This window comes from Clostridium porci, assembly GCF_009696375.1.
GTDB classification, from domain to species: domain Bacteria; phylum Bacillota; class Clostridia; order Lachnospirales; family Lachnospiraceae; genus Enterocloster; species Enterocloster porci.
Genome location: NZ_VUMD01000001.1, coordinates 230,686 through 288,356, shown reverse-complemented (window position 1 = coordinate 288,356; position 57,671 = coordinate 230,686). Strand labels below are relative to the sequence as shown.

The 57,671-nt window shown below is 48.6% G+C and carries 48 protein-coding genes (2 of these 48 only partly in view); 6 read left to right on the top strand and 42 right to left on the bottom strand.

The window, feature by feature from the left end; genetic code table 11:
• From FYJ39_RS01260 to FYJ39_RS01235, 7 genes are all read right to left on the bottom strand, one after another.
• Positions 1 to 823 carry the 5' portion of a bifunctional folylpolyglutamate synthase/dihydrofolate synthase gene (locus FYJ39_RS01260; RefSeq protein ID WP_353847282.1) on the bottom strand. It extends 500 nt beyond the left edge of the window, so only the first 823 of its 1,323 coding nucleotides appear in the window; its start codon is at positions 821 to 823; its stop codon lies beyond the left edge, outside the window.
• Between the two features lie 157 nt (positions 824 to 980).
• On the bottom strand, positions 981 to 1,883 hold the full coding sequence (locus tag FYJ39_RS01255; RefSeq protein ID WP_154470651.1) for a DMT family transporter: 903 nt from the start codon (positions 1,881 to 1,883) through the stop codon (positions 981 to 983).
• Positions 1,884 to 1,920: 37 nt separating this feature from the next.
• Positions 1,921 to 4,563 (bottom strand): valine--tRNA ligase, encoded by a 2,643-nt coding sequence (locus FYJ39_RS01250; RefSeq protein WP_154470650.1) that lies wholly within the window; start codon positions 4,561 to 4,563, stop codon positions 1,921 to 1,923.
• A 224-nt stretch (positions 4,564 to 4,787) separates the two neighbouring features.
• Positions 4,788 to 4,922 carry a hypothetical protein gene (locus FYJ39_RS21155; RefSeq protein ID WP_268890638.1) on the bottom strand — a complete coding sequence of 45 codons (135 nt, stop codon included), beginning with the start codon at positions 4,920 to 4,922 and terminating at the stop codon, positions 4,788 to 4,790.
• 123 nt (positions 4,923 to 5,045) lie between these two features.
• A complete protein-coding gene (locus FYJ39_RS01245) occupies positions 5,046 to 5,858 on the bottom strand; it encodes a tetratricopeptide repeat protein (protein WP_154470649.1) in 813 nt (270 codons plus the stop codon).
• Positions 5,855 to 7,078, bottom strand: coding sequence for a DUF5716 family protein (locus FYJ39_RS01240; RefSeq protein ID WP_154470648.1), 1,224 nt, complete (start codon positions 7,076 to 7,078; stop codon positions 5,855 to 5,857). The genes FYJ39_RS01245 and FYJ39_RS01240 overlap by 4 nt, the downstream gene beginning before the upstream one ends.
• Before the next feature lie 19 nt (positions 7,079 to 7,097).
• Positions 7,098 to 10,694 (bottom strand): DUF5717 family protein, encoded by a 3,597-nt coding sequence (locus FYJ39_RS01235; RefSeq protein ID WP_154470647.1) that lies wholly within the window; start codon positions 10,692 to 10,694, stop codon positions 7,098 to 7,100.
• A 170-nt stretch (positions 10,695 to 10,864) separates the two neighbouring features.
• On the opposite strand from FYJ39_RS01235, the gene FYJ39_RS01230 reads away from it, so the two are divergent.
• Entirely contained in the window at positions 10,865 to 12,016 is a 1,152-nt protein-coding gene (locus FYJ39_RS01230) for an NAD(P)-dependent malic enzyme (RefSeq protein ID WP_154470646.1), read from the top strand.
• Positions 12,017 to 12,074: 58 nt separating this feature from the next.
• Positions 12,075 to 12,593 (top strand): DUF4364 family protein, encoded by a 519-nt coding sequence (locus FYJ39_RS01225; RefSeq protein ID WP_154470645.1) that lies wholly within the window; start codon positions 12,075 to 12,077, stop codon positions 12,591 to 12,593.
• A gap of 390 nt (positions 12,594 to 12,983) precedes the next feature.
• On the opposite strand, the gene yihA is transcribed toward FYJ39_RS01225, so the two are convergent.
• The 6 genes from yihA to FYJ39_RS01195 all read right to left on the bottom strand — a co-directional run bounded on the left by yihA (position 12,984) and on the right by FYJ39_RS01195 (position 20,214).
• On the bottom strand, positions 12,984 to 13,595 hold the full coding sequence (gene yihA / locus FYJ39_RS01220) for a ribosome biogenesis GTP-binding protein YihA/YsxC (RefSeq protein ID WP_154470644.1): 612 nt from the start codon (positions 13,593 to 13,595) through the stop codon (positions 12,984 to 12,986).
• 11 nt (positions 13,596 to 13,606) lie between these two features.
• Complete coding sequence (lon, locus tag FYJ39_RS01215; protein ID WP_154470643.1) at positions 13,607 to 15,934, bottom strand: endopeptidase La; 2,328 nt, start codon at positions 15,932 to 15,934, stop codon at positions 13,607 to 13,609.
• Positions 15,935 to 16,078: 144 nt separating this feature from the next.
• Positions 16,079 to 17,398, bottom strand: coding sequence for an ATP-dependent Clp protease ATP-binding subunit ClpX (clpX, locus tag FYJ39_RS01210; RefSeq protein WP_154470642.1), 1,320 nt, complete (start codon positions 17,396 to 17,398; stop codon positions 16,079 to 16,081).
• A 51-nt stretch (positions 17,399 to 17,449) separates the two neighbouring features.
• Positions 17,450 to 18,037, bottom strand: a complete 588-nt coding sequence (gene clpP / locus FYJ39_RS01205; protein WP_154470641.1) for an ATP-dependent Clp endopeptidase proteolytic subunit ClpP — start codon at positions 18,035 to 18,037, stop codon at positions 17,450 to 17,452.
• A 92-nt stretch (positions 18,038 to 18,129) separates the two neighbouring features.
• Complete coding sequence (gene tig, locus FYJ39_RS01200; RefSeq protein WP_154470640.1) at positions 18,130 to 19,416, bottom strand: trigger factor; 1,287 nt, start codon at positions 19,414 to 19,416, stop codon at positions 18,130 to 18,132.
• Between the two features lie 243 nt (positions 19,417 to 19,659).
• On the bottom strand, positions 19,660 to 20,214 hold the full coding sequence (locus FYJ39_RS01195; RefSeq protein ID WP_154470639.1) for a DJ-1 family glyoxalase III: 555 nt from the start codon (positions 20,212 to 20,214) through the stop codon (positions 19,660 to 19,662).
• A 243-nt stretch (positions 20,215 to 20,457) separates the two neighbouring features.
• On the opposite strand from FYJ39_RS01195, the gene FYJ39_RS01190 reads away from it, so the two are divergent.
• Complete coding sequence (locus FYJ39_RS01190; protein WP_154470638.1) at positions 20,458 to 20,946, top strand: CYTH domain-containing protein; 489 nt, start codon at positions 20,458 to 20,460, stop codon at positions 20,944 to 20,946.
• Between the two features lie 95 nt (positions 20,947 to 21,041).
• On the opposite strand, the gene FYJ39_RS01185 is transcribed toward FYJ39_RS01190, so the two are convergent.
• From FYJ39_RS01185 to FYJ39_RS01150, 8 genes are all read right to left on the bottom strand, one after another.
• A complete protein-coding gene (locus FYJ39_RS01185) occupies positions 21,042 to 21,281 on the bottom strand; it encodes a hypothetical protein (RefSeq protein ID WP_154470637.1) in 240 nt (79 codons plus the stop codon).
• A gap of 5 nt (positions 21,282 to 21,286) precedes the next feature.
• Positions 21,287 to 22,285 carry a galactose/methyl galactoside ABC transporter permease MglC gene (locus FYJ39_RS01180; protein WP_154470636.1) on the bottom strand — a complete coding sequence of 333 codons (999 nt, stop codon included), beginning with the start codon at positions 22,283 to 22,285 and terminating at the stop codon, positions 21,287 to 21,289.
• Between the two features lie 39 nt (positions 22,286 to 22,324).
• The gene (locus FYJ39_RS01175; RefSeq protein WP_154470635.1) at positions 22,325 to 23,836 is read right to left on the bottom strand and encodes a sugar ABC transporter ATP-binding protein; all 1,512 of its coding nucleotides are present in this window, start codon (positions 23,834 to 23,836) and stop codon (positions 22,325 to 22,327) included.
• Positions 23,837 to 23,956: 120 nt separating this feature from the next.
• Positions 23,957 to 25,084 (bottom strand): galactose ABC transporter substrate-binding protein, encoded by a 1,128-nt coding sequence (locus FYJ39_RS01170; RefSeq protein ID WP_154470634.1) that lies wholly within the window; start codon positions 25,082 to 25,084, stop codon positions 23,957 to 23,959.
• 136 nt (positions 25,085 to 25,220) lie between these two features.
• Positions 25,221 to 26,255 (bottom strand): galactose ABC transporter substrate-binding protein, encoded by a 1,035-nt coding sequence (locus FYJ39_RS01165; RefSeq protein WP_154470633.1) that lies wholly within the window; start codon positions 26,253 to 26,255, stop codon positions 25,221 to 25,223.
• Between the two features lie 26 nt (positions 26,256 to 26,281).
• Positions 26,282 to 27,253 (bottom strand): sugar ABC transporter substrate-binding protein, encoded by a 972-nt coding sequence (locus FYJ39_RS01160; RefSeq protein WP_154470632.1) that lies wholly within the window; start codon positions 27,251 to 27,253, stop codon positions 26,282 to 26,284.
• Positions 27,243 to 29,039 carry a sensor histidine kinase gene (locus FYJ39_RS01155; protein ID WP_154470631.1) on the bottom strand — a complete coding sequence of 599 codons (1,797 nt, stop codon included), beginning with the start codon at positions 29,037 to 29,039 and terminating at the stop codon, positions 27,243 to 27,245. Before FYJ39_RS01155 ends, FYJ39_RS01160 begins: the two co-directional genes overlap by 11 nt.
• Before the next feature lie 11 nt (positions 29,040 to 29,050).
• Positions 29,051 to 30,682: a response regulator transcription factor gene (locus FYJ39_RS01150; protein ID WP_154470630.1), complete on the bottom strand. Its 1,632-nt coding sequence runs from the start codon at positions 30,680 to 30,682 to the stop codon at positions 29,051 to 29,053.
• Between the two features lie 250 nt (positions 30,683 to 30,932).
• Between FYJ39_RS01150 and FYJ39_RS01145 the strand changes: the two genes are divergently transcribed.
• Positions 30,933 to 32,339, top strand: a complete 1,407-nt coding sequence (locus tag FYJ39_RS01145) for an amidophosphoribosyltransferase (protein ID WP_154470629.1) — start codon at positions 30,933 to 30,935, stop codon at positions 32,337 to 32,339.
• A gap of 1 nt (position 32,340) precedes the next feature.
• On the opposite strand, the gene FYJ39_RS01140 is transcribed toward FYJ39_RS01145, so the two are convergent.
• From FYJ39_RS01140 to FYJ39_RS01070, 15 genes are all read right to left on the bottom strand, one after another.
• Positions 32,341 to 33,012 carry a precorrin-8X methylmutase gene (locus FYJ39_RS01140; RefSeq protein WP_154470628.1) on the bottom strand — a complete coding sequence of 224 codons (672 nt, stop codon included), beginning with the start codon at positions 33,010 to 33,012 and terminating at the stop codon, positions 32,341 to 32,343.
• Between the two features lie 48 nt (positions 33,013 to 33,060).
• Positions 33,061 to 34,668, bottom strand: coding sequence for a cobyric acid synthase (locus FYJ39_RS01135; RefSeq protein ID WP_235919694.1), 1,608 nt, complete (start codon positions 34,666 to 34,668; stop codon positions 33,061 to 33,063).
• A gap of 73 nt (positions 34,669 to 34,741) precedes the next feature.
• Entirely contained in the window at positions 34,742 to 35,860 is a 1,119-nt protein-coding gene (locus FYJ39_RS01130; protein WP_154470627.1) for a pyridoxal phosphate-dependent aminotransferase, read from the bottom strand.
• A 74-nt stretch (positions 35,861 to 35,934) separates the two neighbouring features.
• A complete protein-coding gene (cbiB, locus tag FYJ39_RS01125) occupies positions 35,935 to 36,924 on the bottom strand; it encodes an adenosylcobinamide-phosphate synthase CbiB (protein WP_154470626.1) in 990 nt (329 codons plus the stop codon).
• A gap of 18 nt (positions 36,925 to 36,942) precedes the next feature.
• The gene (locus FYJ39_RS01120) at positions 36,943 to 37,422 is read right to left on the bottom strand and encodes a bifunctional adenosylcobinamide kinase/adenosylcobinamide-phosphate guanylyltransferase (protein ID WP_154470625.1); all 480 of its coding nucleotides are present in this window, start codon (positions 37,420 to 37,422) and stop codon (positions 36,943 to 36,945) included.
• Entirely contained in the window at positions 37,419 to 38,252 is an 834-nt protein-coding gene (locus tag FYJ39_RS01115) for an adenosylcobinamide-GDP ribazoletransferase (protein ID WP_154470624.1), read from the bottom strand. Before FYJ39_RS01115 ends, FYJ39_RS01120 begins: the two co-directional genes overlap by 4 nt.
• Positions 38,249 to 38,929: a bifunctional adenosylcobinamide kinase/adenosylcobinamide-phosphate guanylyltransferase gene (locus FYJ39_RS01110; protein ID WP_178258109.1), complete on the bottom strand. Its 681-nt coding sequence runs from the start codon at positions 38,927 to 38,929 to the stop codon at positions 38,249 to 38,251. The genes FYJ39_RS01115 and FYJ39_RS01110 overlap by 4 nt, the downstream gene beginning before the upstream one ends.
• 20 nt (positions 38,930 to 38,949) lie before the next feature.
• A complete protein-coding gene (gene cobT / locus FYJ39_RS01105) occupies positions 38,950 to 40,008 on the bottom strand; it encodes a nicotinate-nucleotide--dimethylbenzimidazole phosphoribosyltransferase (RefSeq protein ID WP_154470623.1) in 1,059 nt (352 codons plus the stop codon).
• A complete protein-coding gene (locus tag FYJ39_RS01100) occupies positions 40,005 to 41,522 on the bottom strand; it encodes a cobyrinate/hydrogenobyrinate a,c-diamide synthase (protein ID WP_154470622.1) in 1,518 nt (505 codons plus the stop codon). The genes cobT and FYJ39_RS01100 overlap by 4 nt, the downstream gene beginning before the upstream one ends.
• On the bottom strand, positions 41,507 to 42,805 hold the full coding sequence (gene cbiE / locus FYJ39_RS01095) for a precorrin-6y C5,15-methyltransferase (decarboxylating) subunit CbiE (RefSeq protein ID WP_154470621.1): 1,299 nt from the start codon (positions 42,803 to 42,805) through the stop codon (positions 41,507 to 41,509). The genes FYJ39_RS01100 and cbiE overlap by 16 nt, the downstream gene beginning before the upstream one ends.
• A 10-nt stretch (positions 42,806 to 42,815) precedes the next feature.
• Positions 42,816 to 43,730, bottom strand: coding sequence for a precorrin-6A/cobalt-precorrin-6A reductase (locus FYJ39_RS01090; RefSeq protein ID WP_235919693.1), 915 nt, complete (start codon positions 43,728 to 43,730; stop codon positions 42,816 to 42,818).
• Positions 43,720 to 45,336 (bottom strand): precorrin-4 C(11)-methyltransferase, encoded by a 1,617-nt coding sequence (gene cobM, locus FYJ39_RS01085; protein ID WP_154470620.1) that lies wholly within the window; start codon positions 45,334 to 45,336, stop codon positions 43,720 to 43,722. The genes FYJ39_RS01090 and cobM overlap by 11 nt, the downstream gene beginning before the upstream one ends.
• Positions 45,337 to 45,400: 64 nt before the next feature.
• Complete coding sequence (gene cbiD, locus FYJ39_RS01080) at positions 45,401 to 46,642, bottom strand: cobalt-precorrin-5B (C(1))-methyltransferase CbiD (protein WP_154470619.1); 1,242 nt, start codon at positions 46,640 to 46,642, stop codon at positions 45,401 to 45,403.
• A gap of 169 nt (positions 46,643 to 46,811) precedes the next feature.
• Complete coding sequence (locus FYJ39_RS01075) at positions 46,812 to 47,870, bottom strand: cobalt-precorrin 5A hydrolase (protein WP_154470618.1); 1,059 nt, start codon at positions 47,868 to 47,870, stop codon at positions 46,812 to 46,814.
• Between the two features lie 54 nt (positions 47,871 to 47,924).
• Positions 47,925 to 48,143, bottom strand: a complete 219-nt coding sequence (locus FYJ39_RS01070; protein WP_154470617.1) for a small, acid-soluble spore protein, alpha/beta type — start codon at positions 48,141 to 48,143, stop codon at positions 47,925 to 47,927.
• A gap of 259 nt (positions 48,144 to 48,402) precedes the next feature.
• Here FYJ39_RS01070 and FYJ39_RS21300 point away from each other — a divergent pair, with 259 nt between their 5' ends.
• Complete coding sequence (locus tag FYJ39_RS21300; RefSeq protein ID WP_328597507.1) at positions 48,403 to 49,134, top strand: LytR/AlgR family response regulator transcription factor; 732 nt, start codon at positions 48,403 to 48,405, stop codon at positions 49,132 to 49,134.
• A gap of 72 nt (positions 49,135 to 49,206) precedes the next feature.
• On the opposite strand, the gene FYJ39_RS01060 is transcribed toward FYJ39_RS21300, so the two are convergent.
• From FYJ39_RS01060 to FYJ39_RS01040, 5 genes are all read right to left on the bottom strand, one after another.
• Complete coding sequence (locus FYJ39_RS01060) at positions 49,207 to 51,210, bottom strand: bifunctional 4-hydroxy-3-methylbut-2-enyl diphosphate reductase/30S ribosomal protein S1 (RefSeq protein ID WP_154470616.1); 2,004 nt, start codon at positions 51,208 to 51,210, stop codon at positions 49,207 to 49,209.
• A 1-nt stretch (position 51,211) separates the two neighbouring features.
• A complete protein-coding gene (cmk, locus tag FYJ39_RS01055; RefSeq protein ID WP_154470615.1) occupies positions 51,212 to 51,889 on the bottom strand; it encodes a (d)CMP kinase in 678 nt (225 codons plus the stop codon).
• A 41-nt stretch (positions 51,890 to 51,930) separates the two neighbouring features.
• Positions 51,931 to 53,172, bottom strand: coding sequence for a BaiN/RdsA family NAD(P)/FAD-dependent oxidoreductase (locus FYJ39_RS01050; RefSeq protein WP_154470614.1), 1,242 nt, complete (start codon positions 53,170 to 53,172; stop codon positions 51,931 to 51,933).
• Positions 53,169 to 54,674 (bottom strand): polyphosphate:AMP phosphotransferase, encoded by a 1,506-nt coding sequence (pap, locus tag FYJ39_RS01045; protein ID WP_154470613.1) that lies wholly within the window; start codon positions 54,672 to 54,674, stop codon positions 53,169 to 53,171. The genes FYJ39_RS01050 and pap overlap by 4 nt, the downstream gene beginning before the upstream one ends.
• Before the next feature lie 245 nt (positions 54,675 to 54,919).
• Positions 54,920 to 56,239, bottom strand: a complete 1,320-nt coding sequence (locus tag FYJ39_RS01040; protein WP_154470612.1) for an aspartate kinase — start codon at positions 56,237 to 56,239, stop codon at positions 54,920 to 54,922.
• Between the two features lie 920 nt (positions 56,240 to 57,159).
• On the opposite strand from FYJ39_RS01040, the gene FYJ39_RS01035 reads away from it, so the two are divergent.
• On the top strand, positions 57,160 to 57,495 hold the full coding sequence (locus tag FYJ39_RS01035) for a hypothetical protein (protein WP_154470611.1): 336 nt from the start codon (positions 57,160 to 57,162) through the stop codon (positions 57,493 to 57,495).
• 166 nt (positions 57,496 to 57,661) lie between these two features.
• Here FYJ39_RS01035 and FYJ39_RS01030 read toward each other — a convergent pair whose 3' ends face one another.
• Positions 57,662 to 57,671: the end of a LytR/AlgR family response regulator transcription factor gene (locus tag FYJ39_RS01030; protein ID WP_154470610.1), read on the bottom strand. 701 nt of this gene lie beyond the right edge of the window; the window shows 10 of its 711 coding nt (coding positions 702–711); its start codon lies beyond the right edge, outside the window; the stop codon is at positions 57,662 to 57,664.

The window sequence follows — 57,671 nt, the reverse complement described above, 5'->3', positions numbered from 1 at the left end:
GACTTTCCTGTTCCTCTGTCAGCATCCTTCCTTCCCATCTCAGCACATCTAAGGTACGGACTGCCAGCATGGTATTCTCTGCCTGATAAAAGGCTTCAAAAGGGATCTTCAGCTTCAGCCGATCCCCCTGGAGCATTCGGGCGCTGATCTCCAGCCATCCGTCTCCCACGTCCTCCACACGGAAATCCTCACGCCCCACAGGATAGCGGGCTGAGCCTGCGCGAAAGGCCTGTCCCTCAATAACGGCTGAAATCTCCCTCTGCCTGCCGGCAAAGATAACAGGCGTCCATTTTTTAATGATGCCAGCCTTCTCTCTGGCTATCTTAATCAGCGTGTCACCCAGATACTGCGTGTGATCCATACTAATAGAGGTAATAACACAGGCACTGGGCTTTTCCAACACATTTGTGGTATCCAGCCTCCCCCCCATTCCTGTCTCCAGAACCATTACATCCACTTTCTGGCGCTTAAATATCACCATGGCCATATAAAAAAGGAATTCAAAAAAGGTAGGGTGGCAATACCCTGTTTTTTCCATCCTTCGGCTGACCTTTAACACCTCATCAAAGGACTCCTCAAAAGCGGCCTCCTCCACCCTCTTTCCATTAATCAGAAACCGCTCCCTCACCTCTACCAGATGAGGTGAAATAAAGGTGCCTGTCTTATATCCTGCTTCCTTTAGCATGGAGGTAAGAAAGGCGCACACGGAGCCCTTGCCATTGGTGCCTGCCACATGAATCGCTGGTATTTCTCTGTCAGGATGTCCCAGCGCTCCCAAAAAATCCCTAACATCCTCCAGAGAATTCTTTTTTCTAGTCCACATTGGAATCTGTTTTAAATATGCTCCGGCATTTCCCATATTCTAACCTTTCTAAAAGCCTGTCTGCCGGATTGGCCAGACAGGCTTTTATAATCTTAACCTAATTTTCAGGAATAATCAACCGTATATTCTCGCCGTCCTTCGTTTTTTACCGACAAATTCAGCCATCCGCAGCCTTCTCTCTGCTTTTTTGTCCCACCGGAATCTGAGCCAATATAATAGCTGCGAACATGAGGATACAGCCAAATATCTCCTTTAAAGACAACCTCTGCCCCAGGATTGCCCACCCTGCCAGTACCGAGATACAAGACTCCAAACTGAGAATAAGGGACGCTATGGCAGGATTCATCCCTCTCTGTCCCACAATCTGCAGCGTATAGGCTACACCGCAGGACAGAATACCCGCATATAGCAGGGGCATCCAGGCTATCAGTATCTGGCTTATATTTGGCGTTTCCCAGATGAGCATGGCGATACCGGACAAAATACCGCTGACAAACAACTGGATACAGGACATTTTCATCCCACCCACTACCGGAGCAAAAAAATCAATTACCAGAATATGTATCGCAAACAAAAGAGCGCATATCAGCATCAGCAAATCCCCTCTGTTGACCTCCATCACATCTTTCGACATGCACAGCAGGTAAAGTCCTATCACAGAAAGAAAAACCGACGCGATAATGACAGGACTGCATTTCTTCTTTAAAAACAGCCCCAATATAGGAACGATTATAATGTAGCAGGCCGTAATGAATCCAGCCTTTCCCACAGTTGTATACTGAATTCCAAACTGCTGGACATTGCTGGCCAGACAAAGAGCCACGCCGCAGCAAATTCCACCGGTTATCAGAACCTTTCTGTTCCCCGCAATCACCCTACTAGAATCTTGGTTTTTATTCAAAAACCAGATAAGAGGAAGCAAAGCCGCTCCTCCCATCAGGCTTCTGACACAGTTAAATGTCAGAGGCCCTATATAGTCCATTCCCACACTCTGGGCCACGAAGGCCACACCCCATATTGCAGCTGTAAGCAGCAGCAAAATTGCATTTTTAAGCTTCATTATCTGACCTCATTAGTAATATTTATCCAGGGCTGCTTTACTGCCGAAGCTGGGCCAGACGGGTTTTGACCTGCTCCATCATCCTGGTATATGCTTCAAGTTTGGCCTTTTCCTCCTGAATCTTTGCCTCTGGAGCTTTGCTGATAAATGCTTCATTTCCAAGCATAGCCTGAGAGCGCGCCAGCTCTCCCGTCAGACGCTTCTCTTCGGACTTAAGACGAAGAATTTCTTTTTCAATATCCACCAAATCAGCAAACGGCATATAGATAACGGCCTTAGGAAGCACAGCCGGAACAAAGTCCTCCCCAATCCCTTCCTTATCCTTTTGCAGAAAAACCTCGCTGGCATAGCCAAGAGATGCAAAGAAGCTTCTGCTTCGCTCAAATACGGAAAGGAGTTCTTCATCCTCCGACACCACATAAACCGCTGCCTTTCTGGAAGGCTGAACATTCATAGAGGTTCTCACATTGCGGATAGCCCTCACTGCTTCCTTTATGGTTTCCGTTGCCTGCTCCTCAGCCTCAAAGCTCCACTCCTCTCTGTACTGAGGCCACTGGGAAACCATAATGGTTTCTTCCTCCTCTTGAAGGTTGCAGAAAATTTCCTCTGTAAGAAACGGCATAAATGGATGAAGCAGCTTGAGGGCCTGAAGCAAAACGGTTTTTAAGGTCCAGATAGCGGCCTCCTTCGTAGCGTCTGCTTCATTGTACAGCCTTGGCTTTACCATTTCGATATACCAATCGCAAAATTCTTCCCAAATAAAGTCATACACCTTCTGAAGGGCGATTCCCAGCTCATACTTATCCAGATTCTCCGTCACCTCCCGGCTTAGAGAGTTAGCTCTGGACAAAATCCATTTGTCAGCCATAGTAAGGCTGTCCAACGTTGCGGCTGAGCCGCCGGAGGCCTTCTCTATGTTCATCAAAATAAAGCGGGAAGCGTTCCATACCTTATTGGCAAAGTTCCGGCTGTTTTCCACACGCTCCCAGTAAAAGCGCATATCATTGCCAGGCGCATTTCCAGTCATCAGCGTCATGCGAAGAGCATCTGCGCCGTACTTCTCGATTACCTCCAACGGATCGATTCCGTTGCCCAGAGACTTGCTCATCTTGCGTCCCTGGGAATCTCTTACCAGCCCATGAATCAGCACCGTATGAAAGGGAAGCCTCCCGGTCTGCTCCAGCCCTGAAAATACCATTCGGATTACCCAAAAGAAAATAATATCGTATCCGGTTACAAGGACGTCCGTAGGATAAAAGTATTCCAGTTCCTCTGTCTTAGACGGCCAGCCCAGGGTGGAAAAAGGCCAGAGCGCAGAGGAAAACCAGGTATCCAGGGTATCCTCATCCTGCTTTAAATGGCTTTGACCGCACTCAGGGCAGAGCCTAGGCGCTTCTTTGGCAATGGTTACGTGGCCGCAGTCCTGACAGTAGTAGGCAGGAATCCGATGCCCCCACCAAAGCTGACGGGAGATACACCAATCCCGGATGCCCTCCAGCCAGTGAAGATACGTCTTTCCAAAGCTTTCAGGAACAAATTGCAGCTTCCCGGTCTTGAAAGCCTCCACTGCCGGTTTTGCCATTTCCTCCATCTTCACAAACCACTGCTGCTTTACCATTGGCTCCACCGTAGTTTTGCAGCGATCATGGGTTCCTACATTGTGGGAATGCGGAACCACCTTAACAAGCAGCCCCTGCGCCTCTAAGTCAGCCACAATGGCCTTTCTGGCTTGGTAGCGATCCATGCCGTAATAGGGACCGGGTACGTTTATCGTAGCGTCATCATTTAAAATAACCGGCTCATCCAGTCCATGGCGCTTTCCTACCTCAAAATCGTTAGGGTCATGAGCAGGCGTGATTTTTACGCAGCCTGTTCCAAATTCTTTATCTACATAGGAGTCTGAAATAACCGGAATTTCCCGGTCTGTCAAAGGAAGCTTAAGCATTTTTCCGCTTAGATCCTGATACCGGTCATCCTCCGGATTTACTGCCACTGCCGTATCGCCCAGCATGGTCTCAGGCCGTGTTGTGGCAATCTCCACAAACCGTCCTTGCTCCCCTGCCACCGGATAATTAATATGCCAAAAGAAGCCTTCCTGCTCCACATGCTCTACCTCGGCATCGGAGATAGAGGTCTGACATACCGGACACCAGTTGATGATTCGGGAACCCTTGTAAATATAGCCCTTCTCATAAAGCTTTACAAACACCTCCAGCACCGCGTCTGAGCATCCCTCATCCATGGTAAAGCGTTCCCTGTCCCAGTCGGCGGAGGAACCCAGCTTATGAAGCTGCTTTACAATACGTGCGCCATATTCGTCTCTCCACTTCCAGCACTGATCCAAAAATCCTTCCCTGCCCAGATCCGCCTTATCAATCCCCTCCTTTTTCAGCTTATCAATTACCTTTACCTCAGTGGCAATGGCCGCATGATCGGTTCCTGGCTGCCACAGAGCCTCAAATCCCTGCATCCTTTTATATCGGATCAGAATATCCTGCATGGTATTATCCAGGGCATGTCCCATGTGAAGCTGGCCGGTAATATTAGGCGGGGGCATCACAATGGTAAAGGGCTTCTTACTCTTATTTACCTGTGCATGAAAATACTTCCCCTTTAGCCATTTCTCATATAGGCGGTTCTCAATTTCCGCCGGGTTGTAGGTCTTTTCAAGTTCCTTCATGTAGGCTCTCCTTTTCTCGTCTTTGCAATTATGTTTCCAATGAACGAAAAACACCCTCTGCCTGTCCGGTTAAGGACCTGCAAAGGGCGAATCATCCGCGGTACCACCTTTGTTCTGCCGAAGGCTCAGCCTGCCCCACCGCAAATACACAATCTGCAGTCACAGCGTTCCGGCAATCTCTCCGGCCTTTAACGGAGCCACCCGTGAAACAGCTACACAGAAAGTTAGAATGGCAGATCCATACTCTCCTTCCCTGCTCCGGTTCCGAAGCTACCTTCCACCAGCCTCATCCCAGGCAGCCTTTCAGCCTGCGGGCCGCCCTCTCTTTTGGTTCCCCTGATGTACTCCTCTTCTTCCATACCTTTTTCTATTGCTTATATATTTTATTATCATAAAGAGAATTTGCCATTTTGTCAAGGCAGCTCTCAAAAAATTTTCCTGCTATTTCTTTCACGCCTCCATGCTAAGGGTAAGCAAGCATCTCACACCATCATCCGGTATTCCTGCTTCCACCGCCTCACCAGCTCCGCTGCTCCGCTTAACCTCTTGATAGGATCCTTCTTAAAGAGCGCCCTCAAAGCCCGGACTTCCTCTGCCTGACCCGCCTCTAACGCAGCCGTATCCGCCTCATGTCTCCACTGTGCCTCCAGTTCCTGAGTAAAGAGGGAGCCATAGCGCTCCCTTACCTCCAGCTCTGGAGCAAACATAGTAAGAAAATAAATCCGTTTCAGCACATCTGGGCTTTTTTTCAGTTCATAGGCCTTGTCATAAGCCTGGAGCGCTTTATGAAACCGAAACATCATGGCATAGGAGGCTCCCAGATTATTATACACCGCCTCAAAAAAGGCATCGTCCACATAACGGTCACGTGGATATTCCAGGGCCTTCTCATACCGTCCGGCTGCCTTTCCAAACTGGCGCTGATTAAACAAATAATCAGCCAGCTCCTTGTCGTATTGAGCCGGATGAAGGGAGCGGATGGCAGACACGGCTGCCTTGAACTTCTGTATTTCCTTTTCACTGTAATAATCACACTCTGATAAAAGCAAAAGCAGCACATCCTCCGGCCTGCTGCCTGTCTCTATCAGCTTTTCCATACGTCCGGCCAGGCAATCCATCCCTAAATCCCTTCGAATAAATCCCAAGAGAAGCTCATCTACAAAATGATCCAGAACCAGTAAAGGATGATTGTAAATCACATAACAAAGCTCCTGAGAAGAATGGATGTAAATTCCCAGCACATCAATATAATATGGGTGTTTCACACACTCCTGCCTGCAAAGTATCAGACTCATAGATTTACCTCTTGACGGATCACCGCATCCGACGCTGGAAACAGTTCTCCAAATCCTTTATCCTTTATTACCATCACCATGGTTTCCTCATCTGTAAAGCCCATATTCATCTCAATTCTTGTGGTTCTGGAAGGACGCGCTGGAAAGCCCTTTAAAGGAATCCTTACCAACCTCTTTTTCTTGGAGTCAAGAGGTGTAATTGTAAATTCCACCTCGTTTTCGCCCTCCACAATAAAATCCATGGAGCTCCTGGACTCATACCAGCTGTCACCGTAGGACGCCACCACCAGCTGACCCTCTCTCCCCCGTTTCATTACCTTAAGAGATACCTCGGCCTTAAGCCGTCCCTCACAAATAAGAATGTAAGGATAAGAGGTTTTATCCTGAAGATAATCTGCTCCCTTGTAAGCGGCGCCCCTGGAGAAAAGGCAGGACTCTACAAATACCTTCCTTCGGTTGCACACCAGCTTCATAAAACCGGCCGCCCAGTCCTGACGCTCAAAGCCCTTTCCTGTCAGGAACACAGTGGAAAACAGCTTCCTGCTTAAAAGCTTCTCCGCGCAGGCGCTAAGTATCTTGTCAGCCAGCTTGCTGCCGGAGGGCGAATCTAGAATATCCAGATTAAATGCCTCCTCCTGATTCTGAGCCTCTGCTTGAACCATATTGCGCCGCATACCTCTTTGAACCTTCATCTCATAGTAGCAAAGCCGTTCTGAAGACAGTTCAAACAGCCCTACCTGATTGGTCCAGAGATCCTTTTTCTGACTGAGCACATAATAGACAAAGCTTTCCGTATGACTGATGACATGGACTCTCTCTCTGGGAATCTTAAGATAATCAGCGCAGTACATAAGAGTATCCAAAAGCTTTGCATCCACCTCCTGAATGGTAACTACCAGCTGCGACACAGCTTCAGAGTAAAACTCCTTCTTGGGATACTGAAGCAGTTTCTCTATAAACAGCTGAAGCAATGTCCTTCCTGTATAGCAGGTGCCTCCGATGGTGGAAGTGCCGTCCTTTAATACCATCTTTAAAAGCTTATCTACAATTACGCCTTCCCCAAGAAGGGTAGCGGCATATGCCTCCTCTCCTGTCAGCCAGGTCTCCTCATCTTTCCTGCGGCAGATAACCGTAGGAATCGTCCAGCATCGTTCCTCATCATAACAGCTGATCTGGGTATAATCATCATTCAGATCCAGACCAATGATCAGTCCGTCCATAGACAGCTCCTCCATTTAATCACTCAATAGGAAACAAGGCTCCAAGGACAGCCGACTTTTTCAGATATTCTTCCATCGCTGCAGCCAGCCTTTTGTCATCCTTGTTTTTTATCGCTGCTCCCATCTCATTCAGAAAAGCAAAACGGCTGTTTTCCTTGCCTTCCAGCTTATGGTCGCACTCCACAATACCCTCCGCCGCCAGTGTGCGGCTTTTTTCCTCCGGTCCGTCATATATCCGGTACTCCATGGTTTCCCCTTGAAAAAGCACCGTTTGTTTTACATAAATTCCCTGGTAGATCCGACGCAGATCCTCGCTGTGCCAGGTATCCTCCCCCGGCTCAATCTTTATCTGGAGTTCAGGCTGACGATCCTTTTTGCCCCGGTACTCTACCATAGCCTTATCCATAATATCTTCAGGTATGGGTATATGCTTTGACAGATCCCTGGTATAAGGAAACACCAGCCCTTCAGCCAAAAGGATACCCGTCATATTTTTACACAACTGTCTGTCTTCTTCACTCAGCTTATCCCTTGTAGAAAAATACAGGGTCAGCGCCAGAGTATAGATCGTAGGCATATCGTCCCTCCAGGAGCTTCCTCCCAGAGCCTGCTTCAGATATTCAAACACCCGGTCATCTACATCCTGACGCTCCAGAAAATACTGAATGCTCTTTTGGGTAAAGTAGGCCTTAACCACGCTCTCCCTGGCAGGCTTCCGCTTTATATACAAGTCAAAGACTGAATCCATCTGCTGGCAGCAGCCTGTAAACAGCATCTGGCCCAAAAGCCGTTCCTCCAGATCGTAGGTCTCTACATGATCCTTCACTCCCTGAATCAGCACCTCATACATCTGTGACACCGTTCCGTTGAAATGCTCACAGAGATAATCCAGGATAACACTATCATATATTCCTGCTCGAAAGACCCGGTAAGCAATATAAAGAAGCAGATCATCCTGATCAAAAAGCCGCTGGAGTATCATCCTGGCACATAGCTTCATAAGCCTGGCCGGCTGAATGTACTGGCTTCCATAATCCAGAATCATATGGTAAGCCTCCTGCATATGATTCTGGCTGATAAGGGTTTCACATATCTGCTGCCTCTGTCTTGCGCTCAGGGCCTTTTTATCGAGCTGTACCAGATAGGTGCAGCTAAACGCTCCCATGCCGTCCCTGTCTTCCGCCGCTTCCCTGCAATAATAATCCGTCACAGCCTGGAGGAGCTGGCGTTCAAATACAGAATTCAGTCTCATATGAAGCATGGTTTCCTCCAAAAGCTCCGCCTGGAGGTCATTTTCCACCCCCCGGCCCACTATGCGCCTGCATTCCTCAAGCTTAAGCATAGGATGATCCGGGTATACCTGATAGCACTGTTTTAAAAGATCTGGTTTATCCATAACCGGCATCTTTATGTGCTTTACATTCAGATAACGGTTTCCATAGGAATCTTGAAACAGAATTACAATCTGATCCGAAAACAGGGGAACATAGGCGGCCTGATCTTCTAAAAGGTAAGCCTCCTCCGCTTCCAGCTCCACATACCGTATGATTACGTATTTCATTCTAGGCTCCCCGCAGCGGATGCGGAAGGCTTTCAATATTCCGGGAAGGACTCTGGCCACAGGCTCGTCAATCATATCCTTGTAAATCATATGCTCATAGATCACTGCCATGCGGCTGTTAATCCTGTTCTTGAAAAGCTGCTCCATGGCAAATAGTTCCATGCTTCTAGTATAAGACTGATACAGCTTTGAGGAAGGATTCATATACAGGAGAATATTTCGGTAGAGAACGCTGCGGCTGCGGCTGTCCAAATCCTTATCATATGAAAAATACAAAAGCACCTCTTGGGGAAGCGAATGGGCGTAGTCCTCCGGAAGCGCATACAGAAAATACTCATAAAGCCTGGTAAGATTCACCCCTGCTTTCAGAGCCTTCTCGTACCATAAAAAGGCGCCCTTATTCTTCCTGTCTCCCTTTATAAGAATACTGCAAACTGCCTCCAGAAGCTCTTTCTCAGGATAAGACTCATAAAATCTCATCATCAAGCGCTCCAAAAGCCGTCTGTAATACTTCACCTCCAAAGCTAGCTTCGCAGCCTTAAGAGCTACTCTGAGGCTGGTAATGCCTTTTCGGATGCCCAGGTAAAGAAGCTGTATCTCAAAGTCTCCAAGATGGCTTAACAGTTCTGGATGCTCCTCTGTCAGCCGGGCTGCCGCCGCATACACGAAGGGACTGCTGCTTCCGTTTTGAAATAGCTTTTTTAAGGAATTATATGAATCCAAAGGATTTAAAGCCATGGTACCATCCAGCTTCATAAGCAGCAGAAGCAGATACGGCTGATTTCTCTGACCATCCTTCCATAGAAGGGTTCTAATATAACGGCACAGAGACTCCTTCTGCTCTCCTTCCCCATCTGTCAGCTTAAGCCTCAGATACTGATAAAAGCAGTATCGCTCCGGCTGCTCCTCCCTGTGGCTTAAAACAGAATCTCTGGCTTCGTCCAGGCACATAGCCGCATTTTCTTTTCTCCCGCCAAGCAATAAAAGATCTGCCTGTATGACGCGAATCCACGGTTCCTCAGGATAACCGGCCCGCAGCCGCTCCACCTCTTTCATCATCTGATGCACAAGCAGAGCCGGCTCACAGGCCCCGGCCTCATAATCCAGCCTCAAAGACAAGCAGCTTACAAGGCTTCTCCTGTCTATCTGCTTATCCGCGTCAGTTTCCACGTCCTTTGCAGACGTGCCTTCTCCCTCCGCTTCTATCTCAATGGTAAACTCCTGACGCAGGGAGCGAAGTTTAATCCTCCCAAAATTTCTGCCCCTGTGAAGCTGCTTAGGCAGTATACGGTAAATCACACAGCTTTTACTGTTTACAAAATCCCGATCTGTCATCTCCTTCGACTTAAGCTCAATGAAAGAAGCGTCTGTCTGAATCTCCACAGCCACATATCCCCAGCCACTGGCTGTAATGTCAATGGAATCCTCCACAGTCGTCACAAGCTTTTCATATACCCGTCCCCTGGTATCTACAGTCAGCTCCACCGGCTCCTTCACCTGTAAAGCCACCAGAAACTCCTCCAAAAGATTCCTTCTTCCTATCCTGCCCTTAAGCCCCTCATAGATGGTACGTATCCGGGCATCCTGCATAAAAGGCGCCTCGGTAAAATCCTGATACTCAAACATTCTAAGGGCTGTATTAAACTCCCTCCTGGCCAGATTTCCAAAGTCCCTGGGTGTCTTAAGCTGTCCCAGAACTTCCCCGGAATTACCCGTCTGAACCTGCAAAGAATAAGGAATCTCCCTCTCACCCCCATTGGTGATCAGATAAAAAGATCCCTCAATTATGTCGCCATGCTCAGAAAACTTGCTGTTGACTTCATATACAATTCGGTTTCTCAGACCGCCAAAGGCGCTGTTCACAACCTGCACACGCTCATGGCTGGAGTAGGCCAGCCCTTTTATATGCAGATTATTCACGCTGCTTACCACTATCTCACCACGGATGACCTCTCCCGCCTGAACCACTGCCTCCAACCGTTCCGGTTTCAGCACAAGCTTCGGCGTCTCACTGTCGATAATCCCTCTGGCCAGACGGTTAATCCGTTCCCTCATAGTACCACCTGTATCTTTATCCTTTTGTGTATCAGTGCCTGACACTTACGTTACATAATAACACATTTTAGCTTGATTTAAAAGTGCAAAATTGTTATGATAGAGGAAAATATACATAGGATGATTTTACTATTCACAAATATATCTGCAAATAAAGGATGGAATGAAAAATGACAACCAGCGAAAAAGCGTTAATGCTGCACGAAGCATGGAAAGGAAAGGTTGAAACAGTCTCCAAGGCCAGGGTAGCCTCCAGAGAGGATCTGGCTCTGGCTTACACTCCGGGAGTAGCAGAACCCTGCAGGGCGATCGCTCAGGATCCGGAAGCTGTCTATAAGTATACGATTAAATCCAACACTATCGCAATAGTATCCGATGGCAGCGCTGTGCTGGGGCTTGGAAACATAGGGCCGCTGGCAGCTATGCCTGTTATGGAAGGAAAGGCTGTTCTGTTTAAGGAATTTGGCGGCGTTAATGCATTTCCCATCTGCCTGGACACCCAGGATACCGGAGAAATCATCGAAACAATCGTGCGAATCGCTCCTGCTTTCGGCGGCGTTAATCTGGAGGATATCTCGGCTCCCCGTTGCTTTGAGATCGAGGAGGCTCTGAAAAAGCGCCTGAATATTCCTGTTTTCCACGATGACCAGCACGGAACGGCCATCGTAGTACTGGCAGGGATTATCAACAGCCTGAAAGTAACAAGCAGGAAAAGGGAGGACTGCCGGGTAGTTGTAAACGGCGCAGGCTCTGCAGGCGTCGCTATCACAAAGCTCCTTCTCACCTACGGCTTTTCTAACATTACCATGTGCGACAAGGCTGGTATCCTTTATAAGGGGGCTGAGGGCCTTAACTGGATGCAGGAAGCAATGATGGATGTGACAAACCTGGAGCGTAAATCCGGTGCTTTGGCAGACGCTATGAAAGGGGCTGACATTTTCATCGGCGTCTCAGCTCCCGGTATTGTATCCCAGGAGATGGTGGCATCTATGAAAAAGGACTCTATCCTGTTCGCAATGGCGAACCCGGTTCCTGAAATTATGCCGGAGCTTGCTAAGGCAGCTGGAGCCCGTGTAGTGGGAACCGGCCGCTCTGACTTTCCCAATCAGGTAAACAACGTATTGGTATTTCCCGGAATCTTTAAGGGAGCTTTGGAAGGGCGTGCCGCTGCCATAACCGAGAAGATGAAGCTGGCCGCTGCCCAGGCCATTGCCGGACTTGTGGCAGATAACGAGTTAAATGAGGATAACATCCTTCCTGAAGCCTTTGATCCCCGTGTAGCGGATGTGGTAAGCAGAGCCGTAAAGGATCATATAGTTTAAAGTACAATGTGACCGGGGTGCTTCCCGGCTTTAAATAACCGGATGGAGAGTGTTTTATATGCTGACTGAACCAATGACCCTTTATAAGTTGATGAATCTTTATATGCTAAAGCAGGTGAATTTTCCCCTTACCAACGCGCAGCTTACGAATTTCTTTACGGAGCATGAATACACGACTTATTTTACCCTCCAGCAGGCCTTAAACGAGCTGGAGGACGCAGGGCTGGTACACAAGGAAGCCAGCCATAACTCCACCCGCTATGACATTACAAGGGAAGGAGAAGAAACCCTTAATTTTTTTGGAAAAAACATATCCCAGGCCATTGTAGAGGATATGGACAAGTATTTGAAGGAAAACAAATTTCGTCTCAGGGAAGAAGTAGGCACCACCGCCGATTTCTATAAAGGAACCAATCAGGACTACATTGTCCACTGTGAGGTTCGGGAGAACAAGACCACGCTTATCCGTCTGGATCTGTCTGTTCCTGACAGGGAACAGGCGGAATCCATGTGCAGCTCTTGGAAGGATAAAAGCCAGGAGATTTATTCTTATGTGATGCGCAGCCTTTTATCCTGACAGACAGTCTTCTTCCATTCAGCCTCAGTCCGATGCCAGACAGCGCAAAACCGCCTGTCCCTTGCGATATCACATGCCACGGCCCAGCGGATTGCTAATTAGATGTAATTAAGCGAACTGCTCATCCTTCTAAAGCAATTAGAAATGACGTAGTAAGTGCAATTAACCGCAAACCTGTACTACGTCATTTCGGAGTGTTACCATTTAAAAACTGCATTTAAATTATCTGAAACTGTCAATATATACTTTGTCTCTGCAATGCAACCGCCTTTCCAGCTGCACCCACTGCGGCAACAACGGGATCGATTCATTTTGTCAATTTTTGTCTTGAGTTCCCACAAACAGTGATTGAAACATGAATCGCTTATCCTAAAGTACCAAGCTGCCGTTTTAGGGGGAAAATGTTTCCCCTGCCGTCTCTCCCAGATTCTTCTCAATCAAATCCCATATTTCATCTCTGCCCTGCTTGGTCTCAGCAGAAAAAGGAATGATCATGCCCTCCTTCTCCATTCCCAGCCCATGACGAATCACCTTCACAGCTTTTTGCACCTGGCTGCGGTTAATCTTGTCCAGCTTGGTTGCGATGATAACCGGATGATATCCATTATAGATAATCCACTCGTACATCAGCTTATCATTGCCGGATGGCTCATGCCGGATATCAACAAGAAGAAATACCATTTTCAGCATAGTGGATCTTCTCAGATACCGCTCAATCATCTTCCCCCATTTCTCCTTGACCTCCAGGGAGACCTTGGCATAGCCGTAGCCCGGCAGATCCACATAATAGAGACTTCCGTTTATATTGTAAAAATTAATGGTCTGGGTCTTACCCGGAGCAGAGGAGGTCCTGGCATAGGACTTCCGGTTCATCAGTGCGTTGATCAATGAGGATTTTCCTACATTGGACTTGCCTGAAAACGCAAACTCCGGCAATACATTCTCCGGCAGCCTGCTGGTGACTCCGCACACAGTTTCCAACTTTACATCTTTGATAATCATCCTGCACTCCTTTATGTCCCGTCTTCCGGAACCAATGCTTCTCTTAACACATCCGCCATCGTATTCACTTGAACAATCGACAGTCCCTTTGTAATTTCAGCTGAAAGCTCCTCTATATCCGGCCGGTTCTTATCCGGTACCAGCACCTTTTCAATATGTGCCATCTTGGCAGCCAAAATCTTCTCCTTCAGGCCTCCGATGGGAAGCACCCGGCCTCTTAAGGTAATCTCTCCTGTCATTGCTACCTTAGCAAGAACAGGCTTCTCAGTGACTGCGGATAGCATAGCCGTAGCCATGGTAATACCAGCAGAAGGGCCATCCTTTGGTACTGCCCCCTCCGGAATATGAATATGAAGATCGTGCTTTTCAAAATAATCATCATCTATGCCATAGAGGGGGCACACCGAGCGGACATAGCTGAGGGCTGTCTGGGCCGACTCCTTCATCACATCTCCAAGCTGCCCGGTCAGCAGGAGCTTTCCCTTCCCAGGCATTACATTTACCTCGATCTGCAGGGTATCTCCTCCTACGCTGGTCCAGGCCAGGCCACGTACGATTCCTATCTGATCCTCTTCGTTGGCATTCGCAAAGGTTATCTTCTCTTTTCCCAGGTATTTTTCCAGATTGTTCTCCGTTATCTTAATGGAGCGTTTCTCATCCTCAAGAAACTTTCTTGCTGCCTTTCTGCATATATCCCCAATCCGACGCTCCAGATTGCGGACTCCCGCCTCCCTGGTATAATTATGGATGATTTTCTCCAGGCTTTTGTCAGAAAAGGAAAGCTGTCCGGTCTTTAAACCGTTTTTCTCCAGCTGCTTACCTACCAGATAGTCTTTTGCGATATGGAGCTTTTCATTCTCCGTATAGCTGTTCACTTCAATCAGCTCCATTCGATCCAACAAAGGCCCTGGTATGGTCTGTGTGGTATTGGCAGTAGCGATAAACAGCACCTGAGACAAATCAATGGGAACCTCTACATAGTGATCCCTGAACTTTACATTCTGCTCCCCATCCAGTACCTCCAGAAGGGCCGAGAAAGCATCTCCCTTGTAATCACTGCTGACCTTGTCTATCTCATCCAGCAGCATCAGAGGATTGCTGACTCCGGCCTGTCTCATGCCCTCTGCAATACGGCCGGGCATGGCTCCCACATAGGTCTTTCTGTGTCCCCGAATCTCAGCCTCGTCCCGAACGCCGCCAAGGCTGATCCGCACATACTTTTTATTCAGCGCTCGGGCTACAGAACGGGCGATGGAGGTCTTTCCTGTTCCCGGCGGGCCTACCAGACAGATAATCGGGCTGACTCCCTTCTTCGTCAGCGCCCGCACAGCAAGATATTCCAAAATTCTTTCCTTCACCTGCTCAAGGCCATAGTGGTCCTCATTCAAAATTGTTTCAGCATGCTTGATATCATCATTATCCTTGGAGCACTTTCTCCAGGGAAGTTCCAGAAGAATCTCAATATAGGTACGCAGCACATTGGCCTCCTGACTCCCGGATGGCATGGTAGAAAACCGCTTAATTTCCTTCTTAAGCTTCTCCTTTACCTCCTTGTCTGCCTTTGCAGCCTCCAAGCGCTTTAAATATTCGTCCGAATCCGACAGAGGATTGTCCTCCCCCAGCTCCTGACGTATTACCTTCATCTGCTCCCGAAGAACGTATTCCTTCTGATTCTGATCAATATCCGCCTTTACCTTCTCCTGAAATTCTTTCTTGATCCTGTATATCTCCATCTCAGCCAGAAGGGTATGCATCACCACCTCATACTTGACAGATAAGGAGCTGCTCTCCAGAACAGTCTGGCGGATGGTATAATCCCATGGAAGCTGTATGGATACCTGATCCAAGATCTCACTTAGACTGCCTACTGTCATCAGATTGGGAAGAATTTCCTTCGTAATCTTAGGATTTACGCCTCCATACTCTTCCAGCTTATCCTTTACAATTCGCAGCATTGCTTCCTGGGTCAGATGATCCAAATTCTCCTCATCCAATTCCAGAGAGCCGATTTCTCCGACAAGGGCCGGTTCCTCTTCAGATAGTCTGAGCAGCTCCCCCCGTTCCAACCCCTCCACCAGTACACGGACTACCTTTCCTGGGAGCTTGACCAGCTGTTTTACAACTGCGATTGTCCCCACCTGATACAGATCAGAAAGCTCAGGCTCCACAATTTCCGGCTGGCGCTGGGACACCAAGAACAGCTTTTGTTCTCCCATCATTGCCTGCTCTACCGCAGCCACTGATTTCTGCCGGTTTACATCAAAGTGCAGAATCATTCCCGGAAGCACCGTAAGTCCTCTTAGGGCCACCACCGGTATCGTTATCACTTGTTCACCCATACTTAAACTTCACCTCTTGTATTTCAAAACATTCAAAGGGCCGCTGCAAAACAGGTGCCGGACGTGTTAAGGCCGAAACGTCCGGGGCATATCTGGTTGGCAGCAGCCCTGTGTTTTCTCTAAATTGTCACTGAAAGATGCCGCTTATGCAATCTCTCCTGTTTTTCCCTCCCCGCGCAGGCGGTCAGCAAGGGGCTTCCGGGCAGACGCAGGAGGCATATCGCGGTATACCAGCTCCGGCGTTCCGGTTCCTCTCACCACATCCCCGGTAATGGTGCAGATTCCGATGGTATCATCCGAGGGAATCTCATACATCAAATCCATCATCACAGACTCCAAAATAGAGCGGAGTCCTCTGGCACCAATCTTACGGTCAACTGCCCGCTTTGCGATTTCCTCCAAGGCGTCCTTAGTAAACTCCAGCTTTACATTGTCCAGTTCAAACAGCTTCTGGTACTGCTTGCTGAGGGCATTCTTGGGCTCGGAGAGAATCCGCACCATAGCTTCTCCCGTCAGCGACTGCAAAGAAACCATAACAGGCACACGTCCGATAAATTCAGGAATCAGTCCGAATTTGGTTAAATCCTTTGGCTCAACCTTCCTTAAAAGCTCATCAATATCCAGATCGTTTTTGTTGGATACCTCTGCGTTAAAGCCAATGGAGCCTGCGCCAATTCTCTGCTCCACAATTTTTTCCAGCCCGTCAAAGGCGCCGCCGCAGATAAACAGGATATTGGTAGTGTCTATCTGAAGCAGCTCCTGATGGGGATGCTTCCTCCCTCCCTGAGGAGGAACGCTTGCAACCGTTCCCTCCAGTATCTTAAGGAGAGCCTGCTGCACTCCCTCCCCCGATACATCCCTGGTAATAGAAACATTTTCAGACTTCTTTGTAATTTTGTCAATCTCATCAATATATATAATGCCATACTCCGCACGGGCAATGTCATAATCAGCCGCCTGGATTAGCTTCAGCAAAATGTTCTCCACATCCTCGCCTACATAGCCTGCCTCCGTCAATGCCGTAGCGTCCGCAATCGCGAAAGGCACGTTAAGAATCTTAGCCAGCGTCTGGGCCAGATATGTCTTGCCTGAGCCTGTGGGACCTAACATAAGGATATTGCTCTTTTGCACATCCACATCCATGGTCTGCAGGGAGGTTACTCTCTTATAGTGATTATAGACTGCCACTGACAGCACTTTCTTTGCCTCATCCTGGCCTATGATGTATTCGTCAAGAAATGCCTTAATCTCCTTCGGCTTCAGCAGACGGATGTCCTGAACAGAAGGTGACGGCTCATCCTCCTGCCCCTCCAGCTCCTCCTCCAAAATCTCTGAACAAAGCTCTATACACTCATCACAGATATATACATTGTTGTTGCCTGCACCGGCAATCATCTTCCGTACCTGTTCCTGGGTCCTTCCGCAAAAGGAGCAGCGAATCGTGTCATCTGGTCTCATTGGCATAATATACCTAACCTTTCATATCCTTACTTATCTATCTTATGAAGCAGTTCCCTAGTGATGTGTTAGAATATCATCAATCAGTCCGTATTCCTTTGCCTCAGCTGCAGACATGTAATTGTCCCTCTCCGTATCCCTCTCAATCTGCTCCAAAGGCCGTCCTGTATTGGCTGCCAGAATCTCATTCAGCTTCTGCCTGGTCTTTAAAATATTCTCAGCTACAATCTTAATCTCCGTAGCCTGCCCCTTGGCTCCTCCAGAGGGCTGGTGAATCATGATTTCCGCATTGGGCAGCGCAAAGCGCTTGCCCTTAGTTCCTCCTGAAAGGAGAAACGCTCCCATGCTGGCTGCCATGCCAATGCAGATAGTTGACACATCACACTTGATATATTTCATCGTGTCATAAATCGCAAAGCCTGCCGAAACAGAACCCCCTGGGCTGTTAATATACAAATTGATATCCTTTCCCGGGTCCTCAGATTCCAGAAACAAAAGCTGTGCCACAATAAGGCTTGCAGACACGTCATTTACATCTTCTCCCAGAAAAATGATTCTTTCTTTTAAAAGTCTGGAGTAGATATCGTAAGACCGCTCTCCGCGGCTGGTCTGCTCAATGACGTAAGGTACTAAGCTCATATCCATATCCTCCTGTTCAATGTTGGATTCTTTTATAGCAGCCAGGGAGATCCACAGCAGGTTTCACCGGCCTAAGAATCCCCCCTGTCATTTGTGCTTTACACCAGCTTGGACTCTGCTACCAGGAAATCAACCGCCTCCTGAACAGCTAGATCCTCCTTTATCTGGTTTCTTTCCTTTTCTGTCATATACTCTTTTAACTTATCAGCCTCCATCTGGTATGCGGCCGCCATCTTAGCCAATTCTTCCTCCACTTTCTCGTCAGAGGCCTGAATATTCTCTGCCTTAACCACTTCTTCCAATACCAATCTAGTCTGAATCCGTTTAAGAGCCTGGGGCTTCATCTGCTCTCTCATGGTTTCCATTGTCATGCCCGTGTACTTCATGTACATATCCATGGAAAGGCCCTGGCTCTGCATACGGCGGGCTGTCTCCTGAATCATATTGTCGATCTGGCCGTCAATCATCCTCTCAGGAATTTCCATCGCAGCATTAGCCACCACCTTATCAAGCACTCGGTTCTCATTCTCTGTGGCAGCTTCCTTTTGCTTTCTCTCAGCGATCTTTGCCTCAATGTCCTTCTTGTACTCCTCCAGTGTATCAAAGTCAGACACTTCCTCCGCAAACTCGTCATTGAGCTCCGGCAGCTCCTTAACCTTGATCTCCTTAACAGTTACCTTAAACATAGCCGGCTTTCCGGCCAGACCAGGAGCATGGTACTCCTTAGGGAAGGTCACGTTTACCTCGCACTCCTCACCGATCTGTTTGCCAATAAGCTGCTCCTCAAAGGTATCAATAAAGGAATGAGATCCGATGGTCAGCCCGTAATCCTCCGCTTTTCCACCGTCAAATCCCTTGCCGTCAACAAATCCCTCGAAGTCAATTACCGTCTGGTCGCCGTTAGCAACTGGTCTGTCCTCTACGGTGATCAATCTGGCATTCTGCTCCTGTACTCTCTTAAGCTCAGCCTCCACATCCTCAGCACTTACAGAAGCGTCGGCTCTCTCAACCTCAATGCCCTTGTACTCACCCAGAACAACCTCCGGCCTTACGGCTACAAGAGCAGTATAAACAAATGGCTTGTCTTTTCCGATCTGCTCGATGGAAACCTCCGGTCTGGAAACGATCTCCAGTCCGCTCTCATTCATAGCTGCCATGCAGGTTTCATTAATGGCCTCGTCCGCAGCATCCTCAAAGAAAATGCCCTCGCCATACATCTTCTCAATCATAGCCTGAGGCGCTTTGCCCTTACGGAAGCCTGGAATACTGAACTTATTTTTGTTCTTATTGAAGGCCTTTTTCACAGCATCCTGAAACTGCTCCGCGCTTACTTCTATCGTCAGTTTGGCCATGTTCTTTTCTAATTTTTCTACTTGTACACTCATTTTTACGGGTTCCTCCTTAAAATATATGTGATTCGCCCATAACCATGAGGGCGGTACACTTCAATGTACCATTATAGCATGCACATTTTAAAAACACCAGCATTTTTTCAGATTTTCATCTGACAGGCCTTATAACCCGGATTTTCAAGCTGCAAAAAGGCCAGGACTCCCTGTAGTAAAGAAGTTTGGCCTTTTTTGCGCAAATCACAGCTGGGATGGAGGCAGGCTCTTAGAGTGACAGCATCACCCCTGATTATATTGAATTGACGAAGCTATGTTCTGAGCCTGCTGAGGCCCCTGAAGAAGGCGGATTAATTCAATGCCAAGGGCTAGAGCATATCCCAGGCCCCTGGCCGTGGTAATGTTGCCGTCTGTGATAACACCCTGGCTGGTACAGGAAGCGCCTTTCAGCTGATCCTCAAAGCCAGGATAGCAGGTAGCAGTTCTGCCCTTTAATAGTCCCAGGAAGCCAAGAATACTAGGAGCCGCACAGATAGCCGCCACTCTTCTTCCCTGTCTGTTGGCCTTCTCAACGGCAGCTGTTAATTCCCCGCATGCCTTTAAATTTTCTGTTCCCGGCATGCCGCCAGGCAAAAACAGCAGGTCAGCCTTATCCATATTTATCTCACCGAGCAGGGCGTCAGCCTTTAGCCTGATTCCATGGGAGCCCGTAATTTCCTTTGTCCCTGTAACGGAGACCATTGTGACATCAATCCCGGAGCGGCGGAGCACATCCACTACAGCAAGACACTCCACTTCCTCCAGTCCTTCCGCTAAAAACGCATAAACCTTTGCCATGATTTTCTCCCTTTCTTACCTTTTGAATATGTCCGAACATTGGATGGACCTGTCCTATTTTGGTTCCGGCGCCCCGGCAGAACCAGTCAATATTCAGCTTTCTCTAAGCGTACTGCGCTTATTTTAACATTTAAGTCTTTTCCTGAAAAGTGATAAATGGTATGATAATAAAATGGAAAACATAAAGATCCTTAGTAAAATCTGCTAATTGCATTATGTATACATGAATCGGAGGACACTCATATGGAAATTGAACGGAAATTCCTGATAAAACAAATGCCCGAAGGCTATGAGGCCTTTCCCTGCCGTCATATTGAGCAGGCGTACCTGTGCACCCGCCCTGTAGTGCGCGTCCGCAGGCAGGATGAGGAATATTACCTGACCTATAAGGGCGAAGGCCTTTTGTCCAGGGAAGAATACAACCTGCCCTTGGATCAACAGGCTTATTACCATCTTCTGGATAAAGCAGACGGCAGAATATTGACAAAAACCAGATATCTTCTGCCTGCAGAGGGATACGGATCGCTTGTGATTGAACTGGACGTTTTTGAAGGAGCTTATCAGGGCCTTATGTTGGCTGAAGTAGAATTTTCTTCGGAGGAAGAGGCTATGGCTTTTATACCACCTGAATGGTTTGGAGATGATGTTACTTTTTCGGGAGAATATCAAAACAGCCGGCTGGCTTGCGGCAATGGAGGGATTGGAGCAGCTTCACAGCAGTTTCCTTTGTAACATAGGAATCAGCAAAAAAGCACCCTGCTGTCAGGCCCAAATGGTTCTATGCCTGACAGCAGGGTATACAGCTTATGTTCAATTTGTCTGCAAAATTACTTTCCTTTTATCATTCCCAGAATAATAACCAGTACAAGCAGGGTGCATAGGCAGCCTATGATCCTATCCATGGTTCTGACCGATACATGAATATGCTCATACAGGCGCTCTTTCAGGGGAAGCTTGTTAAGCAGCTGTCTTTCCTCTTCCAGACTGCGCATTTCTTCCTCCGGCTGCTCCACAGCTCTTTTATAAGGCTTATTCTCCGGTACGGCAGCTTCCTTCTCCTTATCCATAAGCATCACTTCTTTGCTATATATTTCCGAATATCCAGAGCGATCGCTACCACAATAACAATGCCTTGGGCTATGTACTGATAGTTGGTGTCAACTCCTAAGTATTGGAGGCAGGTTTTCAGTATTTCGAACACCAATACACCAATTAATACGCCGGATATGCGGCCAATACCACCGTTTACAGATACGCCGCCGATGGTGCAGGCTGCAATGGCCTCCAGCTCCCAGCCCTGGCCCATATTAACAGAAGATCCTCCTGACTTTGCTCCCACTAAAAATCCGCCCAGGGCATAAAGAGCTGCCGCTGTGATATAGATAGCAATTTTAGTTCTCTTGGTGTTAACGCCGGACACCTCTGCAGCCTGCTCATTGCCGCCGATAGCGTACATATATTTTCCATGAGGGGTTTTATTATATACAAACCACATCACAATTCCTACAATCAAAGCAATGATAAACAGATATGGAATCACTCCAAACAGCTTTCCCTTTGCCACTTCTGTATAAGCGGCACGATAGCCGCCGATTGGAGTAGCGTCTGTGTAAACAAGGCATACCCCGTATACGATCAGCTGCATACCCAGCGTACCAATGAAGGCAGGAACCTGAAGGAAGGAAACCACAAGGCCATTAATGAGTCCGAACAGGCCGCAGATTACAACACAGATTACAAGCACAGCAAATACCCACCAGATACCAAAGTCAGGCAGGTTAGGCCAAAACTTGCCGCTGAAGTCAGGCTTCTGCAAAAGAGTACCTGCAATACATGCGGCAAGGCCAACCATACGGCCTGCGGAAAGATCCGTACCCTTTGTAATCAAGCAGCCTGAAACGCCGCAGGCAATGATGAATCGGGGAGCCACGTTCAAAGCAATATTGATCGCGTTGCCCGGTGAAAAGAATGTGGACTGAAGAATACCGGTTATAATAGCCAATATCACCAGCACCAGGATAATACCATTATTAATAAGAAAATCTGTTATATTAAATTTTTTAGCTGTCATGACTTAAACCTCCTGTTTGAAATCCTTTGTTGCCTTACCCTAGATGAACTGAGTTGCGTAGGCCATAATCTTCTCCTGGGTTGCTTCCTCATCTTCTACCTCTCCTGTAATATGTCCGTTGCACATAACGATAATCCGATTCGACATACCAATCAGCTCAGGCATTTCAGATGAAATCATAATAATGGATTTTCCTTGCTTTACAAGATCAATCATGATCTGGTAAATTTCATATTTGGCTCCTACATCAATACCTCTAGTAGGCTCATCCATAATCAGTATATCAGGATTGTTGGCAAGCCATCTGGCTATAATAACCTTCTGCTGGTTACCGCCCGACAAGGATCGTATCAGAGTCTTGCCGCTTGGCGTCTTGATGCTTAATTTTGAAATGCTGTCCTTTACAACCGCATCCACTTCTTTTTTATTAATCTTGCCAAAATGGGTATAGTTCTTATAAGATGCAATCGCTGTATTATCATCAATACTCAGGCAGCCTAAAATACCGGTTCCCCGCCTGTCCTCTGTGATCATCCCCACAGAGTCATTAATGGCATCACGGGGCTGCTTAATGACGCGCTTTTTGCCAAGGATTTCTATCTCCCCGCTGGCTATATGGCGCATGCCGAAGATTGCCTCCATAAGCTCTGTCCTCTGGGCGCCTACCAGTCCGCCAAAGCCCAGAATCTCTCCCCGCTTCAGTTCAAAGGAGCAGTCCTGGAAGGAACGTTCATGAATACTGCAAAGCTTCGTTACCTTAAGCACAGTTTCATCCGTTCTGTAGTCACCCTTGGGGGGATATACGTTGGTCAGCTCACGGCCAACCATCTGCTTTACAATCTCATCATCCGAAATATCCTTTATTTTCCAGGAGCCTACATAGGTGCCGTCACGCATGATTGTAATGTCATCTGCAATCTGGCGGATCTCCGCCATCTTATGGCTGATGTATATCATGGAAACGCCTCTGGACTTTAAGTCCCTTATAATTCTGAAAAGGGCTTCCACCTCATTATCAGTCAGTGAGGAGGTCGGCTCGTCCAGAATCACCAGCCTGGCATTCTGGCTGACTGCCTTTGCAATCTCCACTGACTGCATCTGTCCGATTGATAATGTTCCCAGCTTTGCCTTGGGATTGAAATTCATTTTTACATCCTTCAGCCATTTTTCGGCCTCACTGTTCATGGCCTTGTGGTTTACCATTTTAAAGGGGCCAAAACCCTTCACCGGGTATCTGCCCAGATACATATTTTCCGCTATGGAACGTTCGGGTATGGGCTGTAGCTCCTGATGAACCATCGCCAGCCCCTTATGAAGGGCTTCATCTGGATTGGTGATGTCCACCTTTGTTCCATCGATAAAGATCTGTCCTTCATCCATTTTATAGATACCGAAAAGGCATTTCATAAGCGTTGATTTGCCTGCTCCGTTCTCGCCCATCAGAGCATGAACGGTTCCGGGACGTACTTTCAAGTTGATTCCATCCAGTGCCTTTACGCCGGGGAAGGTTTTGCTGACCCCTACCATTTCCAGTCTGTACTGCTCTGCCATCCCGTTACTCCTTTCAAATGCTTTCTTCTAAAATACGCTTCCGCTCCCTGTCAATTTCCTTCTTTAAAAAACCGGGCGTGCCCACCGACACCCCCGGTTTCAATCACTAGCTGCTTAAAGTTACTTTAACTGATCCAGAATCTGCTGAGCGTTGTCTTTGGTAACTTTGATATAATCTACCATATTAACCGGCTCTACAGCCTCGCCGCTTAAGTATTTAACAGCCAGATCCGCAGCCATCTTAGCCTGTGTAAAGTGGTCGTTAAATACAGTGCCGGTCTGCTTGCCATCCAGTACGTTCTGTACCGCCTCTGTCAGGGCGTCAACGCCTACCAGGTAAACATCTTCATTCACCTTGCGTCCAGCTGCCTCGATTGCCTGTAATGCACCAAGAGCCATAGCGTCATTATTGCAGAAGATAACCTCAATCTTGTCTCCATACTGGTTCAAAGCATCCTGGGCAATCTGCTGAGCCTTGGCCTGATCCCAGTCGCCGCGCTGCTTTAACAGCTCCTCAACCTCTACACCAGCATCGGTTAAAGCCTTAACAGAGAACTCGGTTCTGTACTGTGCGTCAACATTCTCAGGATCACCCTGAATCATGATGTAGGAAACCTTCCCATCGCCGTTAATGTCTCCCTTATTAGAGGTTTCAAGAATTTCTTCACCCTGATATGTACCGGACTGTCTTGCGTCGCAGCCTACATAGGTAGCCTGAATCTTCTCGCTTGCCCATCTTTCTTCCTCCGCAACATCCGGCTCACGGTTAATGTATACAACCGGAATTCCGGCTTCCTTGCACATATCCGTAATCTCTGGAGCAGAGGAGGCCTGTACCAGATTCAGAATCAGAACATCATACTTCTGGGTAATAAAGTTCTGGATCTGATTGGTCTGTTCAGCCTGATCGCCCTTACCGTCCTGAATAACAACATTCTCCTTCTTAAATCCAAGCTCCTCAGTCAGATATCTCTCTAATTCTGTTCTGTAAAGGGTCATAAAGTTGTCATCGAACTTGTAAATGCTGATGCCCACCTTCTTGTCAGAAACATCCACTGTAGCTCCTGAAACCGCAGCCACCTCTGAAGCTGCCGCTTCCGCTGCCTCTGTTGCAGCCTCGCTAGCTGCCTCTGTTGCGGCCTCAGTGGCTGCCGCAGTTGTCTCTGCCGGTTTGCTGCCGCAGCCTGCCATAGACATAACCATCATAGATGCCACTGCAATAGCTGCTGCCTTCTTAACTAATCTCATGCTGTAAAATCCTCCCTTGCTTATAATATGGTTTGTCGTATTTAGTGATTTTTTCTTGACGACAAGGGTATTATACGTCTAGTTTATGCATTTTTCTATGTGATTTTCTAAGAATCATTATAAAATTTCTTTGATATTAGTATTTTTGCTGTGTAAGAACCCTCTGGGGGCACCAGTAATATTTCTCCTTTTCCAAATCAGCCTTCTCCTTTGCATCCTTTCCTTTCGCAAGGCTGGAAGCAATATCAAAAATGAGCTTTGCATATTGCTCCTTATCCGACTCAACCGTTCCAAACAGCTTTCCTGCTTTCAGAGCCTCCTGTCCAGCCGGAATACCGTCAATCCCTACCAGCTTAATCGAACCTCCTACAATCCCCTCTCTTTCTATGGCGTCAATGGCTCCCAGCGCCATATCATCATTGTTGCAGATAACCAGTTCTATCTGATCCGGATATTCCTCCAGCCACTGCTCCATCAGAGCTGAGGCCTGACTGCGCTCCCAGTTGGCAATGCCTCCTGTGAGCTTTTCCAAGGGTACGTTTCCATCCTTTAGCGTTTGAATAGACCATTCGGTGCGGATCAGTGAATCCTGATGACTTGTCTCCCCCTCCAGCAATACATATTTTACAATTCCGTCTCCATTCCTGTCCAGAATACGTGGATTCTTCCTATAGGCATCCACCAGAATTTCCCCCTGAAGCACAGCGGATTCCTTGGCGTCTGTTCCCACATAGTAAAGCTTTTCCCAACGATTCATGTCCTCCTCTACCGGCTCCCGGTTAAAAAACACCACCGGCATCCCTGCGGCCATAGCCTTATCAATGATAATGGAGGCAGCCGACCTGTCCACAATATTGACGCAAAGCGCGTCGCAGCCCAGAGAAATAAGGCGCTCTACCTGGCTGTTTTGGGTATTTTGACTGCTTTTGGCATCCATTATGTCCAGAGTTACCTTAATTCCAGACTCCTGCTCATACTCCTTGGCCTGTTTCTCCAAAGCCATCCGTAGGGTACTGATAAAGGTGTCGTCCCCTCTGTACAGCAAAACTCCAATACGCATAGAAGTCCGTTTCTGTGGTCCATCCTTCTTCTCCCACCGGCAGAGCCAAAGTGCCGTCAGTAAAACGGCCAGAGCCACACCTGCCAGTCCGTAAACCCAACGCTTCTTCATATTCCTCCTCCTTATGCCGCTTCTTTCTATTCAATCGGATAAAACATTTTCTCATACTGCTTATCTCTCAGATTCTCCTTGTGAATATACACAGCAGGCAGCTTGATATGCTGTCCCTGCCGGCTTCCCTGTATGGCTTCCACAGCCCTCTTTACACTCAGGTATCCCTGGTTAAACTGGCTGTAAGCCGCAATGCCTCTGATGATTCCCTTGTCCACGCTGTTGAGTATGGCTGTAGTGCTTCCGATTCCGTAAAGCCCGGACACATGATCCTGGTAGACCGTGCTTCCCTCCAGAATCCGGGCCACCTGATCCAGTGACGGAGTATCCATAGCGACAATGGTAATCTGTCCGTCCCCTGGATACACGGTTTCCTCGATTACCTTACGGTAGGTATCATCATCCTTTCTCTCTACCAGGCGGCAGGTAAAGCCCTGCTCCTCCAGAGACGACCTCACTCCATCATACACATTGGCGTTGTCTCCATACAAAATTCCTTCTGTAAAAAGATATACGGGCACCTCCTGGGGAGCTTGTTTGATTACAGCCTTTGCCGTCATTTCCCCCATCCCATAGCTGTCAAGGGATATGGTGTCAGCCACATATTCGCTGGGTACAGGAACTCCTAAAAGGATAATAGGGCAGCTAGGCTTCAGCTGTTCCAGAGCCATGACGGCATTGCTTTCATTCACAGGAGACAAGATAACTGCCTTCGCTCCATCCCGTATCTCTCTTTGAACCAGCTCCATCTGCTGTTCATGGTCGTTTGTCCTGTATAGGGTGATAAAATTCACATCACAGAGAAATTCCTCCGCCGCCTTATCCATTCCCTTTTTATAATTAATATAGTAATCATCTCCTGCATCCTCAATGATCACTGATATTGGCAATATTTCCGCTTTCTTTTCCTTAATTATCAGATCGGTAGAGGACATAAGGAACAAGAGAATCAGAACACCGGCATACATACACCACAGAAATTTTTCCCTATTTGACATTTGATACCTCTTTCTTCAGATCATCGTAGGGTATGGCCGGCAAATGGGCTGTAACCGTAGTTCCCTCGTCTGGCTCTGACTCAATGATAAGGCCGTAATCTCCTCCGAAGTATAGCTTAATCCGTTCGTTTACATTTTTAACACCGATGCCTGAGCCCCTCTTTGATGGAGTATGATCTGCGTCACAGAACAAACGCCCGACTTGTTCCCTGGTCATTCCAAGTCCGTTGTCCGAAACGCTCATATACAGATCCCCCTTGTCCATCCATGCCCGTATGCTTATTTCCCCATCACCGTCCATGAATTCCATGCCGTGGTAAATCGCGTTTTCCACCAGAGGCTGCAGTAAAAGCTTTAAGCTGGCCAATCCCATTACCTGCTCCTGAGCCTCAATGCTATAAGAAAATTTATTTTTATAGCGCATATGCTGGATCATAAGATAGTTGCGCACATGCTCCAGCTCATCACCCACGGGTATAATGCTCCTGCCCCGGCTCAGACTGATGCGGAAAAAACGGGCCAGAGCCGTTACTGCCTTTACCGCCTGGGACTGCTTTTCATTTTCAATCATCCACACAATAATATCCAGCGTATTGTAAAGAAAATGAGGATTTATCTGGGACTGAAGCGTATCAAACTCGCTTCTGCGCTTTGATTCGTGCTCAGCCACAACATCATCCATCAGGCGGCGGATCTGCCTTGCCATGTTCTGTATCGAGGCGCCAAGATGCTGTATCTCATAGGAGCCGCCGCTTTTCACCTCTGCCTCCAGATTCCCTGATTCTATCTCATTAACCGCTTTTTCCAGCTCCTTGATGGGATCTGTGATTCTGGTGGAAATATAGGAATTAATAATGGACAGAATAAAGAGTACAAAGGCAATGATAAACACAATCAAAAGCCTTGTTTTAATGGTATTAAGGGCCATTCTGTCCAAAGGCGTTACTCCCACAATCTTCCATCCCGTATAACCCACTGTTTTCACAGTCAGCATCCGTTTTTTCCCGTTAAAAACCTCCTCATAATTTCCATCCCGCAGGGACGAAACCCTGTTATTATTTTCCTGCGCAATGCCGGAATCAATCAGCTGGGCTCTGGGATGATAGATGATCTCTCCGTCGCTGCTGATAAGGTACACATATCCTCCATTCCCAAGACTCACACCGTCAAATAGCTGCTCCAGGCTGTTATAGCGAATATCAATCAGGAGAACGCCTTGATCCGTGTATGGCCCCTGGGTGATTTCCACTGCCCTGGACAAGGAAATTACCCAGCGGTACTGACTTTCCCCCAGGTCAAATACAGTCTGAATATGGGGCGTGGAGAAATGAAGGTTTTCTGTCTTTTCCAGCGCATATTGGAACCAATTTTCTTCTGTTACATCTATGCCGCTTTTTAGACGGGCTGCCGGAACGGCTTCCAGCATTTGCCCGCTCTTTGACAACAAAGCTATATTTTCGATGTTATCTTTATTATTGTCATACAGAAGGGTGATGTCACTGGCAATGGAGTGATCCGACAGATCTGCATTTTTAATCGCCCCGTAATACAGAGAATCAGACAATTTCATAACAGTTCTCAGATAGGAATCCATATATCGGCTAATCTGGTTAACCAGAATCTGGTTCTCCTCCTGTATGGCAGACTCCATCTGGCTGGCCAGCCTTGAATACAGGGAAACGCCGATGAATACGCTGGCTGTCAGGGCTGTCAAGGTAAAATAGATGAATATAATATAACGGATACTGGCCTTTTGGCTGATAATATTCCGCTTTGTTAAGCCCATGGCATTACTCCTTACTTCGCCCCCCTAAATTTCGTGGGGGAAATTCCAAACCTTTTTTTAAAGACATAGCTGAAATAGTTCTGCTCCTGATAACCTACCTTGGCAGCTATAACATAGGTTTTGTCATCCGTTTTATTGAGAAGCTCCACCGCCTTGTCAAGCCGCACCTGAGTCAGATACGCGATATAGGCCTGCCCGGTCTCCTTCTTAAACATAGTAGAAAAATAGGCTGGACTCAGATGGAGCTGACGGCATATCTTTTCTACAGACAGATCCGGGTCCTGGTAGTTTTCCATAATATATTCCTTAGCCTTCTGAATCACCTGCTTCATAGTATTGTCACGCTCCTGATTCATGGCCTGATTTATATGGAGAGCCATGGACAAAAGCCACCTGGAAAAATCCTCCACCTTCACCATCTTGGGAATGATGGCAAAGGTATCCGCAGCGTCTCCCTCTGACAGCTGTGTGATATCCAGCTCATACTGCTGAATCATCTGTATCATGGAGCTGGAGATGCTGAGCATGTAGGCCTGGCACTGGCTGAAATGCACCTTGGCATCAATCATCTTATCTACAACTGCCCTTACCGCCTCCTCGATCTGCTCCCTGGGGCCAAACTTCACCGCTGCCATAAGCGCCGCCTCAGCCCGGCTGTCAAAACGGAGAAGGCCGCTGCTTACAGGCTCCACATCATTGATATAAATAGTACCGCCGGCTCCTACGATTGCCTTATAGCCCAGGGCATCCATCGCCGATTTGTAGGAGCCTCCTATATCCTTCAAATCCTGACAGCTATGGCCAATCCCCACAGTCACCGGCACCTCCAGAATCTTCCTTATCTCCTTGCAAATATCCCCAAGCACATCAATAAGACCGGTCTGGCTGTTCTCCCCGTCGATAGCGGCAATCAGAGCCAGCTCGGAGCCGGAGGCCCGGGATGAGGTAAATACCGCGCATCGACAGTACTGCTCCAGCTTTTCTCCAAAAAGCTGCTTTACAGATATTGGTATCAAATCCCTTTCCCTGTGAAGAGGCAGCTCTCTTCCGGCTCCCAAAGCCTCCTTCCCTATATCAATAGCGGCAGCCACCCATTTCTTGGCCCCCGCCAGGGGAATATGATATTCCATCAGCCGTTCCTCCATATTCTGGCTGGAGGCAGTTCCCCCTACCAGCTCATTTAAAAACTGTTCTCTGAGAATCGGCAGGTTTCTTCTATAATTTTCTCTCAGCAGGCTCACATTGCGCTTCTGCTCTATCTCCTCGTCCAGGTTTGATTTAATGCGCTTTAGGATAGCTGTCAGCTCCTCTACATTGACCGGCTTTAGAATATATTCTGTCACATTCAGCTTGATTGCCTGCTTGGCGTATTCAAACTCATCGTACCCAGAAAAAATCACGATTTTGATGGAAGGGTACCTCTGGCGCACACGTTCTGCCAGAGACAAGCCGTCCATATAGGGCATACGGATATCTGTAAGAATCACATCCGGCTCCAGGGCTTCCACCTTCTCCAAAGCTTCCTGACCGTTTTCCGCGTCTCCCACAACCGAAAAGCCAGCGTCCTCCCAGTCTATCTTTTTAATAATACTTTGCCTTACCTCTTCCTCATCATCTACCAGGATTATTCTATATAAATTCATCCCATGTACCTTCCCTTTGTCGATTTTGTACATACGCTCCCGCCCCATGTACTTAAATTATACAATGGGTTCTGTTTTTTTGCAATTCTTAGAAACAGAAGCAGTCTTATGATTTTTAATAAGTATAAATAATATATAGAACATATTGTCCTATACTACTAATATATGTTATGATTGTTTTGAAGGAGCCTGGTGTACCTTCAGCTGATACCGTAGGCGCATGAAAAAACACAAAAAAGGAGTCAGAAACATGGGCGGAATATTTGGAGTTGCATCGAAGAACAGCTGTACGCTGGATCTTTTTTTTGGAGTCGATTATCACTCTCATCTGGGAACCAAAAGAGGCGGAATGGCTGTCTATGGCGATCAGGGCTTTACACGCTCTATTCACAATATCGAAAATACGCCCTTCCGCACGAAATTTGACGGGGAGCTGGAGGAGCTTAAGGGCTGTCTGGGCATCGGATGTATCTCCGACAACGAGCCGCAGCCTCTTTTGATTGAATCCCATCTGGGCAGTTTTGCCATCACTACGGTAGGTAAGATTACCAATAAAAAGGAGCTGATCAAGGCCGCCTACGAAAATGGGCACATCCATTTTATGGGGATGAGCGGCGGACATATCAACTCCACCGAACTGGTTGCGGCCCTCATCAACCAGAAATCCACTCTGACGGAAGGGCTTCAATACGCGCAGGACAGGATTGAAGGCTCCATGACCATTCTTCTTCTGACTTCTGAGGGAATCTATGCATCCAGAGATAAGTATGGCAGAACGCCTATTGTAATTGGTAAGAAGGAGGATGCAGTCTGTGCCTCCTTTGAAAGTTTTGCGTATATCAATCTGGGATATACCGATTATAAGGAATTAGGGCCCGGAGAGATTGTATTTATAACTCCCGAAGGAGTAAAAACTCTGGTACAGCCCCAAAAGGAGATGAAAATATGCTCTTTTTTGTGGGTTTATTACGGCTATCCCACCTCTACCTACGAGGGTGTCAACGTGGAACAGATGCGTTATGAATGCGGCAGGCTGTTAGCCAGGCGGGATTCGGCACAGCCTGATATCGTAGCCGGAGTCCCCGATTCAGGAATCGCCCACGCCATTGGATACGCCAACGCGTCCGGGGTTCCCTTCGCTAGACCTTTTATTAAATATACTCCTACCTGGCCACGGTCTTTCATGCCTCAGAATCAGGGACAGAGAAATCTGATTGCCAGAATGAAGCTGATTCCTGTAGACTCACTGATTCGGAACAAGAAACTGCTTCTGATTGATGATTCGATTGTACGGGGGACACAGCTTGGAGAAACTACGGAATTTTTGTATCAGAGCGGCGCCAGAGAGGTTCATATCCGCCCGGCCTGCCCTCCTTTGATGTTCGGCTGTCCTTATCTTAACTTTTCCCGTTCTTCCTCGCAGCTGGATCTGATTACAAGGCGGATAATCCGTGACAGAGAAGGGGACGATGTAAGTGACGAGGTGTTGGCTGACTATGCAAATCCGGACAGCCAAAATTACGAGGAGATGATTGAAGAAATACGCAAGCATTTAAATTTTACTTCCCTGCGTTATCACAGGCTGGACGATTTGGTGGAGTCCATCGGCCTTTCTCCTTGTAAGCTTTGTACTTATTGCTGGAATGGAAAGAAATAACTCATTGGTTATAGCCTGGGAGCTGATACAAAAGGGCATTGCAGATTGCGGCGGCAACGTTGCTGCCGCCTTTTCTGCCTCTGGCTACGATGTAAGAGGTATGCTCCAGGGTCAATATCAGCTCCTTAGACTGTACCACATTAACAAAGCCTACAGGCGCACCGATGATGAGGGAGGGGGCAATACGACCCTCCTTAATGAGCTGATAAAGGTGTATCAGGGCAGTAGGGGCATTTCCTATTGCAAAGAGAATAGGCCGGGAAACACCTCCCCTGCCGAAGAGATCGGCTGCCTTTTCCATACTAGCCAGAGCCCTGGTCGTTCCTCTTGCCCTGGCTTTTTCCTCCACGTCCTTATCCGCCATAAAGCAGAAGGCCTCTCCGCCCAGGGATGCCAGCCGTTTTTTATTGATTCCTGCCAGACCCATATTAGTATCGGTAATAATGACCGCCCCCTCCTTTAATGCCTCCAGCCCCTTTTCTACAGCATGAGGTGAAAATATAAGATTATCTGCATAGGAAAAATCCGCGGTAGTATGAATGGTACGCTTAATAATTGGCGCCTGGTCCTTCTCCAGTTTTTTCCCCATGGCCTCCAATTCCTCCTGTATGATTTCAAAGCTACGACGCTCAATCTCAGAAGGAAGAACCTGCTCTAACTCAATCTGTTTCATATAAACCTCCGTTCTGCCGCTGACAGCCTTATTAATTATCAAAAAGTATCATGGTTTGTTTTTTATCCCTATGATGTCATATAGCTTCTCCATATCCAGCGATTTTCTCAACGCTTCTGCCAGTTTGTCATACTGCTTCTCCCGGTAGCTCCTGTAATCGGTGGCGTCCAAATCCTCCAGGGCAAGTCCTTTTTTATCCGCCAAAGCCTGAATGACTGCCTGGGCTATCCCAGGACTGTCAAACAGGCCGTGTACGTAAGAGCCGTACACATTCCCCCTATTCCAGCCATCCATTTTAACCCTCTTAGATTCCACGGCCTTTTCCTGTATCTCCATAAGATAAGACACAGGCCTGCAAAGCTCCGGCTCAGAACGCCATTGTGCCAAACGCACCGTGTCCATCACTCCATGCGTACGGTCAATCACACTCTGCCCCATATGAATTTCATAGCCAGCGATAGAACGGCCTGAAAGGCTCTCCAGACATCCGTCCAGCGTTCCAAAGGAACCCTCTACCTGGGTTCTGGTCTTTTCCTTGTAAAACTCTGTACGTAAAGGAAGCAGCCCCATGCCTGCCGCCTCTTTAAGGCTCTGAGCTTCCACCCCCCCATGGTCTATCAGCCGCTCGCCAAGCATCTGATACCCTCCGCATATGCCCCACACAGGCACCTGCCGGTCTGCCAGCTTAAGAATCGCTGCCTCCAGGCCGGACTGACGCATCCACAGCAAATCCTCTATGGTGCTTTTGGTCCCCGGAAGGAAAACCATATCCGGAGTTCCCAGCTGTGAAAGCCTGGAAACATAGCGGACCGTTACTCCGGGAAATCGGGAAAACACATTAAAATCAGTAAAATTCGATATCCTCGGAAAACGGATAACAGCCAAATCAATCCCCGATGGCCCGGAGCCTGAGCCTGATTCCAAACGGCTGCTCAGACTGTCCTCGTCCTCTATGTCAAGCTCCATATAGGGCACCACCCCTACCACAGGAATTTGGCACAGCTCCTCCAGCATGCGGCAGCCAGGCGTAAGGATGCTTATATCTCCCCGGAATTTATTAATGATCAACCCCTTTACCCTGGCTCTCTCTTCCTCCGTCAGCAGGGCCACTGTGCCGTACAGCTGCGCAAAGACGCCTCCTCTATCAATATCTCCGGTGAGAAGCACTGGGGCTTCTGCCATTTTTGCCATACCCATGTTTACAATATCATCCGCCTTCAGATTGATTTCCGCAGGGCTTCCTGCTCCTTCAATGACAATAATATCACAGGTTTTGGCCAGCCGGCTGTAGGCCGCCAGTATATCGGGAACCAGCTTCTGCTTGAAGGCAAAATAATCCTTTGCCTTCATATTTCCCCTGGATATGCCATTGACAATTACCTGAGATCCTACATCTGTGGTAGGCTTTAAAAGAATCGGGTTCATATCAACGGATGGGAGGATTTTGGCTGCCTCAGCCTGAACCGCCTGGGCCCGGCCCATTTCCAGGCCCTCTGCGGTTATGAATGAATTTAAGGCCATATTTTGGGATTTAAAGGGCGCAACCCGATAGCCATCCTGGGCAAAGATGCGGCACAGCCCGGACACCAAAACACTTTTACCTGCATTAGACATGGTTCCCTGAATCATAATTGCTTTCGCCTTGCTTTTTGACATGTTACTTTCTCCTGCTTATTCTGATTCTTCCACGCCGCCTTGGACGCCTGTTCACATGAACTTATTTTGCTTCTTACCCTTGTATTACCTCTCTTATATAAGCTGTTAGAGCCTCATTTTCCTCTCTTGTTTTCACACAGATACGGTAATAGCCAAAGTCCAGGCCAGAGTAATTGCTGCAGCTTCGGATTAAAACCTTTTTCTCCAGCAGCCTGTGATACAGCCATCCCCTTGGAAACACCTCTGGACTCTCTCCTATTTTCCTGTTTCCTGTAGCTGGAAAAAAACGGAAAAACAGATAATTAGCCCTGGAACCGTAAACCTGACAGCCCAACTCCTCCAGCCTGTCCTTCAGCCAATGCCGTTCCCTGCTGATAAGCGCTCTGGTTTCTTTCACATACCCTTTTTCCTTCAAAGCCGCCTCTCCTGCTTTCTGAGCCAGCCCCGATACAGACCAGGGCTGGCGTACCAAAGACAGCTCTTTAAGCAGCTCCCCGTGAAAGGAAAGTCCATAGCCCAGCCTGAGTCCAGCCATTGCGTACAGCTTTGTGAATGCCTTGAGTACAAAGAGCTTTTGAAACCGTTTTAGAGCAGGAATCACAGAGCACTCCTCCCACTCCTCCATAAAATCACAGAAGCATTCATCCACTGCCAGCAAAGTATCTGCTCTTTCACATTCCCAGGCCAGCCGCTCCACCTGTTCCTTCCTTGACGGTATGCCTGTAGGATTATTGGGATTACATAAAAACGCAATATCGTATGCCCTTCCCTCAGCCTTTGCCTGGCGGACGCAAGCGCACATAGCCTCCAAATCAGGTTCAAATCCCCTCCTCTCATCCAGAGAAACATACTCCACTTTGGCTCCCACTGTTTTTAAAGCCTGCTCATACTCGGAAAAGGTGGGCCTCATAACCAATCCCCTTTCCGGGCGCAGCGCAGCGGCCAGGCCAAATATCAAATCTGCCGCTCCATTACCGCAGATAATATGCTCCTCCGGGATTCCATGATGCTGTGCCAGAGCCTGCCTTAGAGCTCTGCAGGAGCTGTCAGGATAAAGAGAGCATAGTTCCCCCTCTACACACTGCTTCAGCGTCTTTCTAACTCCTGGAGGAAGTCCCAGGGGATTTATATTTGCTGAATAATCCAGAGCAATTTCACGGCTGTAAATGTCACCTCCATGCTGATATTCCATGACTGTCCACCTCTCCCTGTTTTTATTCTCACAATAGCATACGCTTAGGTTTGCCAATCACTGGGTATCTGGTTTTAACTCCAACAAAGCGCAATGGCCGCCAGCACCAGCACAAGAATCCCCTCCGATCCCATCATCAGCAGGTTGGCTCTTTTAATATCTTCCGGCTCAACAGGTCTTTCATCATCTCCTATAAACTCTTTTTTACAGAGAACTCCAAAATACCACGCATCTCCTGCCAGCCGGATACGGAGAGCTCCGGCACAGGCCGCCTCTGCGTGGGCTGAATTGGGGCTTTCGTGCTTCTTCCTGTCCCTCAGAAAAATTCGAAGGCTCTTTCTTCCATCCATACCCGGTAAAATACAGGCTGTCAGAACCATAAGACAGCCTGTAAGCCTGGCCGGAATAAAGTTAAACCAATCATCCAGCCTGGCCGCCGCCCGCCCAAACTCCAGATATCTTTCATTTTTATACCCAATCATAGAATCCATGGTATTCACCACTTTATACAAACAGCCTCCCGCCGGGCCAAGCAGCATCATATAAAGAAATGGGGCAACTACTCCATCCGACGTATTTTCTGCCACTGTCTCCACTGCCGCTCTTGTAATTCCGTCTTCATCCAAAGATGCGGTATCCCTGCCTACAATCATTGATACCTGTCTTCTGGCTCCTTCCCTATCTCTCCTATTCAGGCTGCAGCAGACCTTCATGCTCTCCTTCCACAAGCTTCTGGCAGCCAGCATTTCATAGCACAGAAGGGCCTCTAAAGCCATGGGTACAGGCCATAAGCCCGGCATGGCAGCGTCTCTTGCTATTTTAAGAGCCAGCCAGGGAATCACGCTCCAGGCAAAGCACATGATGCAGGTCAGCAAAAATCCTGCCAGCCGCTCCCTGCCCTTAAGCCCTTCTCTCAGCCCCCTTTCCAGCCCCTCTATCATCCGTCCCATCAGACGCACCGGATGAGGCAGGGCATGTGGATCTCCAAGGAGCCAATCTAGTACACAGCCTAAAAGCAGGGCTATCCAGTGAAATTTCCATAATTCCAGCCATTCTGTCCACATTCTGTATCAACCTCACTGTCATTTGATTCTCTGCCCCAGTCCGCAGCATACACGCCACACCTGCCGGGCTTCGGCTGCAGCCAGACAGCAGACGCGCCCTGTCTCCTCCCGATACATACGCTCAAAAGGATCTGCCGGAACGATTCCACAGCCAATCTCTTCTGTCACCAGAATACGGTTTTCATTACCCTCCAGCAGGCTTTGAACCAGAAACGAAGCCAGCCCCTTACGAGCCTCCTGGGTCCAGGGGAGCTCCATTTCCTGCAGCCTCTGAGCCAGCATGGATGACATCCGTTCCAGGGGAACTGCCACCTCACCCAGCATTATCCGCCTGATAAACAGATGAAAATTCCAACCCCATTTCTCTCTCATAAAGGTATCCCAGCCGGCCTTGCTTCCGTCACACCAGACCACCCTGCTTCCCGGACCTGACTTTGCAAAGGCACCTTGGGAAAAGCCTCTCTTACCCTGACCGCTTCCTCCTGTTACAAGTATCATCCTGCCAGACCTCCTATTACAACCAGTTTCGAAAAAAGTACGAGGATTCCAAAGCTGGCAGCCTCGCAGACCTGAAGAAAGAACCCTGCCAAATCACCTGTCACTCCCCCAAACTGCCTCCACGACATACGGTAATACCAGGCAAACACCAAAAGCTGAACAGACAGCACAGCCAGACCGGCAGCCAGTCCTCCTATTCCAAACAAGGCGGAGGCCAGCACACAGAAAGCCACCCATGCCAAAAGCGCCAGCCGTTCCATTCGTTTCTTTGCAGCAGCTGCAAACCCGGCAGCCAGTCCCTCCTGCTTTGCCAAAGGAAAGGCCACTACCGACAGGCCGCTGAAAGCCCGCTCCATTGTAAACGCCACTACAGGCAGGAAATATAGCATCCCTTCTGACCTGCCACGTACCCCGGCAGAAGCCAGCATAGAGGTATATTCATAAAGGATACCTGTGTAAATAAGCATGTAGACCGCCATACCTATTACGGCAAAGGCTCCAATATGAGGATCTTTTAATATATTCAGCTTACGTTCCCTGTCTCCATAGGAGTGGAGGGCATCCATGGTATCCAGAAAGCCGTCCATGTGAATCCCCCCTGTCACCAGCAGCGGAACAGCCGCTCCTGCCAGAGCTGTAAACAGCTCCGAAAACCGGAACAGCTTCATTCCCAGCCAGAACCACAAGGCCAGCGCCGCACCCTCCAGCAGGCCTACAATAGGAAAACAGCACATCACATAGGCCATCCGCTCCTTCCTCCACTCCACCTTAGGCATGGGAAGTCTGGAATACATGGATATGGCAATGATACAGGAATAGAGTCCATTCATAATTCCTCTGCTCCTTTCAAACAGGCTGTTCCAGAGCCGTCGGGGGCGTTCCAAACGACAGGAATGCCGTAAACCACTTCCACCACCCGGTCTGCCATATCTGCCAGCTGCTGGTTTATGAGTCCCATCAGACGGATGTACTCCATGGTTTCCGTTTCATAAACCCCTCCTCCGCTTCCCACCTCATTGGTGACGATCACCATATCCTCTGCCTGAGAGGACAAAGAGGCAATGTCCCGGACTATCCTGGAGGCAAGGGCCTCAAGCCCCCCGCAGCTTTTCCAGCTTTCCCCGCTAAACATCTCATTTGCCGCCAGATTGGATATACACTCCAGAAGTACGGCCTTCCCCGCTTTGGAATCAGAGCTTCCCCGAAAGGCCAGGCCGGACGGAGAAACAGCATCAGACTGTAAGCCGTAAATTTGACTATCAGAACACACATTTCCTTGCCCTGCATCATCCAGTGTAAGAATGCCCAGATTCCGCTTACATTCCAAAGTAATAAACCCCTTCCCCTTCCGCTGCTCCCTGTGGCGTTTAACCTTCTCCATGCTTTCTTTTCCCAGCACCTCCATTGTTGCCACATAATAGTTAAGCGGGCGGTTAAAACTTACCACCAGAGCTTCTCCATATTCAGATTTTCCACTTCCGCTTCCGCCTGTCACTAAGGTTATCACCCTGACCGTTTCCTTCCCTTCTACTGTAAATGCTGGTATTGCTCTACCTGTATTTCCTCAAAGCTGCTCATCTGCCCGTAGACAGCCGCAGCCATATCCAGCAAAGGAAAGCAGGCGGCAGCCCCTGTACCTTCACCCAGACACATTCCGGCCTGGATTACCGGCGTCAGTCCCAGCGCATCCAAAGCTATGCCTCCCGCTGGCTCCGCAGACCTGTGAGACGCAAGGAGATAGCCCTTTACCTTGGGACAGATTCCCACGGCTGCCAAAGCCCCGGCTGCTGTTATCAGCCCATCCAGCACCACCGGCATACGGCAGAGACCGCAGCCTATGTAAAACCCGGCCAATGCCGCCAGATCCAGCCCTCCTACCTTTGCCAGTACATCCACCGGATCTCTTCTGTCCGGTCTGTGAAGCGCCAGCCCTTCTTTTATCACCTGCACCTTACGCCTGTACCCTGCTGAAGTAAGCCCGGCTCCACGGCCAGTTACCAGCTCCGGCTCCACATTCAAAAGAGTCGAAAGAACTGCGCTGCTGGTAGTTGTATTTCCAATTCCCATCTCTCCTGAGCCTGCAAGCTCATAGCCTTTGGCCTTTAATTCACAGGCTATGGCAATACCTGTCTCTATGGCCTGAACTGCTTCCTCTCTGCTCATAGCAGCCTCTTTTCGGAAATTGCGGGTTCCGCTGGCAACTCTGCGCCAGAGGACTCCCTTGACTGGAGAACAGGACGCCATCCCCACATCCACCGGAATCACGTCGGCGCCTGCCCGCTCTGCCATGAGACAAACGCAGGAGCGGCCTGCCGCCATATTTTCTGCCACAATGGCAGTTACCGCCTGACCTGTCTGGGTAACGCCCTCCTCCACAATTCCATTGTCGGCACACATCACAACAATGGCTTTCCTGCCAATGGAGATCGTTGAACTTCCCTGGGCCCCTGCTATACGGATCACATCCCTCTCCAGCTCTCCCAGGCTGTTTAGGGGCTTTGCTACCCTGTCCCAGCGCCGGGCGGCTTCCCGGGCGGCTGCGCCGTCAGGCTCCTTCACTGCTTTTACTGCTTCTTCTATATTCATGTTCCAGCGACCTCTTGTATCCTGCTGTATTCAATACATTGGTTTGCAAACCTCTGAGTCCACTGAGGGCAGGAGCCGTAGTAAAGATGAGGGAACCCAGCTACCGTCCGTCCCACTGTACGCATGCAGGGCCAGCTTCTCCCTCCCACTGGCTTCACCGCAGTCATAACATACTCCCCCTCATCACAGACACAATCCCAATAGTGAAACTCATGCCCCTTAATACTTCCCCCCTCCTCCAAAAAGGGGAGCTTCCGGCTGCAGGTAACCGTTATGTATCCAAATCTGCGGCTTCTTCCCACAGGCCGGCCCTTTCCTTTAAAAACACCTGCCATGGGATAGCTGCAGCCGTCGGCCCCCTCCAGCTCCTCCAAAAGATACAGATATCCGCCGCACTCTCCGTGAATCGGCATCCCTGCCGCTGCCGCCTCTGCTACAGCTCTGCGCATGGAGGAATTCTCCCACAGCTCTCTTGCATAATTTTCCGGATATCCACCTCCAAGGAGCAGCCCCCCCAGCCCGGAAGGCAGAATTTGATCATGAATGGGGCTAAAGAAAACCAAGTTAGCTCCCGCCGCCTCCATAGCCTCCAGATTTTCCCGGTAGTAAAAGCAAAAGGCCTCATCCATAGCCACTCCAAGGCGGAATTGCCTCGAACAGGTCTTAGCCTCCCTTACTTCCAGACAAATATTTCGGGGAGCTCCATAAGAAGCTGCAGAGGTAAGGGAGGAGCCAGCGTCTCCCTTTCCTGTCTCCCCTCTCTTTCCGACTTTCACAATCTGACCCAGATCCAGGCTCTGCTCCAGACAGCCGGCCAGCTTATCCATCTGCTCCTTTAGCCCCTCTATCTCCTCTGGAAGCACCAGCCCCAAATGACGGCTGTCCACCTTAAGGAAATCCAGCCTGGGCACCCAGCCCACCACAGGAACATGGAGCCTGCCCTCCACTACTGCCTTCAGGCTGCCATACATTCCCGGAGCCATCCGGTTAAATATAATTCCTGCAATCTGGTTATTCCTCCCCTTTCCGGCATTGCTTCTTCCGGGAACTTTAGCTGCGTTCTTTCTATTCTCCCTTTCTTCCATTTCCTCTGCACCGGTGTCAAAGTCCAGGAATCCCTGAATCTGCGCAGCAAGGGAAAGGCTGGCTCCATAAGCGTCCACCACCAGAAAAACAGGCAAATCCAGAGTAGACGCCACATCCCAGGCGCTGGCCTTTAAGGACACGCCGCCCAGACCGTCAAAATAACCCATAGCCCCTTCCACTACGGCAAAGCTCCCGAAGCTGTATCTGGAAAACCGGTTTTTCATCTGCTTCGGATCTTCAAAAAACAGATCCAGTTGACCACTCCCCACCCCCAGCACCTTTTGGTGAAACAGGCCGTCAATGTAATCCGGCCCACATTTAAAGGCAGTCGGATTTAGTCCTTTCCGTTTTAAAAGAGCAAGAAGCCCGCAGGTTAATATCGTTTTTCCGCTGCCGCTTTTGGGGGCAGCTATCATAATTCCTGACATTCATTTTCCTTTCCTTCCTCCGGCGGATACTGCATCACCGCAACGTACACGGGATTCTGGGCCTTCGGCATATGGTATCTCCCCACCAGCTCCACTGGTGCAGCCAAAATCTGAACCAGCTCCCTGTCTTCAAATCCAAAATCCTCCATACATTCCAGAATCTCTCCAACGGTTTCCAGAGTGATGGCATTTGCCACAATCCGCACCTGCGGATTGGCAGTCAGAAGACTGGCCACAATCTCCTTCATTCGTCCATTGCTCCCTCCGATAAACGCATGGGTAGGCGGTCTCAGCCCGTTTAAAGCCTCTGGCGCCTCCCCCTCCACAATGTGGAAGCCAGCCCAGCTTCCATGGAACTTCTGGCGATTCGATTCGATTAGCTCCAAAGCCTCCTCTTTTCTCTCAATGGCATACAGCTCTCCATTGCCCTCTCTGCGGCGGATGGCCATTCCCATTTCCACTGCCACAGAACCGGTTCCCGCGCCGATGTCATAGCACACAGCTCCGTCTCCAATGCGCAGCTTCTCCAGAGAAAGCCTTCGCACCTCTGCCTTTGTCATGGGAACCTTTCCCCGGATAAACTGGTCGTCGGAGGGTCCTGCCTCAGGATAGAGCTGCCCTTCCTCTGCGTCTGGATTTTCTACCAGCACACAGGCCAGATTGCCAAAGGGATGGCTCTCATCCTCCATGAGCAGCTCAGCCGGCGTCATTTCCCAGGCAATCCGCTCATCCTCATAGGAGAAATTCTCTCCAGCCCACAGCGTAACACCGCTCATCCCGCTGCTGACCAGCTGACGGCACAGACCGGACACACTTGCGCTGCCTCCCAGGAGTACGAAGGATGTGGCGTATTTGCGAATCTGGCCCACCACATCACACTGGCGGCCATGGCTGCTGACCGTATGAACCCTCTGCCAGCTCTTGCCAAGCCTGGAGCAAAAATAGGACAGGCTGGAAACACCCGGCACATACTCAACATCCCAGCCTTCCCTTAAAAATGCCCTTCCGGCTGCCTCCGCTCCACTGTAAAAGCCGGTATCTCCAGAAAGCACCAGCGCCGCTTCCTCCCAGCAAAAGCTTCCCAACCATTGAACCATCTCGCTAGGCTTATAAGAAACAAACACCTGCTTATTCTCCCCAAAGTCCCGAATGCTGTCCAGCATCCGGTCTGCCCCCATAATCACCTGAGCTGCCTCCAGACAGTCCATAGCCCTGCCTGTAAGCTGAGCCTCACTTCCCATTCCAATCCCTACAAGATATACTATCGGCCGCATTTCCTTCATATTCCTTGTCCTAATCTCCTTGCTTGATCCATTCTCTAACCTGCCTTTTTACTTCCTCCAAAGAAAATCCCTTTCCCTTGTCCGGGCGCTGGATCACCACAGCGCAAGCTCCCTCTGCCCAGGCCGCCCGGAGCTTCTCCTTAAACCCGCCTGCTGCTCCTCCGTCCTTTGTTACCAAAATGGAACAGTGATACCGCTTTAACTGAGCCCGGTTCATCTCCTCGGAAAATGGCCCCTGAGCAGCTATGATATGACTCTCGTCTATTCCCAGCTTCCTGCAGGCTTCCAGTGACAAAGAGGCAGGCAGAACCCGAACATACAGCCGGCTTTTATAGTCCTTCAGTCTGGAATAGGCAGCCAGCTCCTTGCTGCCTGTTGTGAGCAATACATTACCGTTCCGGCCGGAAAGCCAGCGAACTGCTGCGTCTGCATCTGGCACACACACAAGCTCCCCTTTGTCTAAAGCTTTCCTTTGTTCTAATTTCTCAGGGTTCTTAAGAAAACTGACCGCCTCCTTGCCTATTCCCCCGGCTGCCTCTCTCATACACCTAAGATACCGGACTCCCGCGAAGGCTGTACACGCAGTTCGTATATTTTCCGTCGCCTCTGTGGCATAGGGATGGGTAGCATCAATAATCATTCCGGGGTTCTCCTCCTTTATCAGCTTCTGAATCCCATCCGCATCCAGACGGCCAGCCCGGACTGCCACCTGTTCGGGAAGAAGCTCCCTTCCATATTCCGTTGCCACACACACCAGCAGGCGGCAGTCCAAACCGGAAATATATTCTGCCAGAAGGCGGCCTTCCGTCGTTCCTCCAAAAAGAAGCAGCTTTTTTCTGCCAACTTCCTTCTTCTCTCCAGGCCTTCCTCCGCTTTTCTTCGCCCGCGTCTCTCCCATTGGACAGCCCCCTTCCTTATTTCTCATACCGGTACCCTCTGGGGGTCACCATACGCCCTCCCTGATTTCTGGTTTGAGAATTACCGATATAGACGGTTGTAAACATATCTACCCGCCGGTTCTTTAACTCCTTTAAGCTCACAACCTCCATCTCCTGTCCTTCCCTGCCTATATTCCTCACAATTCCGCAGACCGTTTCTTCCCTTCTCCATGCCAATATCCGCTGACAGGCCTGTCGCAGATAATCAGGCCGCCCCTTACTGGCAGGGTTATAAAGGCAGATAACAAAATCCGCTGAGGCTGCCGCATCCACCCGCTTCCAGATGGTTTTAAGAGGCGTTAGCCTGTCGCTGAGGCTGATGACCGCAAAATCGTGCATCAGCGGAGCCCCCAGCACTGCCGCCCCGGCAGTGGCTGCCGTCACACCGGGAACAATCTCCACCTGTACTCCAGGGTATTCCTTTGACAGCTCTAAAAGCAGACCTGCCATACCGTAAACGCCGGAATCTCCGCTGCAGATCATAGCCGTATCCTTCCCCTCCATACAGCACTCCAGGGCCTTGCGGCACCGTTCTTCCTCCTTTGTCATAACGGTAGTGAGGAATTCCTTTTCAGGAAAATAGGGCCGCACCAGTTCCACATACACCGTATAACCTGCAATCACCCTGCATCGTCTCAAAGCCTCAAGCGCCTGCCCTGTCATCTGGGCTATGCTCCCCGGCCCTATTCCAACCACATACATGGTTCCTGGCAAAGCGTCAGGCAAGGCTCCCTCTACTTTCTCCTTCTCGTTGCGGCCTTCATCCCTTACGCTTCTGACAGCATGGGATTGTATCAAGGATGGAAGAGCTGTCTTTCTTCCGCAGCCAGCTGCGGCCTGCCTGCCTTCCCTGAATTCTGTTGAAAACACCGGATCGTAGAGCTTAGAGCGCTCATAGCCTGTCTGGGCTACGCTTTCTCCCACTATGACCAGAGCCGTCTTTTTTATCTGCTCCTGCCCGGCTGCCTGGGCCAGCGTTCCCACACTGCACCGCACCACCTTTTCATCCGGCCAGGTGGCCTTATACACAATCGCTGCCGGGGTATCTTCCCTGCAGCCTCCTGCCATCAGCTCCTCCGACAGCTCCGTAAGCATTCCCGCGCTTAAAAATACCACCAGCGACGAGCCGTGAGCCGCCATCCTGCGAATAGACTCCCTCTCAGGCACCGGCGTCCTTCCTGCCATTCTGGTAATGATTACACTCTGCGTAATGCCCGGTAGCGTATATTCCATCCCCAAAGCAGCCGCAGCCCCGCAAAAGGAGCTAACGCCGGGACAGATGTCATAAGCAATGCCCTTCTTGTCCATCCAGTCCATCTGCTCTCTCACTGCCCCATATAAGCAGGGATCGCCAGTATGAAGCCTTACTGTGGAAAGCCCTTTTTTTTCCGCCTCCTCCACCGCTTCCATCACTTCCTCCAGTGTCATCCGGGCGCTGTCATAGAGCGCAGCTCCTTCCTTTGCTCCATCCAGCAATTCCTTATTCACCAGAGAACCGGCATATATAATTACATCGGCTTCCTGCAAAAGCCTCTTTCCTCTCACCGTGATTAAATCTACGCTCCCTGGGCCTGCTCCTACGATATGTACCATAAGGTCCTCCCTTCTTGTTATCTGTCCTTATAAACACGTATGCAGGAAATCTGTCCGTATCCCTTTAGAATCTATTCCCCACAGGGCTTATCCTGCCCATCCCAGCATATGGCTTTTCACAGCGGAGCTTCTTTAACATTCCGGCTGCTCCACAGCTCATTCCAAGTATCCCGCGTTCATTGGTAAAAATCACTGTCTCAATGGCGATCCGGCCGCCTGCTCTCCCCTTTAAATGGCGATCCACGGCCTCTGTGACCTGCCTCATCACCCCTTCCAAAAGCCCCTCCACAGCATCCATCTGCCTGAGCGCATCCTCTACTGTGACAGAGGAAAGGAGCCTCCTTACCAGCTCCTTTTTGCAGCCCCAGGCTCCGGCATAGGCTGCCAGCACCTCCATTCGGCCATCTGCTACGGAAGAATGGGTATTCATAACGCCTGCTGCCACCTTTATAAGCTTCCCTCCATGACCAATCAGCAATAATCCCTTCACCCCCTCCTCCACTGCCATGTCAATGGTAGCTCCAATAAAATTGCTGCATTTTACTGCCTGCTCCAGCTCCAGCCCCATCGCCTTTTTGATAAACTGCTGACCGTAATTACCGGGAGTCAATATCACCTGGCTTTGGCCCTCCAGCGCTTTCTGACGCAGCTCCAGGCGAATGGTTTCCAGAAGAGCCGTCTCGCTCATGGGCTCCACCATACCACTGGTTCCCAAAATCGAGATGCCTCCTTCTATTCCCAGCTTTCCGTTAAAGGTACGGGACGCTGCCTCCACTCCCTCTGGAACGCTTATTTCAATCCACAGGCTTCCCTGAAATCCCTCCTGACGGCAGACCTTCTCCACTTGGGAAAAAATCATCTGCCTGGGAACAGGGTTAATGGCGTACTTTCCCACTTCACAGCTAAGTCCTTCCTTTGTAACCCTTCCAATTCCCATTCCACCGCTTAAAAACAGGTGTAATGTGCCATTTTTATATTCATAGCATCCACTTTTGCGGGTTTCCCATTTATCCTTAAAAGGATTTTCTCTGGAAACCCGGCTGTAAACCAAAAAGCCATTGGTCACATCCGGATCGTCTCCCCCATCCTTTCGCACCGCACAGGATACCCAGTCCCTCTCTGCTTTCATGTCCTCTATTTCCAAATCCAGCAAAATGCCCTTCGGCGTTTCAATCTGAACCTGCTCCACGGACTCACGGCGCAGCAGCACAACGGCAGCCGCCAAGGAAGCCGCTGCCGCACAAGTACCTGTAGTATATCCCCATCTTAATTTTTTCCGATTTTTATAGATGTACGATTTTCCCATAGTCCACCTGCTGTCCCGCATCTGACTTATAAACGTGAAAACAGCAAGCCGGTCAAGACTCTGCTGTCAATTTCATCCAGCTTGCCTTAGAGTCTGATACATACTCCCTAAGCGCCTATAGCTAGAAAAAGTATATCACATCTCTGTCAGTTTCTCAATGTCAATTTTACTAGAAGGTCTCTAACTGTACCTGAGCCTGTGCCGCGGCCACCGTTACCCCATTCTTGGATCGCTTATGTAGCATCAACCGTCCGCCCTCTGCCATACAAGCCCGCTCACAGACATTTCCTACCCCTACCTTTCTGCGCACAAACTCCGACTCTTTAAAGTCTCCCTCTACAGCCAGAAGCCTCTCTGCCGGATAGCATTTAAGTTCCCATCCCTTCTTTACCGCCAGAGCAAGCAGTCCGGCCTCATCCGACTTTATGTCAATGGTTGCCAAAGTCTTCACCGCCGCAGGATGAATCCCCCCTTCTCTCAAGGCGGACTCAATTTCCTCCTCCAGACATTTCTCTCTGGTTCCCCTGCGGCAGCCAACTCCCACCGTCACACACCTGGGTACCAGACGCAGACAGTTCTTTCCATACCGCTCCTTACAGGCCGCAGTAATCCACAGATTCATCTCACAAGCATGATCCCGGAAGCCCTCAGGCATCCACTTCCCCTGGATTTCATCTTTAAACAGAAAATCGCTGAAAAATCCCACTGGCTTTCCCTCCAGCAGGCAGGCGGAAACCTGCTTCGCCAACCTCCTGTCCGTAATGACAAGACGGTTCTTTGCAGCAAACACATCCACTGCGAAGATCCCTCGTACATCGGTAGCTGTGGTAATTACAGGCTGTGCTCCAATGGCTCCGGCAAGGTCTACAGCCAGCTCATTGGCTCCCCCAACATGGCCGGACAGCAGCGGGATCACATAGCTTCCCATTTCATCCACCACCAACACAGCTGGATCCTTCATCTTATCTCTTACATAAGGAGCAATCCCCCGCACCGCAATTCCCGCAGCGCCAATAAACACCAGATTCCTTCCTTCCCTGAACATGGAGCCTGTCCACTCTGCAAGCGTCTGCTCCTGGCGTACAATCCCAATATCCTCCCAGCCGATCCTAAAGAAGCGTTTCGGAACATATCCCCGGCAATCCCAGCCTTTCCTTGCGTATAAGGAGCACAGCCTGGCGCACAAAAGAGCTCCTCCCTCCGTAAAGCTGATTATTCCCACCTTCATTTTTCCAGGTCCGTCCTTTCATCCGTCGTTTTTCTCAAAAAATATACTTGCTTTTTATTCTTCTTGCAATGCCTCCTGCTTCAGCTCACGCTTCCGTTTGGTAATAAGCCCTCCGATTTTCCCGCTTTCCTTGGCTGTAAGACTTCTCCAGCCCCCTTCCAGAACCTTGGCTTCCAGCCCCAGCTCCTGCGCAATCTCGAATTTCAGCTGCTCCTGCGGTGTCAGATTATGTGGGTCAAAGGGCTTATCCTTCCTGGCTTTTGAATTTCCCATTTTTATTAACTCCTTTCAGCAATTAAGTACAAAGGAATTATTCCCAGGGGGCCTGTCTTCTATACCATTCCCTTAATTTTACCTTCTGCTTTCCACTGCTCTTACAGGTTATTCCAATTATTCTTGCATTTTAAATCGTTGTATATTATACTGAAACTAGATTGATTGCTATAATTTGGAATAAATGGCAGATGGCAGAAATGTTTAAAGAGGCTCCAGACTACCTGTTGATAGTCCACAAAAGAAAAGGAGGCGCAGTGTGAAGATTGCTATTATTGATGCTTCTGTTGAAGAAGCCCGTCAATTATCAGGATTTATAGCCTCCTATTTTTCACATGCCTGTCTCTCCCAGCAAACCACCATCTTTAACACAGCCTCCGATTTCCTCGACATCTGGCGCCAAGGGGCCTTTGACCTGATATTTATCGATATTTTCCTAAAGCGGGAGGCTTCCGGAATCCGGATCGCGGAACAGATTCGGAAGGAAGACAGCCAATGTGCCATTATTTTCACTACCGGCAGTAAAGATTTTGCTTTGAAGGGATACCAGGTACGAGCCTTGGATTACATGCTGAAACCCATTACCTATAAGAAGTTTTGTGAAACTATGGATTACTTAAGCTTTATCATCCAAAAGAAGGGCCGCCATTACATTGAGGTAAAAGAAAGCCGTATTATGGTAAAGCTTCCGATCGATGATATTCTTTACACAGATTATTATAATCACTACATACAGATACATTTGGCAGACAGACTTGTCAAAACCTATATGCGGTTTCAAGACTTTTCTGGTATGCTCCTTTGCTATCCTCAGTTCACCTGCTGCTACCGCAACTGTATCATCAATATGGATCAGGTAATATCTCTTGAGAAAACAGAATTTATTATCACCACAGGCGAGCGCCTGCCTATCACCAGGAGCCTGAGAAATCAGATTCACCAGCAGTACGCGGACTATCAGTTTCACAGGCGAAGCAAAGGCCAAAGCTAAATCCAACATATCGATCACAACAGGACAGCCTCTTTCCTTCGCGGAAAGCGCTGTCCTGTCCTTCTATACCTTTTATTCTTCCACTGACCGCGCTACTGCGTCAATATCCACATCAGCTACATCTGCGTCATCCTCTGCTTCCTGAGGAGCAGAAGCCATCAATGCCTTGATGCTTAAGCTGATCTTGTGGTCAGCCTCATTAAAATCGACTACCTTCGCCTCTATCTCATCACCAATTCTCAGAACATCCGCCGGCTTTTCAACATGATCTCTGGAAATCTGAGAAACATGAAGCAATGCGTCTACTCCTGGTTCCAGCTCAACAAAGGCGCCGAAATCAGTCATACGTGCCACCCGGCCAACTACTACATTGCCTACCGCATACTTCTCAGCAGCCTGCACCCACGGATTTGCCTCCGGGAATTTAAGGCTTAAAGCAATCTTCTCTCCCTGTATATCCTTAATCAGAACCTTCAGGGAATCACCTGCCCTAAATACCTTCTTCGGATTCTCAACACGTCCCCAGCTCATCTCTGAAATATGCAGAAGTCCGTCCGCTCCGCCCAGATCAATAAAAGCTCCAAAGTCCGTTACATTCTTTACAACGCCCTCTGCCGTATCGCCCGGATGAATCCTCGCAAACAGCGCTTCCTTCATCTGTGCCTTCTGAGCTGTCAGAAGCTGTTTTCTGTCTCCGATGATTCTTCTTCTCTTAGGATTGAACTCTGTAATCACAAACTCAATCTCCTGATCTGCATACTTGGACAGATCCTTTTCGTAGCTGTCTGATACAAGACTGGCCGGAATAAATACCCTCGCGCCCTCAACCTCAACGCTTAAGCCTCCGTCCAAAACCTGAGCTACCTTAGCAGTCAAAACCTCTTGATTTTCAAAGGCCTCCTCCAGGCGCTTGTTGCCCCTGTCTGCTGCCATACGCTTATAAGATAAGGAAACCATGCCTACTCCATCGTTCAGCTTAATTACCTTGGCTTCCATCTCCTCACCAACCTGTACCTTGGTAGTCAAATCTACATTATTGTCGTTGCTGTATTCGTCACGTGTAATAATTCCTTCGGATTTATTACCCGCAATACTCAGTATAATCTCATCTTTGCTGACTTCGATGACCTGACCAGTGACTATCTCTCCTGTACGTATTGGTTTGGTTGATTCTTCCTCTTCCTTTAATAACTCTGCAAAACTCTGCTCTGCCATTCTGGTATGAACCTCCTCAATAATCTTTTTTGGGGTGGATGCCCCAGCTGTAATACCTACGCTGCGCACAGAAGATACACTATCAGGATCTAAATCGCCGAGTGTCTGAATGTAAACGGTATTCTTACATTCCTTGAGACATATTTCGTACAGCTTCTGGGTATTGGAAGAATGTTTGCCTCCAATGACAATCATAGCTTCCACCTGAGAAGCAATCCTTGCTGCCTCCACTTGTCTTTCCTGTGTTGCATTGCAAATCGTATTTAAAACACTACTATCATAACCCTTTTTTAAAAATTTTTCAACTAATTCTTTAAATTTGTTGTAATTAAATGTCGTTTGCGACACGATGCAAAGCTTTTGTCCCGGCTTCAAATGAAAATCCGCTGCCTCAGTCTCATTCTGAATCACCTTGGTGTCCTCATTGCCCCATCCCTTAATTCCCTCTACCTCCGGATGATCCGGATTGCCGATGATAACCACTGCGTCCCCTGCCGCTGAGCGTTCCGCTACAATCCGGTGGATTTTTTTCACAAAGGGACAGGTGGCGTCCACAACCTCCACCTTCCTCTCCTTTAAAATATCATATACATGCCTGCTGACCCCATGGGAGCGAATAATCACCGTCCCCTCCCCCTTTGGCAGCCTGCCCAGATCCTCCTCCGTATCCAGTACCTGAACGCCGTTTTCGCTTAAATCCTTTACTACCTCCTCATTGTGGATGATAGGGCCATAGGTATAGATAGGCCCTCTGGCATTTCCTTTTTTTACCGCCTTCATCTGCTCATACACCTGCTCCACAGCCCGTTCCACACCAAAGCAAAAGCCTGCATGCTTAGCAATTAATACAGTCCGCTCCATATCAGTCCCCCAATCCACGTTCACGGGCCAGATTGATAATAGCGTTTGCCACCTCATCTACAGTCATTTGGGAGCTGTCTACCAGGATTGCGTCCTCCGCCTGCTTTAGCGGAGAATGCTCCCGGTGCATATCCCGGTAATCCCTGTCCTCTATGTCCTGCTCAATCACATTCAGGCTGCTGGCCTTCCCCTTCTCCTGAAGCTCTTTATAGCGCCGCATTGCCCTCACCTTAACAGAGGCCGTCAGATAAATCTTAACCGGAGCGTCAGGCAGCACGCAGGTGCCGATGTCCCTCCCGTCCATGACTACGTTCTCTCTTTTAGCCAGCTGCTTCTGAAGCTTTACCAGCTTCTCCCTTACAGATATATACCCGGAGGAGGCCGAGGCCATATTCCCTACCGCTTCTGTGCGGATGAGGCCGGAGACATTTTCTCCGTTTAAGATAACCTGCTGAGCGCCATCCTCATAACGAATGGTTATGTCCACATCCCTGCAGGCTTCCGCTACGGCTCTCTCATCCTCCGCCTTTATTCCAAGACGCAGAAAATGCAGCGCCATAGCCCGGTACATTGCCCCTGTATCTATATATACAAATCCAAGCTTTGAGGCCGCCAGCTTTGCGATTGTGCTTTTGCCGGCTCCTGCCGGCCCGTCGATTGCTATGTTAAAATGTCCCATTGTATACTGGTTCTCCTACTCTTTTTATTTATCTCCGTCCCTTATCCGGCCGCGCCCTTTCCGGCCGCCCAACCGGTAGACCAGGCAATCTGAAGGTTATAGCCCCCAGTCACTGCATCCAAATCCAAAATTTCTCCCGCAAAGTATAATCCCGCTATTCGTTTGGACTCCATGGTGCCGGGATGAATATCCCTTACGGAAATGCCTCCCTGGGTAATAATGGCCTCCTTATAATCCCTAAGGCCTGTCACCGTAAATTCAAGCCCCTTTGTTATCTGAACCAGCCTTCGCCGTTCTTCCTTTGTTATTTCATTCACCTGTTTATCCTGGTCAATGCCGCTGCGGGCTATGATAACCGGTATCAGCCTAGCAGGATAGAGACGTCCCAGGGAATTTTTAAACTGCTTATTTTTACTCTCCTCAAAGTCCCTTAAAACCCTTCCATTCAGCTGCTCTTCAGACAGAGCCGGCTTTAAGTCGATAAGAAGCCTTAAAGGTCCTTTTTTCAGAGCCTTCGCGCAGAAGGAGCTGGCGCTTAGAATCAGGGGGCCGCTGACACCAAAATGGGTAAACAGCATCTCCCCCATCTCCCGGTACAACTCCCTTTTACCGCTATACACAGATGTCTCCACATTTCTCAGAGCAAGTCCCTGTAGATCCTTAACCGTGTCCGCCTCTGCCGTTACAAAGGGAACCAGCGCCGGGGACAGGTCTGTAATCTGATGCCCGCACTCCTGCGCCCATCTGTAGCCGTCCCCTGTAGAACCGGTGGTGGGATAGGATAAGCCTCCTGTAGTCACAATCACCCGATCCGCCTTCTCCACCTGGCTGCCCAGACGGATTCCCCTGACGGCTTTATCCTGAATCACCAGGCCATGGGCCTCTGCCTGAAGCTGGATTTCCACCCCTTCTTTCTTCATAAGGGATGCCAGAGCCGCTATCACATCCGAGGATTTGTCTGACCGGGGAAACACACGGCTGCCCCGCTCAACCTTAAGATGCACCCCCTGAGACTCCAGCAGCTCCATCATATTCTGATTTGTAAAGCCATAAAAGCTGCTAAACAGGAATTTGGAGTTGCTGACAACCGATGCCAGCAGCTCCTCCATATCGCATGCATTGGTTATATTGCAGCGTCCTTTGCCAGTGATGAACAGCTTTTTTCCCAGCTTCTCGTTTTTTTCGAACAAGCGCACCCTTGCGCCCTCCCTGGCGGCGGCGACAGACGCTATCATGCCGGCTGCGCCTCCGCCTACTATGATTATCTCTTTTGTTTTACTCATGCTTCGTTTTTAACTTCCTTGATTTTCTTCTCCAGAGCATTCACCACAGTTTTGAGCACCTTGACTCTGGCATAACGCTTGTCATTGCCTTCAACTATAATCCAGGGGGCGTAGGTAGTAGAGGTACGGATCAGCATTTCATTCACCGCCTCCTCGTACTGAGCCCATTTTTCCCGGTTACGCCAATCCTCGTCTGTGATTTTCCACTGCTTCTGAGGATTATCCTGCCGCTCCTTAAAACGGCGCGCCTGCTCCTCCTTGTCAATATGAAGCCAGAATTTCAAAACCACCGCGCCTGCGTTGACCATATGAGATTCCATTTCATTGATCTCCTGATAAGCCCGCTTCCACTCCGCGCTGCTGCAAAAGCCCTCGATTCGCTCCACCATCACCCGCCCATACCAGGTGCGGTCAAATATCGCCATATGGCCTGCCTTTGGCATATCCTTCCAAAACCGCCACAGATAGTGGTGCACCTTCTCAATATCATTAGGGGCGGCGATGGGATTTACCTGATAGCCTCTGGGATCTAAATGGCTGGTAAGGCGCTTGATAGCTCCTCCCTTTCCTCCTGCGTCCCAACCCTCAAAGCCGATAATAACAGGAATACGGAGCAGATAAATCTCGCTGTGAAGCTCCTCCAGACGCTTCTGATATTTCTTTAAATCCTCCCTGTAACGCTCCTCTGTCATGGTCTTAGACAAATCAATACCGGAAAGAACTCCATTTTTAAAGCGTTCCCTTACGTGAGATGCCTCTGCTCCCTCTCTGCCAGGTTCACCTGTCTTTTTCCTGAGATCCAGCTCATATTCCAGACGATCTATAACAGAGGTAATAATTTTAAGAGCTCCGTAATCTTTATCCACTGCCTCAATCAAGCTCCAGGGGGCATAGTCTGTGTCTGTGTTCTCCAGCATTTCTTCATTGATACGTAGATACCTTTCAAACTCCCTGTTGCGCTTCCAGTCCTCCTTTGTAACACGCCAGGCGGTTTCCCTGGATTCCTCCAGCTTTTTAAAGCGTTTCCTCTGCTCCGCCTTATCGATGTAAAGAAACAGCTTAATCATAACAGTTCCGTCATCGCTGAGCTGCTTTTCAAAGGACAGGATATCCTGATAAGCAGCTGCCAGCCTGCACTCCGGAGTCAGTCCGTCAAAACGGTCCACCTGAACAATACGGTACCAGCTCCGGTCAAAAATGGCCATTCGTCCCTTAGCCGGGGTTTTAATCCAGTAACGCCACAGAAAGGGATGCAGCCGTTCTTCTTCCGTAGGGCGGTTGCAGGCATACACGTCAAAACCTCTTGGGTCCAGCGCCTGGATCAGGCGGTTAATCTGCACCCCCTTTCCAGCGGCCCCCATGCCTTCAAACACAATTACAACCGGAATCCCGGCAGCCTTGCATTCCCTCTGCAAAAATCCAAGCTTTTGCACCGATTCATCCATCACTTTGCGGTAGGTCTTTTTATCGATACTTTTTGTTAAATCAATTTTTTCCAGCATATGAAACCCCCTCCTTCTTTGAAATAAACCTTCCCCGCTTGTATTCTAACCATTATATCATAATTTCAGCCATTAGAGAACCAAATCCTTGCCGAAATCACATTTCAATACACCTCATTCTTCCTCATAGTTGTACCTTTCCTACGCTCTCCATCCCTTATCTGAGGATCTCCGAAGCATCGGCCGGCTAATGCCTCACGCAAAAAGCGCCGGAGGCTTTACCCCGGCGCTTTCTAACACTGTATTTACAGCTCTGCAGTAACAAAAATATCATAAATCGCTTTGATTGCAGTTTCAAAGTCATCATTCTTCACCCCGATGATGATATTCCATTCACTGGAGCCCTGGTCGATCATCTTGATATTCACTCTTGCATGGGCCAGCGCCGAAAAAATCCTTCCGGCTGTGCCCCGATTAGAACGCATGCCTCTTCCAACAACCGCAACTAAAGCCAGATCGGATTCCAGCTCCACCGTATCAGGCTCTACGGCCCGGTGAATGCCGGCAATGACCGACTGCTCATGCTCCTCAAATTCAGACTGATGCACATAAATTGTCATGGTATCAATGCCAGAAGGCATATGCTCAAAGGAAATGCCGCTCTGCTCAAAAACGGACAGCACCTTTCTCCCAAATCCCACCTCGGCATTCATCATGGCCTTCTCAATATTAATCGAGCAAAATCCCTTTTTACCCGCAATACCTGTAATCGTGTGACGCGGCTTGCGGCAGGTACTCTCTACAATCAGAGTTCCCTTATCCTCCGGGCGGTTGGTGTTTCTGATATTAATAGGAATTCCTTCCCTACGAACCGGAAAGATGGCATCCTCATGAAGAACGCTTGCTCCCATATAGGAAAGCTCCCGAAGTTCCTTGTATGTAATGGTCTCAATTACCTCCGGGTCATGAATAATCCTTGGATCCGTCACCAAAAAGCCTGACACGTCAGTCCAGTTCTCATACATGTCCGCATGGATAGCCCTCGCCACGATAGAACCGGTAATATCAGATCCACCTCTGGAAAATGTCTTTATGGAACCATCCTGCTTGGAACCGTAAAATCCGGGTATAACCACCCTTTCCACATTCTTTAAACGCTCCTCCAATTCACAGTTGGTGGCTTCAGCGTCAAAATTGCCGTGTTCGTCAAAGAAAATCACTTCTGCCGCATCAATAAACTCAAAGCCCAGGTAGTTTGCAGCTACAATACCGTTTAGATACTCACCTCTGGAAGCCGCATAATCTCTGCCGGCCTTAGCAAGGAAATTCTCCTCGATTCTCTGAAATTCGTGGTCTAAGTTCAGATTCAGATTCAGGCCGTCAATAATTTCTGTATACCGGCTCTTAATATTCTCCAGAATCTTTTTATAAGATCTGCCCTCTGACGCCGCATCATAGCAGGCGTAGAGCATATCTGTAACCTTCTCGTCTTTGTCATTGCGCTTTCCAGGAGCAGAAGGAACCATATACCGTCTAGACTTGTCTGACTTAATAATATCTGCCACCTTCTTAAACTGTTTCGCACTGGCCAATGAGCTTCCGCCGAACTTCACCACTTTCTTCATGTTCCGTCTCCCTTGTTTCTGCATCTATTGCATATATACTGCTTTCAAATTTTACTGAATAGGCATTTCCACGCTTTATGGTATTACAAGTGCAAATAATACATTATTTTCCCAAGGATGTCAATAGTTTTAGGAGGAAAACTTTTCACCAGGGAAACATTTGTTTTTGTACGGAGGACACCCTTCCTTTAAACTAAGATCTGTTCTGTGGAGGACCAATTATTCTTATGCTTTTCCTGATATTACTTCATGCTCTTTTTATTCTATATTCTGAGCTTTGTGCCTTTTCAATAAATGGAGTCTAACCTTTTGAGATTTATGATTGACATTTATTGTCTAATAATCTTTTCAAACAATAAACTAAGCATTTGAAGCAATATGTAATCATTATTTGTGAAAATATGATATAGTTATTTAGTTAATTTAGGGAATCTCACGTTTGAAGCATTTCAATATAAACTCTGCATTCAATGGGTATGCTTTTAAAGGACACGAATCTAATGTTTTTGTTAGTATTAGATCTATTTACTATTCCGTTGAAGATGCTGCTGGTGCCAATTAAGATAAAATCGAAGCGCAAGAAAATTGGCACGTGATACTCCACTGACCGGAACCGGGACACTTTCAAATTCAGGAATTTTTTATGAACATTTATTCTGAAAATGAAACGCGAATTACACATTAAATGATCGGAGGTGAGTCCAATGCACCTATATGCTAGGAGCAAAAGAATTTTATAACTGTAAAATTATATATGAAATAGAAGTTTTAATATTACACCGCCATCTTCCTGGGTACCTGTAGCTGCTGAATCGCAAATTGCTACAGTCGGAGCCAATTATATAATTACACTTACGAGAGGAAGCGGCTCCTGGAAGTGTGAAATCGTTAACAATCTAAGCTTTTGAGGTGACTGGCAAATGAAATGTAAAATTCAAATAGTCTGCTCTGTTTTGTATACCTTCATAGCAATTTCTTTTCCATATTACGACAAACTATGTTTAGAATATGCTAAAAGACATTATAATATGACTCCATATGTCATACTAAACATATTATCACCTGTTGTTATGGGAGTTATTTTATGTTTAATCAATATAACGCATCTGTCAAAAAAATACGCAGCAGGGCTTTTAATTGTCAATGCATTAGGAGCTGTTCTCATATGGAGCCTACTCCTTGGCACTATCTCAATTTATAATTTATTAATAATAGGCTCAACTGTTCCACACCTTCTTTTTAAAAGGGATTGGTAGGCCTCATGGTATTATTACTTACAGCTGTGATAAACCCCCAGGATTGTTGCAAATGCAACAGCCCGTTTTAAATATGGGAACTATTACTGATAGAGCTTTTATTTCCTGCCAGACGCTTTGTAATTTAAGAATTTATTTAGCAACACTGCTGTTTGACTCATAGCATTTACCTGCAT

Bases quoted from the DNA above. Each gene is read 5' to 3' on its own strand.
- FYJ39_RS01255 (WP_154470651.1), bottom strand. From the start codon at position 1,883: ATGAAGCTTAAAAATGCAATTTTGCTGCTGCTTACAGCTGCAATATGG.
- FYJ39_RS01250 (WP_154470650.1), bottom strand. From the start codon at position 4,563: ATGAAGGAACTTGAAAAGACCTACAACCCGGCGGAAATTGAGAACCGC.
- FYJ39_RS21155 (WP_268890638.1), bottom strand. From the start codon at position 4,922: ATGGAAGAAGAGGAGTACATCAGGGGAACCAAAAGAGAGGGCGGCCCG.
- FYJ39_RS01245 (WP_154470649.1), bottom strand. From the start codon at position 5,858: ATGAGTCTGATACTTTGCAGGCAGGAGTGTGTGAAACACCCATATTAT.
- FYJ39_RS01240 (WP_154470648.1), bottom strand. From the start codon at position 7,078: ATGGACGGACTGATCATTGGTCTGGATCTGAATGATGATTATACCCAG.
- FYJ39_RS01235 (WP_154470647.1), bottom strand. From the start codon at position 10,694: ATGAGGGAACGGATTAACCGTCTGGCCAGAGGGATTATCGACAGTGAG.
- FYJ39_RS01230 (WP_154470646.1), top strand. From the start codon at position 10,865: ATGACAACCAGCGAAAAAGCGTTAATGCTGCACGAAGCATGGAAAGGA.
- FYJ39_RS01225 (WP_154470645.1), top strand. From the start codon at position 12,075: ATGCTGACTGAACCAATGACCCTTTATAAGTTGATGAATCTTTATATG.
- yihA (WP_154470644.1), bottom strand. From the start codon at position 13,595: ATGATTATCAAAGATGTAAAGTTGGAAACTGTGTGCGGAGTCACCAGC.
- lon (WP_154470643.1), bottom strand. From the start codon at position 15,934: ATGGGTGAACAAGTGATAACGATACCGGTGGTGGCCCTAAGAGGACTT.
- clpX (WP_154470642.1), bottom strand. From the start codon at position 17,398: ATGCCAATGAGACCAGATGACACGATTCGCTGCTCCTTTTGCGGAAGG.
- clpP (WP_154470641.1), bottom strand. From the start codon at position 18,037: ATGGATATGAGCTTAGTACCTTACGTCATTGAGCAGACCAGCCGCGGA.
- tig (WP_154470640.1), bottom strand. From the start codon at position 19,416: ATGAGTGTACAAGTAGAAAAATTAGAAAAGAACATGGCCAAACTGACG.
- FYJ39_RS01195 (WP_154470639.1), bottom strand. From the start codon at position 20,214: ATGGCAAAGGTTTATGCGTTTTTAGCGGAAGGACTGGAGGAAGTGGAG.
- FYJ39_RS01190 (WP_154470638.1), top strand. From the start codon at position 20,458: ATGGAAATTGAACGGAAATTCCTGATAAAACAAATGCCCGAAGGCTAT.
- FYJ39_RS01185 (WP_154470637.1), bottom strand. From the start codon at position 21,281: ATGGATAAGGAGAAGGAAGCTGCCGTACCGGAGAATAAGCCTTATAAA.
- FYJ39_RS01180 (WP_154470636.1), bottom strand. From the start codon at position 22,285: ATGACAGCTAAAAAATTTAATATAACAGATTTTCTTATTAATAATGGT.
- FYJ39_RS01175 (WP_154470635.1), bottom strand. From the start codon at position 23,836: ATGGCAGAGCAGTACAGACTGGAAATGGTAGGGGTCAGCAAAACCTTC.
- FYJ39_RS01170 (WP_154470634.1), bottom strand. From the start codon at position 25,084: ATGAGATTAGTTAAGAAGGCAGCAGCTATTGCAGTGGCATCTATGATG.
- FYJ39_RS01165 (WP_154470633.1), bottom strand. From the start codon at position 26,255: ATGAAGAAGCGTTGGGTTTACGGACTGGCAGGTGTGGCTCTGGCCGTT.
- FYJ39_RS01160 (WP_154470632.1), bottom strand. From the start codon at position 27,253: ATGTCAAATAGGGAAAAATTTCTGTGGTGTATGTATGCCGGTGTTCTG.
- FYJ39_RS01155 (WP_154470631.1), bottom strand. From the start codon at position 29,039: ATGGGCTTAACAAAGCGGAATATTATCAGCCAAAAGGCCAGTATCCGT.
- FYJ39_RS01150 (WP_154470630.1), bottom strand. From the start codon at position 30,682: ATGAATTTATATAGAATAATCCTGGTAGATGATGAGGAAGAGGTAAGG.
- FYJ39_RS01145 (WP_154470629.1), top strand. From the start codon at position 30,933: ATGGGCGGAATATTTGGAGTTGCATCGAAGAACAGCTGTACGCTGGAT.
- FYJ39_RS01140 (WP_154470628.1), bottom strand. From the start codon at position 33,012: ATGAAACAGATTGAGTTAGAGCAGGTTCTTCCTTCTGAGATTGAGCGT.
- FYJ39_RS01135 (WP_235919694.1), bottom strand. From the start codon at position 34,668: ATGTCAAAAAGCAAGGCGAAAGCAATTATGATTCAGGGAACCATGTCT.
- FYJ39_RS01130 (WP_154470627.1), bottom strand. From the start codon at position 35,860: ATGGAATATCAGCATGGAGGTGACATTTACAGCCGTGAAATTGCTCTG.
- cbiB (WP_154470626.1), bottom strand. From the start codon at position 36,924: ATGTGGACAGAATGGCTGGAATTATGGAAATTTCACTGGATAGCCCTG.
- FYJ39_RS01120 (WP_154470625.1), bottom strand. From the start codon at position 37,422: ATGATACTTGTAACAGGAGGAAGCGGTCAGGGTAAGAGAGGCTTTTCC.
- FYJ39_RS01115 (WP_154470624.1), bottom strand. From the start codon at position 38,252: ATGAATGGACTCTATTCCTGTATCATTGCCATATCCATGTATTCCAGA.
- cobT (WP_154470623.1), bottom strand. From the start codon at position 40,008: ATGAATATAGAAGAAGCAGTAAAAGCAGTGAAGGAGCCTGACGGCGCA.
- FYJ39_RS01100 (WP_154470622.1), bottom strand. From the start codon at position 41,522: ATGTCAGGAATTATGATAGCTGCCCCCAAAAGCGGCAGCGGAAAAACG.
- cbiE (WP_154470621.1), bottom strand. From the start codon at position 42,805: ATGAAGGAAATGCGGCCGATAGTATATCTTGTAGGGATTGGAATGGGA.
- FYJ39_RS01090 (WP_235919693.1), bottom strand. From the start codon at position 43,730: ATGAGAAATAAGGAAGGGGGCTGTCCAATGGGAGAGACGCGGGCGAAG.
- cobM (WP_154470620.1), bottom strand. From the start codon at position 45,336: ATGGTACATATCGTAGGAGCAGGCCCAGGGAGCGTAGATTTAATCACG.
- cbiD (WP_154470619.1), bottom strand. From the start codon at position 46,642: ATGGGAAAATCGTACATCTATAAAAATCGGAAAAAATTAAGATGGGGA.
- FYJ39_RS01075 (WP_154470618.1), bottom strand. From the start codon at position 47,870: ATGAAGGTGGGAATAATCAGCTTTACGGAGGGAGGAGCTCTTTTGTGC.
- FYJ39_RS01070 (WP_154470617.1), bottom strand. From the start codon at position 48,143: ATGGGAAATTCAAAAGCCAGGAAGGATAAGCCCTTTGACCCACATAAT.
- FYJ39_RS01060 (WP_154470616.1), bottom strand. From the start codon at position 51,210: ATGGAGCGGACTGTATTAATTGCTAAGCATGCAGGCTTTTGCTTTGGT.
- cmk (WP_154470615.1), bottom strand. From the start codon at position 51,889: ATGGGACATTTTAACATAGCAATCGACGGGCCGGCAGGAGCCGGCAAA.
- FYJ39_RS01050 (WP_154470614.1), bottom strand. From the start codon at position 53,172: ATGAGTAAAACAAAAGAGATAATCATAGTAGGCGGAGGCGCAGCCGGC.
- pap (WP_154470613.1), bottom strand. From the start codon at position 54,674: ATGCTGGAAAAAATTGATTTAACAAAAAGTATCGATAAAAAGACCTAC.
- FYJ39_RS01040 (WP_154470612.1), bottom strand. From the start codon at position 56,239: ATGAAGAAAGTGGTGAAGTTCGGCGGAAGCTCATTGGCCAGTGCGAAA.
- FYJ39_RS01035 (WP_154470611.1), top strand. From the start codon at position 57,160: ATGAAATGTAAAATTCAAATAGTCTGCTCTGTTTTGTATACCTTCATA.